Source organism: Streptomyces sp. NBC_00287 (assembly GCF_036173105.1).
Taxonomy (GTDB): Bacteria; Actinomycetota; Actinomycetes; order Streptomycetales; family Streptomycetaceae; genus Streptomyces.
On record NZ_CP108053.1, the window covers coordinates 3,074,406 to 3,132,076 of the forward strand.

The 57,671-nt window shown below is 72.0% G+C and carries 35 protein-coding genes, 3 tRNA genes and 1 pseudogene (2 of these 39 cut by a window edge); 25 read left to right on the forward strand and 14 right to left on the reverse strand.

What is annotated here, in order from left to right; genetic code table 11:
• The 11 genes from OHT76_RS14055 to OHT76_RS14105 form a co-directional block, all read left to right on the forward strand.
• Positions 1-924, forward strand: the 3' portion of a protein-coding gene (locus OHT76_RS14055) for a DUF3068 domain-containing protein (RefSeq protein WP_328871156.1). Its footprint begins 51 nt before the window's first position; 924 of the gene's 975 nt are visible here — the last part of the coding sequence; its start codon lies beyond the left edge, outside the window; its stop codon occupies positions 922-924.
• Between the two features lie 236 nt (positions 925-1,160).
• Positions 1,161-2,312, forward strand: coding sequence for a glycosyltransferase family 4 protein (locus OHT76_RS14060; protein ID WP_328871157.1), 1,152 nt, complete (start codon positions 1,161-1,163; stop codon positions 2,310-2,312).
• A gap of 53 nt (positions 2,313-2,365) precedes the next feature.
• Complete coding sequence (locus OHT76_RS14065) at positions 2,366-3,040, forward strand: class I SAM-dependent methyltransferase (protein ID WP_328876527.1); 675 nt, start codon at positions 2,366-2,368, stop codon at positions 3,038-3,040.
• On the forward strand, positions 3,040-7,296 hold the full coding sequence (locus OHT76_RS14070) for an alpha-(1->3)-arabinofuranosyltransferase domain-containing protein (RefSeq protein ID WP_328871158.1): 4,257 nt from the start codon (positions 3,040-3,042) through the stop codon (positions 7,294-7,296). Before OHT76_RS14065 ends, OHT76_RS14070 begins: the two co-directional genes overlap by 1 nt.
• Positions 7,293-8,657: a condensation protein gene (locus OHT76_RS14075; protein WP_328871159.1), complete on the forward strand. Its 1,365-nt coding sequence runs from the start codon at positions 7,293-7,295 to the stop codon at positions 8,655-8,657. Before OHT76_RS14070 ends, OHT76_RS14075 begins: the two co-directional genes overlap by 4 nt.
• A complete protein-coding gene (locus OHT76_RS14080) occupies positions 8,654-9,397 on the forward strand; it encodes a class I SAM-dependent methyltransferase (protein WP_328871160.1) in 744 nt (247 codons plus the stop codon). The genes OHT76_RS14075 and OHT76_RS14080 overlap by 4 nt, the downstream gene beginning before the upstream one ends.
• Positions 9,398-9,425: 28 nt before the next feature.
• Positions 9,426-10,337 carry a hypothetical protein gene (locus tag OHT76_RS14085; protein ID WP_328876528.1) on the forward strand — a complete coding sequence of 304 codons (912 nt, stop codon included), beginning with the start codon at positions 9,426-9,428 and terminating at the stop codon, positions 10,335-10,337.
• Entirely contained in the window at positions 10,334-10,561 is a 228-nt protein-coding gene (locus OHT76_RS14090; protein ID WP_315886477.1) for a Trm112 family protein, read from the forward strand. Before OHT76_RS14085 ends, OHT76_RS14090 begins: the two co-directional genes overlap by 4 nt.
• Positions 10,558-11,364 (forward strand): FkbM family methyltransferase, encoded by an 807-nt coding sequence (locus OHT76_RS14095; protein ID WP_328871161.1) that lies wholly within the window; start codon positions 10,558-10,560, stop codon positions 11,362-11,364. Before OHT76_RS14090 ends, OHT76_RS14095 begins: the two co-directional genes overlap by 4 nt.
• Positions 11,351-11,959 (forward strand): hypothetical protein, encoded by a 609-nt coding sequence (locus tag OHT76_RS14100; protein WP_328871162.1) that lies wholly within the window; start codon positions 11,351-11,353, stop codon positions 11,957-11,959. Before OHT76_RS14095 ends, OHT76_RS14100 begins: the two co-directional genes overlap by 14 nt.
• An 86-nt stretch (positions 11,960-12,045) precedes the next feature.
• The gene (locus OHT76_RS14105; RefSeq protein ID WP_328871163.1) at positions 12,046-12,861 is read left to right on the forward strand and encodes an MEDS domain-containing protein; all 816 of its coding nucleotides are present in this window, start codon (positions 12,046-12,048) and stop codon (positions 12,859-12,861) included.
• A 3-nt stretch (positions 12,862-12,864) separates the two neighbouring features.
• Here OHT76_RS14105 and OHT76_RS14110 read toward each other — a convergent pair whose 3' ends face one another.
• Positions 12,865-13,911, reverse strand: coding sequence for a MerR family transcriptional regulator (locus OHT76_RS14110; protein WP_328871164.1), 1,047 nt, complete (start codon positions 13,909-13,911; stop codon positions 12,865-12,867).
• A gap of 128 nt (positions 13,912-14,039) precedes the next feature.
• Between OHT76_RS14110 and OHT76_RS14115 the strand changes: the two are divergent.
• The 9 genes and pseudogenes from OHT76_RS14115 (at position 14,040) to OHT76_RS14155 (ending at position 29,236) form a co-directional block, all read left to right on the forward strand.
• Positions 14,040-14,919 (forward strand): annotated as a pseudogene (locus OHT76_RS14115) (ATP-grasp domain-containing protein).
• Positions 14,920-15,015: 96 nt separating this feature from the next.
• Complete coding sequence (locus OHT76_RS14120) at positions 15,016-17,283, forward strand: ATP-binding protein (RefSeq protein ID WP_328871165.1); 2,268 nt, start codon at positions 15,016-15,018, stop codon at positions 17,281-17,283.
• A gap of 105 nt (positions 17,284-17,388) precedes the next feature.
• Positions 17,389-18,834 (forward strand): acyl-CoA synthetase, encoded by a 1,446-nt coding sequence (locus tag OHT76_RS14125; protein WP_328871166.1) that lies wholly within the window; start codon positions 17,389-17,391, stop codon positions 18,832-18,834.
• Positions 18,827-20,197: a carboxyl transferase domain-containing protein gene (locus OHT76_RS14130; protein WP_328871167.1), complete on the forward strand. Its 1,371-nt coding sequence runs from the start codon at positions 18,827-18,829 to the stop codon at positions 20,195-20,197. The genes OHT76_RS14125 and OHT76_RS14130 overlap by 8 nt, the downstream gene beginning before the upstream one ends.
• Before the next feature lie 97 nt (positions 20,198-20,294).
• Positions 20,295-20,645: a CU044_2847 family protein gene (locus OHT76_RS14135; protein ID WP_328871168.1), complete on the forward strand. Its 351-nt coding sequence runs from the start codon at positions 20,295-20,297 to the stop codon at positions 20,643-20,645.
• Positions 20,642-22,291 (forward strand): VMAP-C domain-containing protein, encoded by a 1,650-nt coding sequence (locus OHT76_RS14140; RefSeq protein ID WP_328871169.1) that lies wholly within the window; start codon positions 20,642-20,644, stop codon positions 22,289-22,291. The genes OHT76_RS14135 and OHT76_RS14140 overlap by 4 nt, the downstream gene beginning before the upstream one ends.
• 24 nt (positions 22,292-22,315) lie before the next feature.
• Positions 22,316-23,323: an AAA family ATPase gene (locus OHT76_RS14145; RefSeq protein WP_328871170.1), complete on the forward strand. Its 1,008-nt coding sequence runs from the start codon at positions 22,316-22,318 to the stop codon at positions 23,321-23,323.
• Positions 23,313-28,058, forward strand: coding sequence for an SAV_2336 N-terminal domain-related protein (locus tag OHT76_RS14150; RefSeq protein WP_328871171.1), 4,746 nt, complete (start codon positions 23,313-23,315; stop codon positions 28,056-28,058). The genes OHT76_RS14145 and OHT76_RS14150 overlap by 11 nt, the downstream gene beginning before the upstream one ends.
• A 140-nt stretch (positions 28,059-28,198) precedes the next feature.
• Complete coding sequence (locus OHT76_RS14155) at positions 28,199-29,236, forward strand: rod shape-determining protein (protein ID WP_328871172.1); 1,038 nt, start codon at positions 28,199-28,201, stop codon at positions 29,234-29,236.
• 54 nt (positions 29,237-29,290) lie between these two features.
• On the opposite strand, the gene OHT76_RS14160 is transcribed toward OHT76_RS14155, so the two are convergent.
• The gene (locus OHT76_RS14160; protein ID WP_328871173.1) at positions 29,291-30,628 is read right to left on the reverse strand and encodes a hypothetical protein; all 1,338 of its coding nucleotides are present in this window, start codon (positions 30,626-30,628) and stop codon (positions 29,291-29,293) included.
• Between the two features lie 145 nt (positions 30,629-30,773).
• Between OHT76_RS14160 and OHT76_RS14165 the strand changes: the two genes are divergently transcribed.
• Positions 30,774-31,430, forward strand: a complete 657-nt coding sequence (locus tag OHT76_RS14165) for a hypothetical protein (RefSeq protein ID WP_328871174.1) — start codon at positions 30,774-30,776, stop codon at positions 31,428-31,430.
• 52 nt (positions 31,431-31,482) lie between these two features.
• Here the strand turns inward: OHT76_RS14165 and OHT76_RS14170 are convergent, their stop codons facing one another.
• From OHT76_RS14170 to OHT76_RS14200, 7 genes are all read right to left on the reverse strand, one after another.
• Positions 31,483-32,730 carry a sensor histidine kinase gene (locus tag OHT76_RS14170; RefSeq protein ID WP_328871175.1) on the reverse strand — a complete coding sequence of 416 codons (1,248 nt, stop codon included), beginning with the start codon at positions 32,728-32,730 and terminating at the stop codon, positions 31,483-31,485.
• Between the two features lie 5 nt (positions 32,731-32,735).
• Positions 32,736-33,422: a response regulator transcription factor gene (locus tag OHT76_RS14175; RefSeq protein WP_328871176.1), complete on the reverse strand. Its 687-nt coding sequence runs from the start codon at positions 33,420-33,422 to the stop codon at positions 32,736-32,738.
• A gap of 9 nt (positions 33,423-33,431) precedes the next feature.
• Positions 33,432-43,682 (reverse strand): non-ribosomal peptide synthetase/type I polyketide synthase, encoded by a 10,251-nt coding sequence (locus OHT76_RS14180; protein ID WP_328871177.1) that lies wholly within the window; start codon positions 43,680-43,682, stop codon positions 33,432-33,434.
• Positions 43,642-44,925, reverse strand: coding sequence for an MFS transporter (locus OHT76_RS14185; RefSeq protein WP_328871178.1), 1,284 nt, complete (start codon positions 44,923-44,925; stop codon positions 43,642-43,644). The genes OHT76_RS14180 and OHT76_RS14185 overlap by 41 nt, the downstream gene beginning before the upstream one ends.
• A 164-nt stretch (positions 44,926-45,089) precedes the next feature.
• A tRNA-Ile gene (locus OHT76_RS14190) sits at positions 45,090-45,163 on the reverse strand.
• 178 nt (positions 45,164-45,341) lie between these two features.
• Positions 45,342-45,414: transfer RNA gene (locus OHT76_RS14195), tRNA-Asn, on the reverse strand.
• 5 nt (positions 45,415-45,419) lie between these two features.
• Positions 45,420-45,492 (reverse strand) — tRNA-Asn (locus OHT76_RS14200).
• Positions 45,493-45,622: 130 nt separating this feature from the next.
• On the opposite strand from OHT76_RS14200, the gene OHT76_RS14205 reads away from it, so the two are divergent.
• The 4 genes from OHT76_RS14205 to OHT76_RS14220 all read left to right on the forward strand — a co-directional run bounded on the left by OHT76_RS14205 (position 45,623) and on the right by OHT76_RS14220 (position 51,196).
• Positions 45,623-45,928 carry a YtxH domain-containing protein gene (locus OHT76_RS14205; RefSeq protein WP_328871179.1) on the forward strand — a complete coding sequence of 102 codons (306 nt, stop codon included), beginning with the start codon at positions 45,623-45,625 and terminating at the stop codon, positions 45,926-45,928.
• Between the two features lie 50 nt (positions 45,929-45,978).
• Positions 45,979-47,430 (forward strand): xylulokinase, encoded by a 1,452-nt coding sequence (locus OHT76_RS14210; RefSeq protein ID WP_328871180.1) that lies wholly within the window; start codon positions 45,979-45,981, stop codon positions 47,428-47,430.
• A 104-nt stretch (positions 47,431-47,534) separates the two neighbouring features.
• Positions 47,535-49,268: an ABC transporter ATP-binding protein gene (locus OHT76_RS14215; RefSeq protein ID WP_328871181.1), complete on the forward strand. Its 1,734-nt coding sequence runs from the start codon at positions 47,535-47,537 to the stop codon at positions 49,266-49,268.
• The gene (locus tag OHT76_RS14220; protein WP_328871182.1) at positions 49,268-51,196 is read left to right on the forward strand and encodes an ABC transporter ATP-binding protein; all 1,929 of its coding nucleotides are present in this window, start codon (positions 49,268-49,270) and stop codon (positions 51,194-51,196) included. Before OHT76_RS14215 ends, OHT76_RS14220 begins: the two co-directional genes overlap by 1 nt.
• Positions 51,197-51,232: 36 nt before the next feature.
• Here OHT76_RS14220 and OHT76_RS14225 read toward each other — a convergent pair whose 3' ends face one another.
• From OHT76_RS14225 to OHT76_RS14245, 5 genes are all read right to left on the reverse strand, one after another.
• The gene (locus OHT76_RS14225; RefSeq protein ID WP_328871183.1) at positions 51,233-52,540 is read right to left on the reverse strand and encodes an RNA polymerase sigma factor; all 1,308 of its coding nucleotides are present in this window, start codon (positions 52,538-52,540) and stop codon (positions 51,233-51,235) included.
• Positions 52,541-52,643: 103 nt separating this feature from the next.
• A complete protein-coding gene (gene dnaG, locus OHT76_RS14230; protein WP_328871184.1) occupies positions 52,644-54,545 on the reverse strand; it encodes a DNA primase in 1,902 nt (633 codons plus the stop codon).
• Positions 54,546-54,583: 38 nt separating this feature from the next.
• Positions 54,584-55,849: an NAD(P)/FAD-dependent oxidoreductase gene (locus OHT76_RS14235; protein ID WP_328871185.1), complete on the reverse strand. Its 1,266-nt coding sequence runs from the start codon at positions 55,847-55,849 to the stop codon at positions 54,584-54,586.
• Positions 55,850-55,984: 135 nt separating this feature from the next.
• Complete coding sequence (locus tag OHT76_RS14240; protein WP_328871186.1) at positions 55,985-57,268, reverse strand: deoxyguanosinetriphosphate triphosphohydrolase; 1,284 nt, start codon at positions 57,266-57,268, stop codon at positions 55,985-55,987.
• A 118-nt stretch (positions 57,269-57,386) separates the two neighbouring features.
• Positions 57,387-57,671 carry the final stretch of a sirohydrochlorin chelatase gene (locus tag OHT76_RS14245; RefSeq protein ID WP_328871187.1) on the reverse strand. Its footprint extends 564 nt past the window's final position, so only the last 285 of its 849 coding nucleotides appear in the window; its start codon lies beyond the right edge, outside the window; it ends in the stop codon at positions 57,387-57,389.

Here is a 57,671-nt window from a genome sequence, read left to right on the forward strand (position 1 = left end):
TTCCTGCTCGTCCTGGCACCCATGCTCGCCTGGTACGTCGAGCCACGGGCCGCCGTGAACCCGATCGACATCGACACCACCGCCGTCTACAAGGGCACCGGCAGCGTCTTCGACACCGAGAAGATCGAGACCGTCCCGAACCGGACCATCACCGTCACCCAGCGGGTCCGGGGAAATGTCGCGGAGAGTGAGGACAGCGGCAACGCGGTGTGGGATGTGATCACCACCGTCGACACCGACAAGTCGCTGCCCGCCGAGGATCCGCACGACGCGCTGGACTACGTACCGCATCGATGGGTGATGGACCGGAAGACGACCCGGCCAGTGCACTGTTGCGAGGAGAAGCCCCACATCGAGGGCGAGGCCTATCTGAAGTTCCCCTTCGACGTGCAGAAGCGGGACTACCGGTGGTGGGACAACACCCTCGGCGGGACGGTCACGATGAGTTACCGGGGTACCAAGGAGATTCAGGGGTACACCGGTTACCGGTTCACCGCGACGGTACCGGCGACGAAGACCGGGACACGGCTGGTGCCGGGCCGGCTCGTCGACCTGGACACACCGCAGGTGCTGGCCGAGGAGTGGTACGCCAACCACGGCGTTGAACTGGTAGTCGACCAGGCCACGGGCCGTGTGCTGTATGCCCAGACCGGTCCGCGCCGCACCCTGCGCGCACCCGGCGGCAAGGAGGACGCGGCGGTGCTGCTGGACAGCCGGAAGATCGCGTTCACCACCGAGACGCAGAAGCAGGCCGTGTCGCAGGCGGAGGACGACAGCGGGCGACTGGAGCTGGTGGGGCGGACGTTGCCGATCGGGGCGGGTGTGGTGGGATTCGTCCTCGCCGTGGCCGGGATCGTTTTGGTGGTACGAGGGAGGCAGCGTCCCGGTTCATCCGAATCGCCCCAGCCGACGCTCACGATATGACATTACGTCAGCTCTAATAAAGCCCGAAATTGTCACTTCGGTGAGTAGCCGTGACGAACGGCTGGGCGAAAACTGTCCACCCCACCCGAGCACAACCCGTCCACAGCCCACACGCAGCCCGTGTACAGAAAGCCCCCGGTTCCCCCACGGAAACACCCATCTCGCCCCAGCCGTAACCAATCGGCGCGTTCTTCCCCCACGCTGAGTTCCGCACCCCGAGACATGTTGGAGCACCGATGCCCCAGCACGTGCCGTCTTCGCTGCGCGCCCCGTTCCCCACGGTGCCGCAGCACCCTCCGGCGCTCCCCCCACAGCCGCGCCGAATCGTTTTCCTCGCCCATCGAGACCTGGGCAACCGGTCCGCCGGCGGCTCCGAACTGCTCGTCGACCGACTCGCCGACGGACTGACCCACCTCGGCCACCAGGTCACCCTCCTCTGCGGCGGCCCCGCGGCCTACCGCGACTACCGGGTCGTCTCCGCGGGCGGCACCCACAGCCACTATCTGCGCGCCCGCTCCGCCTTCGCCCGCCAGGTCGGCGAGACCGATCTGCTGGTCGAGGTCTGCAACGGAGTGCCGTATCTGGCGCCGCTGTGGCATCGCGGTCCCACGCTGTGCCTTGTGAACCACGTTCACACCGACCTGTGGCGGATGAGATTCGGGGGACCCTTGGCCCCGGCCGCCCGTATCGGGCGAAGACTGGAGCACTGGGCGCTGACCGGTGCGCAGCAGCGGAGTCTGCTGGTCGCCGTCTCCCCGTCGACCGCCCATGCGCTGCGGACGATCGGCGTCGAGCGGGAGCGGATACGCGTCGTCCACAACGGTGTGGAGGAGCCGGGCCCGCGCGCGGATCGCTCCTCCGAGCCGCTGTTCGTGGCGGTGGGGCGGCTCGTCGAGTACAAGCGGATCGACTTGCTTCTGCGGTTGTGGGAGCGGGTGCGGCCGGTCACCGGCGGCCGGCTTCTCATCGTGGGGGACGGTCCTGAACGGGGTCGTCTTGAGCAACTCGCCGGTCCTGGAGTCGAGTTCACCGGGCATGTGACCGAGGCCGAGAAGCACCGGCTGCTATGTGCGGCCTGGCTGCTGCTGCATCCCTCCGCGGTGGAGGGGTGGGGCCTGGTGGTGACGGAGGCGGCGGCTCGGGAGACTCCGGCCATTGCCTTTGATGTGCCTGGTCTTCGGGATTCCGTGATCGACGGGGAGACCGGGCTGCTCGCCTCCGGTGAGTCCTCGTTCGCCGCCGCGTGGTGCACGTTGGCGTTGTCCGGGCATCGCCGGGAGCTGATGGGCAAGGCCGCGCGGGATCATGCCGCCGGGTATCGGTGGGATCGGACTGTCCGGCAGTTCCGGGCGGTTGCGGCGGAGGCGGTGCGAGGTTGGGCGTCGTGACTCCGGTGAAGGACCCCTCCTTCCGTCGATCCCTCGGACTCTTCCGGGCCTTCATGCGCGAGCAGCAGGACCCCGAGGCCTGCTACTCCCTCCTCGCCCGTGACGCCGTGGACCAGGTCGAGGCCTACGACGGACCCGTCGCCGGACGCACAGTCGTCGATGTCGGCGGAGGCAGCGGGTACTTCACCGAGGAGTTCCGGCGGCGCGGCGCACAGGCGTATCTCTTCGAACCGGATCTGACCGAGCTCGGTGAGAAACCCCCCGACGGCAGCGTGATCGCCGACGGATATCTGCTGCCCCTGTACGACCGGGTCGCCGATGTCACCTTCTCCTCCAATGTGCTGGAGCATGTGGCCGACCCGCAGACCTTCCTCAGCGAGCTGATCCGGGTGACCCGGCCCGGCGGGCTGATCTATGTGTCGTTCACCAACTGGCTGTCGCCGTGGGGCGGGCACGAGTGGGCCCCCTGGCACTACCTGGGTGCCGAGCGGGCCCGCGCCCGCTATCGGCGCCGTACCGGAAGGCCCGCCAAGCACACCCTCGGCGAGAACCTGTTCGCCGTGCACATCGGGCCCACCCTGCGGCAGGTCCGCGCCCGCGACGACGTCACGGTCGTCTCGGCACGCTCCCGCTACTGGCCCTTCCTCGCGGAGACCGTCGTCAAGGCGCCCGGCATCCGCGAGTTCGCCACCTGGAACCTCCTCCTCATCCTCCGGCGGTGTCCCTAATGACGACCACGGTCCAGGCTCCCCCTCCGGCAGCCGTTCCCACCACCGCGATCATGGCGGGCCCCCCGGAGGGTCCGCGGTCGCGGCGCTGGCTGCTGGGATTCTGGGCCGTGGTGTTGGTGCTGCTGCTCGCGGTGCACCCGGGCAGGCAGACCTTCGACACCAAGCTCGGGGTGACCGTCGACCCCGGACGGTTCCTGTCCGACCTGGGCCAGCTCTGGCAGGACCAGGGAAGCTTCGGCGGCATCTCCGACCAGTACGCCGGTTATCTGTGGCCGATGCTGCCGTTCTACTGGCTCGCCGATCTCATACGGCTGCCGGTGTGGCTGGCGGAACGGCTGTGGCTGTCGCTCATCGTGTCCGTCGCCTTCTGGGGCGCCCTGCGCCTGGCCGAGCGGCTGCGGGTGGGCAACGGCACCGCCCGGCTGCTCGCGGCCGTGACGTACGCGCTGTGGCCGGTGTTCACGATCGTCGTCGGCTCCACCTCGGCGGCCGCACTGCCCGGCGCCTTCCTGCCCTGGGTACTGCTCCCGCTGGTCGACGAGCGCTACAGCGCCCGCGTCGCCGCCCTGCGCTCGGCGCTGATCATCCCGTTCATGGGCGGGGTCAACGCGGCCTCGACGCTCGCCTCCCTCCTTCCGATCGGGCTGTATCTCCTGACCAGGCCGCCCGGACCGCGGCAGCGCAAGCTGATCGCCTGGTGGGTGCCGGGGGTGATCCTGGCGACCGCGTGGTGGTGGATCCCGCTGCTGCTGCTCGGCGTCTACGGCGAGAACTTCCTTCCGTATGTGGAGAGTTCACAGACCACGACCGAGACCATGGCGGCTACGGAGGCACTGCGCGGGTCCGGGAACTGGGTGGCCTATCTGCACTTCGGGGACGCCTGGCTGCCGGCCGGCTGGGCGGTCGCCTCCTCGGTGGTGGTGATCGTCTGCTCGGCGCTGGCGGCCGGACTCGGGCTCGCGGGCCTGGCGAGACGGGACATGCCCGAGCGGCGCTGGCTGGTGCTGACCGTGCTGACGATGGCGCTGATCCTGCTCGCCGGGTACGGCGGCGCGTTCGGCGCCCCCTTCCACGGGGTGGTGCAGGACTGGCTGGACGGCGGTCTCGTCCCCTTCCGCAACATCTACAAGTTCCAGACCGGCCTCGCCCTCGCACTGGTCCTGGGCCTGGCCCATCTGGTCGGCGTGGCGGCCGAGCAGCGCGGCGCCCGTCCGGTGCCGGGCCGGCGGTTCGTCCCGCTGATCGCGGCCGTACTCGTGCTTCCGGGTCTGATGTGGCCGTACCTCAACGGCTCGATCCTGAACCCGGGTTCGTTCAAGGAGATCCCCGACTACTGGTCGGCCACGGCGGACTGGATGGAGGAGTTCTCCCCGGACGCGCGGGTCCTGGTCGTCCCGGCGACCGCGCACGGCATCTATACCTGGGGCTCCCCCATCGACCAGCCGCTCGACGTGGTCGCCGACTCCCGTTGGGCGCAACGCGATTACGTCCCGTTCGGCACCTCCGGCAACCGGCGCGCCATGGACGCCGTGCAGCAGGCACTGACCAGCGGGGCCGAAGTCCCGGGCCTGGGCGACTACTTGAGCCGCGCGGGCATCTATTACGTCGTCGTCCGCAACGATCTCGATCCCGACCAGATCGGCAACGTCCCGACGACGTTCGTCAAGCGCACCCTCGAACAGTCCGGCTATCAGCGGGTGAAGGGCTACGGGCCCCTCATGACCGGCGGGGTGATCGCCCCCGACACCCCGCTCCAGATCGAGGGCCTGTATCCGAGGCAGCGGGCCGTGGAGATCTACCAGCCGCCCCAGGACGTGCCGCGGCCGAGGCAGGCGGGGCTGAGTCCGGTCGCGGACACCGCCGTGGTCTCCGGCGGGCCCGAGTCGCTGCTGCCGGTCGCCGGTGAACTGCGCGGCCGGGCGAGCGTGCTGACCGGGGACAACCACCCGGGGCTCGGCTCCCCGCCGGTGCAGGTGGTCGGCGACGGGCTGCGGCGCGCGGACACGCGGTTCGGGCTGGTCAACGCCAACACGTCGTACACGTACACCCGCGACGAACGCAACGCGCCCGACGCCGCCCAGGACGCCGGTGAGAAACCGCACCAGATCCTGCCCTCGAAGGGCCTGGACCATCAGACGGTCTCCGAACTGCGCGGCGCCCGCTCGGTGTCGGCCTCCTCCTACGGCAGCTGGTTGTTCCATCTGCCGCAGTACGACCCGGTGAACGCCTTCGACGGCAATCAGGACACCGCCTGGACCGAAGGCTCGCAGGACTCGCCGGACGGGGAGTGGCTGCGGATCGGGTTCTCGGAGGAGTACGAGATGCCGGCCGCGTTCAAGGTGACGCCGCTGCCGCAGGAGGGCGTGCGGCCTGCGCCGACGCGGGTGCGGGTGGAGACCGAGAAGGGGACCAGGACCAGCTACCTGGAGCCCAATGGCCTGACCCAGAGCATCAAGGCACCGGCCGGGGCGACGGACTGGATGAGGCTGACGATCGTCGACTCGGTGGAGCGCCGCACGGGTCTGACCGGCGCGGGCTTCACCGAGATCACCCTGCCCGACGTCCAGGTCACCCGCCTGCTCCGGCTGCCCACGGACGCCGAGGACTCCTCCGCGAGCGCCGAGATCATCTCCCTGAACCGCCCGGCAGACCCCACGGGGCTCTCCGCGACGGGCACGGAGGCCGGGCTGCACCGGCGCTTCTCGACCGGGGCGGCGGGGACGTACGAGATCGGCGCGAGCGCGATACCCGTGCCCGGTGAGGCGCTGGACCGGCTGCTGTACGAGGTGGCGCCCGAGCAGCAGAACCGGATCGTGGCGACGGCGGACTCGACGGCGCGGCTGGGCGCGGGCCTTTCCGCCCGCAATCTGACCGACGGCGACCTGACCACGGCCTGGATCGCGGGCGAGCGCCCCACCATCCATCTGAGCTGGGAGGGCAAGCAGCCCGTCGGCGAGATCGTCCTGCCCCCGGCCGGCGGCCTGTCCAGCCGCCCCTCCGAGGTCCACATCAGCTCCCCGGACGGCGCGGTCATCGCGGGCGTCGACGAGAACGGCAACGTCCGCTTCCCGCCGATCACCACGGACCGACTCGACATCACGGTCACGGAGACGGCCCCGCTGACCCTGTACAACCCCTTCGCCGACGAGGACGTACAGCTGCCGGTGGGCCTCACGGAGGCCTACATCCCGGCCCTCGACAGCTACCGCACCCCGAAGCCGGAGGCCGGCCGGACCTTCTCCCTGCCGTGCGGGGAGGGGCCGGTGCTGGCGGTGGACAGCGAGCTGTACGAGACGAGCGTGACGGGGACCGTGCGGGACCTGATGGAGCGCCGTCCGGTGGATGTGACCCCGTGCCCGGAGGCCGGTCTCGATCTGCCGTCCGGTTCGCACCGGGTCGAGGCCGGAGACGCCGGTCCGCTCGTCGTGACGGCGGTGACCCTGACCCGCGGCACGATCCCCGACTCCCCTGCCGCCGGGCGGGAGTTGGGCGTACAGGACTGGCTGGGCGACCGCCGCGAGCTGACCGTCGGCTCGGGCGCGGCGGCCTACCTGACGACGTACGAGAACTTCAACGACGGCTGGCGCGCCGAGCTCAATGGCAAGGAGCTGACCCCGGTCCGCCTGGACGGCTGGCAGCAGGGCTGGCGGATCCCGGCCGGGGAGGGCGGCACGGTGGAGCTGTCGTACGAACCGGCGGTGACGTACGAGGCGGGCCTGATCGGCAGTGGAGTGGGACTGGCGGCCCTGGCGGGCCTCGCCCTGTGGCGGCGCCGCGAGCCGAACCCCGACGCCCCGCAGCCGCTGCCGCCGCTGCCCGGCCTGTGGCTCGGCACGGTGGCGCTGACGCTGGTCGCGGCCGTGATCGCGGGCTGGTTCGCACTGCTCGTACCGGCACTGGCGCTGCTGGCTCGGCGGCGGCACGAACTCCTGGTGCCGATCGCGTTGTTGGCGCTGGCTGCGGCCGGGGTCGTGGCGGCGGTGGGGGCCGGGGAGCCGGTGCGGGAGTCGACGGGGGCGTTCGGTCATACGGCTCAACTGCTGGCGTTGATCGGGTTGTTCGCGGCGCTGGTGAGTGTGGGTGAGCGGGAGGAGGCGGCGGAGGAGTCCGGCGGTGCGACGGCGGTGCCGAGTGGGCCCGGTTCGACTGCCGTACTGCCGCCCTTGCCATCGCCCCCACCCGCCACCGGACCGGAGGCGGACCGGCCGACCCTGCGCGAGCCCGGCACCGCGGGGAGGGGCGAGCCGACATGACGGCGGTGGACCATCGGGCCGATCGGGCACCCGAGCGCATCCCGTTCCCGGTGGTGGACGAGGTGGCCCGGCACTGTCTCCAGGAGGAGGAGCCGGAGACGGTACACATCGAGGTGCATCTGCCGGGGCGCCTGGACCCTGCTCGGCTGCGCACGGCTTTCGTCGAGGCGCTACGACGCCATCCGCGGATCCTGATGCGGGAGGCGCCGGGGCGGTGGTACCGGCGGCGCTATGAGTGGGAGCTGACGGGGGAGCCGGATGTGGAGGTGGTGAGCTTCCCGACCCCGGGCAGAGACGCCTTACGGGACGCCCGTACCCGAGCGCTCACGGCAGTGCCACCCTTGTCGACTTCGCCGCCGATTCGGCTGGAGGTGGTGGAGGGGGCGGGGCCGGTGGAGGGGAGCGAGGCGACGGACGCCGTGGGCGAGGTGGGCTCACTCGCCCCCGCCGACGGGGCGTCGCTCGGTGACAACACCGTCCTCTTCCTCACCATCAACCACACCGCCCTGGACGGCCCCGCCTGTCTCCGCGTCCTGGCCACCGCGGCGGAGCTGTACGGCGGCCGCGACAACTCCCCCGCCGCACCCCCCACCCGCACCCCCGAAACCCCGCACCCCCCTACCGACACCCCCTCCAATTGGTCCCGCCCCGCACGCGTAGCCCCCGGCACCCCCGAGCCCTCCCCCGGCAACGGCATGCTCGTCACCGAGCTCCCCCTCCCCCACCGCCCCAAGGGCTCCCCCTACACGGTCAACGACCAGCTCATGGTCACCACAGCCCTGACCATCGCCCACTGGAACCGCGAACACGGCGCCCCACCCCGCCCCCTCCGCATCACGATGCCCGTGGACGACCGCCCCCGAGACACGACCATGCCCATCGGCAACGGCACGCGGCTCGTGGAAGTCCCCTTCAGCCCCGACGAGTTGAACCCCACGGACATGCAGGACCTGCTCAGCCGCACCGCGACAAGAACCCGCGCCCTGAAATCCCTCCCCCGCCCCCAACTCGGCCGAGGCGCGGCCCTGCTCACCGCCCCGGTCACCCCCGTGGCCTGGCGGGCCACCCTCACCCGAGGCCTGCGCAGAGCCGCCGCCCCCTGGACGTCGACGACCCTGCTCAGCAACATCGGCCGCATCCCTTACGCGCTGGACTTCGGCGAGGACGCCGGCCGCGCGCACGCGGTCTGGTTCTCGGCCCCCGCCAGAATGCCCCGCGGCCTCACCGTCACCACCGCCTCCACCGCGGGCCGTCTGCACCTGGCCCTGCGCTGGTCCCGCGCGCTGCTCAGCCACGGCGACGGAGCCCACCTGAGGGACCTGTTCGAGCACTACCTGCACACCACGGAGGTCCCCCAGTGACCACCACCGCACCCCCCAAGGACCTACGGGACTTCTACGAGGACCCCACCGTCCCCGTCTCCTCCGGCACCCCCCGCAGCCTCCGCCAGGCCCGCATGCTGGCGGCAGCCCTCGGCACCGACACCCCCGGCACGATCCTGGACATCGGCTGCGGCGACGGCACCGCGGCCGCCGTGGCCGCCCCTCTCCTCCCCGGCCACCGCATCATCGGCGTCGACTGGTCCCAGGACGCCCTGCGCCGGGCCCGCACCCGCCTCGCGTGCAGCCCGGTCCGCGGCGAACTCACCGACGGCGGCCTGCCGTTCAGGTCGGAGTCCGCCGACGCCGTGCTCTTCAGCGAGGTGATCGAGCACCTCGTGGACCCGGACGCCGCACTGGACGAGATCCGCCGCGTCCTGCGCCCCGGCGGCCATCTGATGCTGTCCACCCCGAACCTGGCCGCCTGGTACAACCGCGCCCTGCTCCTCGCGGGCATCCAACCCGTGTTCTCGGAAGTCAGCCTGCGCGCGATCCACGGCCGCCCGGGCAAGGAAGTCGTAGGCCACCTGCGCCTCTACACGGCCCGCGCGCTACGGGAGTTCGTCGCCGCCTCCGGCTTCGAGGTCGTACGCCTGGCAGGCGCCCCCTTCCACGGCGTACCGCGTCCGCTGCGCCCGTTCGACCGGCTGGCCTGCTCCAGACCCCCACTCGCCTCGATCCTTCTGCTGCACGCCCAGAAGACACCCGCGCGCAAGACCTAGGAAGGGGACGCAGACCATGTGGTGGGGAGTGGCCGCGGCCCTGTTGGCGAACGTCCTGTACAGCACCGGATTCGTCCTGGAGAAGCGGGCCCTGGCCGCCCTGCCCGAGGTGACGATCCGGCAACCCGCCCGGCTGCTGCGGCTGGTGCTGGGCAGCCCGCTCTGGATCGGCGGGTCGCTGGCCCTCGCCGCCGGATTCGCCGCCCAACTGGCCGTCTACCGCACCCTGCCGATCGCCGCCGCTCAGGGCCTGTTCGTCTCCGGTCTGGTCCTGCTCGTCCTGCTCTCCGCCCGTCTGCTGGGCGAGGAGACCAGCGGCCGGGAGCGGTACGCGCTCGCCGCGATCCTCGCCGCCCTGCTGATGGTGGTGCTGTCACTGCGCGAAGGGTCGGAGACGGTCAGCCAGGAGGCGCCGTACCCGCTGATCCTGCTGGTGTGCGTACCGTCGCTGGCCGGTGGCGTATGGCTGTACAACTCCGCCGAGCGGCGCACCCGGCACCGGCACCGGCTGCCGACCACGGGCGTGGAGTACGGCGTGGCGGTGGGCCTGTTGTACGGGGTCAGCTCGCTGGCCATCAAGGGGGTGTCGAGCCATCTGACGGCCGACGGGCTCGGCGGCGCGCTGCTCGGTCTGCTGCGGTCGCCGTATCCCTATCTGCTGCTGTTCACCGGCGCGTTCGGCCTGGTGATGTCGCAGGCGGCGCTGCAGCGCTGCCGGGCCTCGCTGATCGTGCCGGTGTGCACGACCGTGACCTGCCTCTATACGGCGGTGCTCGGCACGCTCTCGTTCGGCGAGGCGCTGCCGGAGGACCCGCTGCGGCTCGCGCTGCGCATCGCGGGCATCGCCCTCGCCATCGCCGTACTGCTGTCCATGCCCCGGCACGACCAGCCGGCGCGCACCCAACCCGCCGTCGGCGCCAAGGAGTTGACCCCACCATGAACCCCGACGACCCACTGCTGCGGATCCTGGCCTGCCCGCTCGACAAGGGCCCGCTGCATCTGCTCCCGCCGGACGGTCCCGCCGATCCCGGCGAGGCGCTCTACAACCCGAGACTGCGCCGCCGCTACCCGGTCATCGACGGGATACCGCAACTGCTGCCGTCCTCGGGGGAGCAGGTCGGCGACGACGAGCACGAGGCGCTCCTCAAACGGATGGTGACATGACCACGACCCTCGCGGCCCGCCTGGCCCCGTTCCTGCCGGTCCGGCTCGTCGCCGCGACCGCCCGGGCCGTCTACCCCCGCTTCGAACCCGAGCTGGCCCGGCTCGCCGAGCTCTGCCCGTCGTCCTGCGGTACGGCGGTGGACGTCGGCGGCTGGTACGGCCCGTGGACGCGACGCCTGTCACGCCGCGCCCGCCAGGTGGTGACCGTCGAACCGGTCCCCCGTCTGGCCAAGCTCCTCGCCTCCGGCGCCCCGCCGAACGTCCGCGTGATCCAGGCCGCCGCCTCCGACCGCCCCGGCACCGCCCGCCTCTGGCTGCCCTCCGGCGACGCGGGCGACCGCGGGGTGTCCTCCCTGGTCCGCCGGGACATCCACGGACGCGCCCTGGACGTCGGCTGTGTCACCCTCGACGAACTCGGGCTGCGGGACGTCGGCTTCATCAAGATCGACGTGGACGGCAGCGAACTGGCGGTCCTGCGCGGCGCGACCGGCCTCCTGGCCCGCGACCGCCCGGCCCTGTTCGTGGAACTGGAGTGCCGCATCCAGCCGATCGCCCCGGTGGTCACCTACCTCTCCCTTCTGCGCTACACCGGCTGGGTGCTGCCCGGCGACAGCTGGGTCCCGCTGGCGGGCTTCCCGCTCAAGGCCCACCAGGCCGAGGCCCAGCACGTCGTCTCCCGGGGCCTGCTGCGCCGCGTCCTCCCCGGCGGCGGCCCGCGGTACGTCAACTCGGTCCTGTTCCTGCCGGACGGCCGCCGCCCCGGCGGACCGGTGCGCGACCATGGATCGCATGCCGTCCACTAGCCCCTTCGGCCCGCTCCACTTCCAGCTCGTCCTGCTGCGCCGGATGGCCGACCACAACGCGGACCTGGTGGAGGACGCCCGCCATCAACTGGGCGTCTCGATCACCGACATGCGCGAGGCGAACAAGAAGTGGCAGGCAATGGTCCGCTCGCCCCGCTCCCGCGCGGCCGCCTCCCGCTACCGCTCGGTCCTCGGCGAACCCGAGTCGGTGATCACACGGAAGGTGGGCGACCTGGAGTGCGAGGCCTGGCTCTGGCCGCTCCCGCTCTGGCCCACCCTGCGCTTCGAGGTACTGCTGGCCCCGAACGGCGCCGTCTGGAACGAATGGCTGGTCCGAGCCCCCGGCGCCGCTCCCCCGCCCCTGCACACCCTGGACGACCTGACCCCCTGGTCCTGCACGGTCGACGAGGCGGCCCGCGCCTTCGCCCCCGCCCGACCGCTGGAGGGCTCGGCACCCACACGCTGGGGCCTGGCGTTCACGGCCCCTGACGCCAGTGGCGTACGGCACGCGTGCGTGGCGGAGTTCTCGTGGGGGCTGCTGCAACGGGTGGCGGTCGATCGCCGTATGAACCCGAACACAACCGATCACCCCTGACTCCACCCCTCCCAGAACCCGCCCGCGAACCTGTCATCGCCGGTCATCCAAGAGGCCGCGCTCCGACTGTGCCTAATGTCGCCGTTATGGAGCTTCCCGAGCGGACTGTCCCCGTCGAGCGGCTGCAACTGGGCGACCACGCCTGTCTGGAGGTGGGTGACGGCGAGTCGTCGTGGGCGGTGTTCACCGCCTACACCCGCACCAGCCTCGCCCGCCAGGAGAAGGTCCTGCTGGTCATGGACCCGGACGACCTCCAGGACGACGAGGTGGTCGCCCTCCTGGACCGAGGCGGAATCGAAGCCACGAAAGCACACACGAACGGCCAGCTCTCGCTGAAGCGCACCCCGCAGATGTACCTCCCCGACGGCCGCTTCCAAAAGGAGCGCACGATCGAGGCGTACCGGACCGAGGTCGAACGCGCCCACCACGAGGGCTGGGCCGGGCTGCGGGTGGCGGCCGACATGAGCTGGGCGCCGAAAGCGGGCCTCGACGAGCACATCCTGCTGGACTACGAGGCCTCGGTGGCCCCACTCTTCGCGGACCCGCTGTTCACCGCGATCTGCTGGTACGACCGACAGCGCTTCGGCAGAACCCTGCTGGACGACATGGCCCGAGTCCACCCTCTCCGGGTGACCGAGGCCCCCGGAGCCCGCACCGACTTCGTCGCGATCCTGCGGGAGGCACTGACTCGCCAGGACACGCACACCGTCCTCGACCTCCGTGACCTGTGCTTCATGGAAGCCTCCTGCGCCTGGCAACTGATCACCCTCGCCGGCTCCCTCCCACCCGACAGCGAGGTCACCGTCCGCTGCGGGGAACTGCTGGCGCTGGTGCTGCGACAGCTCGGCGCGGACGGGGTTCCGCAGCTGGTGCTGGAGGTGACGGAAGAGTCTGTGAGGTGAGGGTCAGACCCCCGTCTCCACCACATCCGCCACGACACAACTCACGTTGTCCGGCCCACCCGCCTCGTTCGCCGCGGCGATCAGCGACCGGACCGCGCTGTCCGGGTCGGAGGCCGCGGTGAGGACGTCGCGGATGCGGGCGTCGGGGACCACCGTCGACAGGCCGTCGGAGCAGAGCAGGTAGCGGTCGCCCGGTGCCGCGTCCTGGAGGCGGAGGTCCGGGGGCTCCGTGGCGGTTGGGGACAAGGCTTTCAGGAGCAGGGCGCGCTGCGGGTGGGAGGTGGCCTCCTCCGGAGTCAGACGGCCCTCGTCGATCAAGGACTGCACCACGGTGTGGTCATGGGTGATGCGGAACAGGCCGCCGTCGCGCAGCACATACCCGCGTGAGTCGCCGATGTGGACCAGGGCAAGACCGGAGCCGGTCCACAGCAGGGCCGTCAGGGTCGTACCGGTGTCCTCCGTCATGCCGTGCGCGGCCTCCTGGAGCGCCTCCTCCAGGAGGTTCAGGACGTTCGCGGCGCCGAGGTCCGTCGTCTCCAGGCGGCGCAGTGCCGTCACCGCCGCGCTGCTCGCCGGGCCGCCCTCGGGGCCGAAGCCGTCGGCCACCGCGAGCAGCCGGGTGCCCGCGTACGCGGTGTCCTGGTTGGCCGGGCGGACCCGGCCGCGGTCCGAGTGGGCCGAGTGACGCAGTTCCAGCATCGTGGTGTCCCTTCGTGACGTCGTCGTCAGCTGGTCGATCAGGAATTCCGCCAGGTCACGCCGTACGGCCGTCTCCGCCTCCACGCCCGTCCAGTACGCCCGGACCTCCCGCGCCGCCGCCTGCGGGGCCAGTGCGCACATCTCCCGGATGCGGGCCAGCGGCATGCCCAGGCGGCGCAGCCACGCCACCAGGCGGGCTCGTTCCAGCTGGGCGAGCGCGTAGTAGCGGTAGCCCGTCTCCGGGTCCACGCGTGCGGGGCGCAGCAGGTCGAGTTCGTCGTACAGGCGCAGGGCCTTGGGCGACAGACGGCACGCGCGCGCGAAGGCGCCGATCGTGAGCATGTCCTCCATGGGCCCCCCTTCCGGTTCCTGGCCCCGATGCTGGGGCTTCACCGAGGGGGAAGGTCAATTCGGTTGTCGCGGTTGCGTGCGCTGTGGTTAGCCTGCGGGCGGTCCGCCCTACGACTCTGGAGCCCGCCGTGCCCCGAATAGCCCTGGTCACCTACGACCCCCGGCCCGACCAGCCACGACCGGGACCTGCCCGCGCTGCGCGACGCGCTGGCCGGCGCCGGGGCCGAGGCGGAGGTCGTGTACTGGGACGACGACGGCGTCGACTGGGCCGCGTACGACCTCGCGCTGATCCGGTCGACCTGGGACTACAGCTGGCGTACCGCCGAGTTCCTGGCGTGGGTCGAGCGGTGCGGCAAGGTGACGCGGCTCGCGAATCCGGCCTCGGTCGTGCGGTGGAACACCGACAAGCGGTATCTCGGGGACCTCACCGAGGCGGGCGTACCCGTCGTGCCCACGCGGTACCTCGCGCCGGGGGATGCCGCCGACCTCCCCGACGATCACGAGTACGTGGTCAAGCCCACCTCGGGAGCGGGGGCGCGTTATGCCGCGCGCTATACGCCCGACCAGCACGAGACGGCCGTACGGCATCTTGCGCGGATGCACGAGGAGGGCTTCACCGCGATGGTGCAGCCCTATGTGCGGAGCATCGACACCCGAGGTGAGCGGGCGCTGCAGTTCTTCGGCGGGCGGCTGCTGCACGCCAGCCGTAAGCAGGCCGTGCTCGCGCCCGGTACGGCCTTCGACGCGCACAAGGTCGCCCACCCCGGCCTGGAACCGTGGACGCCAACCCCGGCCGAACTCGCCGTCGCCGAGCGCGCCCTGGCCGCCGTACCGGATGCCGAGGGGCTGCTGTACGCGCGCGTGGATCTCGTGGACGGGGAGGACGGGGAGCCGCGGGTGATGGAGCTGGAGCTGGTCGAGCCGAATCTGTTCCTGTTTCTGCACCCGGGGTCGACCGAGCGGGTGGTGGAGGCGGTGCTGGCGCAGGCAAGGCCAGGTCACCCTTAGAGGCGGGAAATCCGGGAACCCGCCGTGCCGTGCGGATCTTGTGCCTACTCTGCGGGAAAGAGCACGCGTGCGTGACCACAGCAGAGGGCGTGGATCGTGGGCGGATCCTCTACACGGCGCACCTCCGGCTTTCCCGCGGAGCTGACCAGCTTCGTGGGGCGACGGGACGAGTCGGCGGACGTCAGACGGCTGTTGACCGAGGGTCGGCTGGTGACGCTGACCGGGCCCGGCGGGGTCGGCAAGACCCGGCTGGCGTCGCATGTGGCGAAGCAGATCGCGCGTACCTTCCCGGACGGGGCGTGGCTGGTGCCGCTGGCCGCGCTGGGCGACGAGGCGTTCGTCCCGCATGCCGTGGCCGACGCGCTGGAGGTACGCAACGAGACCGGGCGGCCGCCGCTGGACGTCCTCGTGGAGCATCTGCGGGGCCGCACTCTGCTGCTCGTCCTCGACAACTGCGAGCATGTGCTGCGCAGTTGTGCCCTGCTCGCGCAGACCCTGCTGGCTGCCGGCGACGGCGTACGGATCCTGGCGACCAGCCGCCACCGGCTCGGACTCGCCGGTGAGCAGCTCTACGAGGTGCCGCCGTTGCCCGCGCCCGCCCCTGAGGAGCTCGGCGCCTCGGCCGCCGAACACTTCCCCGCGCTGCGGCTGTTCGCGGACCGGGCGGCGGCCGTGGTTCCCGGGTTCACGGTCGGCGAGGGCAACCAGCATGCGGTGGCCCGGCTGTGCCGCCGGCTCGACGGGCTGCCGCTCGCCATCGAGCTGGCCGCGGTCCGGGTGCGCGCGCTGGGCGTGGACCAGCTGGTCGAACGGCTCGACGACCGCTATCAGTTGCTGACCGGCGGCAGCCCCGCCTCGGCGCCCCGGCATCGCACGCTGCGCTCGGCCGTCGACTGGAGCCATGACCTGTGCACGCCCCAGGAGCAGTTGGTGTGGGCGTGGCTGTCGGTGTTCGTCGGCGGCTTCGACCTGGCCGCGGCGGAGGCCGTGTGCGGTGGGGAGGGTCTTGGCGCCACTGCTGTGCTGGACGCCGTCGCCGGGCTTGTCGACAAGTCGGTTCTCGTACGGGAGGAGCGCGGCGGCCAGGTGCGCTACCGGCTACTCGTCTCGCTGCGCCACTACGGCCTGGAGAAGCTGGAGGACATCGGGGAGGTCACCGTCACCCGGCGCCGGCACCGCGACTACTTCGCCCGGCTGGCCACCGAGTACGAGCAGACCTGGTTCGGGCCCGACCAGGTCGCCGTCACCGACCGGCTGCGCCTGGACCAGGACGACTTCCGGGCCGCGCTGGACTTCTGTCTCACCACCCCGGGCGAGGCCCAGCACGGGCTCCGGCTGGCCGCGACCCTGTGGTTCCACTGGGTGGCGGGCGGCGCCTGGGGCGAGGGCCGGCACTGGCTGGACCGTGCGCTGCGGGCCGGGGCACGCCCCGACGCGACCCTGACCCGCGCCATGTGGGCAGGCGCGCTGATGTCGCTCGTGCACACCCGCTCCGCCGCCGTCCTCGCCGGCACCGACCCCCCGCACAGCGCCCCGCCCGCCGACGCGGAACTGCCGGTACCCGCCCCGCCCCCGATACCGGCCGACGCCTTCGGAACCGGCCGGACGGCCACCACGACCGTCGGCTTCGTCGTCCTCACCCGCGTCGAACTCGCCTGCACCCTGGTCAGCCGGGGCCGGCCCGGCGAGGCGACCGCCCTGTGCGCCGAGGCCGTCGCCGTCTGCGAGGCGCACGGCGAACAGTGGGCGCGGGCCTGGGCGCTGCGCACGCTGGGCCTCGCGCACTGGTCGCTGGGCGAGTACGACCGGGCCGCCGAGCACGCGCGCGCGTGTCTGCGACTGCCCTACACCGAACGCCGCCGCCAGAGCCTCGCCCGCACCCTGGACCTGCTCGCCGCGGCGGAGGCCCTCGCCGGGCAGGCCGAGCGGGCCGCGGTGCTGCGGGGGGCCGTCGACCGGATCTGGCGCGACATCGGCGGCGATCCGACGCAGGCCCGGGGGTCGGGGCGGCGGTGCGCGGCCGAGCGCCATGCGCGGCGGGCGCTCGGGGATCAGGCCTACGAACGGGCCCACCGGCGCGGCGGCGCGCTGTCCCGCAACGACGTCGTCGCCTACGCGCTGGGCGAGCTACGGCGACCGACGACCGGCTCGTCCGCGGCGCCGGACACCCGCCCGCTCACCCGCCGGGAGGCCGAGGTGGCGGCGCTGGTCGCCCAGGGGCTGACCAATCGGCAGATAGCCGAGGCGCTGGTGATCTCGCAGCGGACGGCGGAGGGGCATGTCGAGCGGATCCTGGTGAAGCTGGGGTTCAGCAGGCGGAGCCAGTTGGCGGTCTGGTTCACGGCGCGGACCGGAGAAGGGTGATAAGCGGCACAGCATCGACCCGGCAGGTCGGAATCTCCCGCCTTCGGTCGGGAGTGGGGGGCATCGTGGTGGGCGACGGAGGCGACAGCTAAGGAGATACGACGCGTGTCCACTCTCTTCCCGGCCCTGGCCGACGGCCCGCCCGACCGGATCGCCCTGCGGTTCGGTGAGCGGTCCCTGACGTATGCCGAGCTCGCCGCCGCGACCGGTGCCCTGGCGGAGCGGATCGCGGGGCGCGGACGGGTCGCCGTGTGGGCCACCGCGGCGCTGGAGACCGCCGTCGCGGTGGTCGCGGCGCTGGAGGCGGGGGTCGCCGCCGTGCCGCTCAACCCGAAGTCGGGGGAGAAGGAGCTCGGGCACATCCTGTCCGACAGCGCGCCGAGCGTCGTACTGGCCGCACCCGGTGATGAACTCCCGGCGGCTCTTGAGCACTTGGAGCGCGTCGACGTCGACGTACGGGCAACCGGCGCCCATCGGCCCCGGCAGGCCACCGACGAAGATCCCGCCCTCATCGTCTACACCTCCGGCACCACAGGTCCGCCCAAGGGCGCCGTCCTCCCCCGCCGAGCCGTCGCCCACACCCTGGACGCCCTCGCCGACGCCTGGCAGTGGACCGGCGACGACGTCCTCGTGCACGGCCTGCCCCTGTTCCATGTGCACGGGCTGGTGCTGGGCATCCTCGGGCCGCTCCGGCGTGGCGGATCCGTGCGTCACCTCGGCCGGTTCAGCCCGGAGGGAGTCGCGCGCGAGCTGAACGACGGCGCGACCATGTTGTTCGGCGTGCCGACGATGTACCACCGGATCGCCGGGGATCTCGCGGACAACCCGTCGCTCGCCAAGGGGCTCACCCATGCGCGGCTGCTGGTCTCCGGTTCCGCCGCGCTGCCCGTGCACGACCACGAACGGATCGCGGCGGCGACCGGGCGGCGGGTGATCGAGCGGTACGGCATGACCGAGACGCTCATGAACACCAGCATCCGCGCGGACGGCGAGGCCCGTCCGGGGACGGTCGGGGTGCCGCTGCCGGGCGTGGAGCTGCGGCTGGTGGAGGAGGACGGGGCGCCGATCACGTCGTACGACGGTGAGACGGTGGGCGAGATCCAGGTGCGCGGGCCGAATCTGTTCACCGAGTATCTGAACCGGCCCGATGCCACGGCGGACGCGTTCACCGCGGACGGCTGGTTCCGGACCGGGGACATGGCGGTGCGCGATCCCGACGGGTACGTCCGGATCGTGGGCCGCAAGGCCACCGACCTGATCAAGAGCGGCGGTTACAAGATCGGCGCGGGGGAGATCGAGAACGCGCTGCTGGAGCATCCCGGGGTGCGGGAGGCCGCCGTGACCGGGGAGCCGGACGCCGATCTGGGCGAGCGGATCGTGGCGTGGGTGGTACCGGCCGACCCGCAAACTCCGCCCACCGTCGAGGAGTTGGGCGATCACGTGGCCCGGCGGCTCGCCCCGCACAAGCGGCCCCGCGTGGTGCACCACCTGCATGCCCTTCCCCGCAACGACATGGGGAAGATCATGAAGCGGGCGCTGGGCCGTGGCTGACCGGCTCTCCGCCCGGGAGATCCTCGCCCTCGTCACCGACGACTCCACCTTCGCCGAACTCCCGCCCCCGGAACGGGACTCCGCGCCCGACGGCCCACTCGGCTGGCGGGGCTACGACGGCTCCCGGCTCCGCGCCGCCGAACGCACCGGCGAGGAGGAGTCCGTGGTCTGTGGCACCGCGCTCGTCGAGGGCACCCGGGCCGTGCTGCTCGCGTTCGAGTTCGGCTTCCTCGGCGGCTCGCTCGGCGAACGCACCGGCGACCGGCTGGAGGCGGCGTACGCGCACGCCCGTAGGTACCGTCTCCCGGTCGTGCCGCTGATCGCCACGGGCGGCAGCCGTATGCAGGAGGGCATGCTCGCCCTCACCCAACTCCAGCGTGTGGCCCGGCAGTCGGTACTGACGCGGGAGGCGCGGCTGCCGCAGATCGCGGTGTTGCGGGACCCGACGACGGGCGGCGGCTGGGCCACGCTGGGCGCGGGCGCCGACGTGGTCCTGGCACTGCCCGGCGCCCAGGTCGGTTTCGCGGGCTCCCGGGTCCGCCCACCGGACGCGGACCCGGCGGCGTACACGGCGGAGGCACAGGTGGCGGCGGGGGCGGCCGACGCCCTCGTACCGCCGGAGCAACTGCGCACGACGCTGGGCAGGTGGCTACGGCTACTGACCGCAACCTCGGAGGCGCCGGCACCGGTGCCGGCGGCCCTGGGCTCCTCGGGCCCTGAGGCGCAGGGGCACGTCGGCTCCCTGGAGCTGCCGGCCACCGGCTGGGACGCCGTACGCCGCGCCCGATCCCCCGAACGCCCCCGCTCTGACGCCTACTTGGACGCCTACTTCACCCACCGCGTCACCATCACCGGCGACCGCGCAGGCGGCACGGACGACGAGGGCATGCTGTGCGGCTTCGGTGAGCACGAGGGCCGTTCCGTCGCCTACGCGGCGCAGACCGGGACCGCGACCCGACCGGCCGGTTACCGCACGGCCGCCCGGCTGATCCGGCTCGCGGACCGGCTCCGCATCCCGGTGCTGACGCTGGTGGACACCCCGGGCGCGGCCAATGACGCGGAGGCGGAGCGGCAAGGCGCGGGCGCCGCCATCGCGGACCTGTTCTCGGCACTGGCCGCCGCACGGACACCCGTCACCACGCTGGTGATCGGCGAGGGCGGCTCCGGCGGCGCACTGGCCCTGGCCGCACCGGGCAACACCTGGGCCACACCGGACAGCTACTTCTCGGTGATCGCCCCGGAGCTGGCGGCAGCCATCCTCAAGCGGCCCGGGGAGCAGGTGGAGGCAACGGCGGACCAACTCCGGATCCGGCCCCAGGACTTGGTGGAGCTGGGGGTGATCCGGGGTATCGCTCCGACCTGAGCAGGCCCTCTTCCCCCGGAACCGGCGACATTCCAAGCACCGTCCGTAACAATGGAGTTCACATGCGGGCAGGGTTCACGGGGGAGCGAGCGGCGCCATGGACGGGCTGATGGAGTTCAAGACCGAGGACGGCGCCGTGGTGGTCGTCGAGGGCGTCGAGGACGAGTCCGGCGCCCGACTGGTCGCGCGCGAGGACGGTCCTGCCCGGGCGACGCGCACCTTCGAGGGTGCGCTTGAGGGCGTCCGGGCGGCGGCCGAGTCCGCGCTCAGAGTGTTCCGGGACGGGTCGCTGCGGCCCGACTCCGTGGAGCTGGAGTTCGGGGTGAAGCTCTCCGCCGAGTCCGGCGCGGTCATCGCCAAGGGGGCCGTGGAGGGCCATCTGCTGGTCAAGCTGACCTGGTCACCGGGGCAGTCCGGGCCCGCCCCGGAGGCCGCCGAGCGGTCATGAGCGGCGCTGCCTGGCACGCCCGCGTCGAGTGCGGCTCCGAGGTCGGCGCGGGCTTCCTGGTCTCCGGCCGCCATGTGCTCACCTGCGCCCATGTGGTCCGGCGGCGCGAGGTGGCACCGGTCGTCGTGAGCTTCCCGGGCCGCCGTGAGCTGACCGGGATACCGGCCACCGTGGCCGTGCACGGCGGCTGGCGGGGCGGGGCCACCGACCCGGGCGACCTCGCCGTACTCGAACTCGACCACGAAGTGCCGCTCGTCCCGGCCCAGTTCGCGTCACCCGGCGTCGATCAGGACCACTGCGAGCTCATCGCCTACGGCTTCCCCAAGGGGTACGACGAGGGCATGCTCGCCTCCTATCGGGCCCTGCCCGGGCCGCTGATCTCGGACGAGTGGGCGCAGCTGGAGGCGCTCACCGCGCACGGTCAGCCGCTGGCGCCGGGGTTCAGCGGGGCGGCGGCGACGCTCGCGGACGGGCGGGTGGTCGGGATGGTGTCGACGATCGCGGGCGGGCGGGACATGCGGGTCGGCCGGATGCTGCCGACGCAGGTGCTGGTCCGCTACTGGCCCGAGCTGTGCGAGTTGATCCCCGCCTCCGACCACCGCCCGGAGGCAGTACGGCGGCTGTACGCGCTGGTGCGGAGGGCGGTCGCCGAGGGTCTCGACTGCGCCCCGGACCGGCTGTTCGTCGATGCCGTGGGGCCGTTCGGGCCACCGCTGCCGGAGGGCGGCTTCGCCTCGCTGGGCGCGGCGGCCGGGTATGTGCAGTGGGAGGTGCCGGGTACGGAGGCGGTGACCCGGTTCGCCGACCGGCTCAGGGAACTCCTCGACGCCCCGCCCGCGCGTCCGGCCGCCTGGTCGCCGATCCTCGTCGAGATCGAGCACAGCGGCGCCGGCGCCGACCAGGTCACCGTGGAGGTGTCCGCCTACCGGGACGGGCACCGACGGCGCGTGGACGCCACGCGGCTGTCGCGCACCGACGTACGGGAGTACGTCCAGCGGCGCGTCGACGAGGCCTTCGACCAGCTCGCGCCCGGCGCCGAGGAACTGGTGACGTTCGTGCTGCCGCGCGAATGGCTGAATGAGCCGGTGGCGCACTGGGAGTGCGGGCCCGAGGACTCCACCCCGCTGGGCTGCGCCCATCCCCTGGTCGTGGTGGACCGCTCCCGGTACCGGAGCGGACGGCTGAGGCATCAACTGGCCAAGAAATGGCAGAAGCTGGACGCGCGCACCGCGGCCCGGCTGCACCGCGTCGACTGCGGCGACCGGGAACGCCCGCCGAGCCTGCGCAAGCGGCTGCGCGACAACGACGCCGACCTGGCCGGCTTCTCCTACCCGCCCACCGCCGCCCGGCCGCACTTCGAGGCCGGGCTCAACACCCCGGTCCCGGTGCTGCTGTGGACGCGCACCGGCTGCACCGACCCCGCCCACGAAGGCCCCTGCTCCGGCACCGCCTTCCTCGACGAGCTCACCGCCACCATCACCGGCGTACCCCCCGCAGAACTCCCGCGCCGTGTCATGGAGTTACGGGAGACCGCCGACGCGGACGACGACCCCGACGGGCACTGGGCCAAGGACGTCCAACTGCTGTGGGACGACCCGCGCTGCTTCCCCCAGCCCGCCGCCAGCCTGCACTCCCCCGTCCGCTGAAGCGCCCGTCAGGAGAGAAGAGCCATGCCCCTGTGGCCCGTCTACACCGGCACCAACGAGCCGCACGACGGCATCACCGAGCTGCCGCCGCCACCGCCCTGGCGGGCCTTCGACGGCCACCCGCTGCTCGACCCGCCGGACGCGACGGCCGACGCCGCCGCGGTCTCCCCGGACCGCACCCACCGCGCCGCCACCTACCAGGCCACCGAGGAGACGGTCCAACTCGTCAACGCCGCCCTCTACCTGCGCCGCCCCCTGCTCGTCACCGGACCGCCCGGCACCGGCAAGTCCTCACTGGTCTACGCCGTCGCCCGGGAGCTGCGCCTCGGCCCGGTCCTGCGCTGGAACATCACCAGCCGCAGCACCCTGCACGACGGCCTCTACCAGTACGACCCCCTCTCCCGCCTCTACGCGGCCCGGCACACCACCGCACCCACCGACACCGGCATCGAGGACCACCTCCGCCTCGGCCCCCTCGGCACCGCCCTGCTCCCCTACGCCCGCCCCCGCGCCCTGCTCATCGACGAGATCGACAAGAGCGACCTCGATCTGCCCAACGACCTGCTGAACGTGCTGGAGGAGGGCCAGTACGAGATCCCCGAGCTGATCCGCGGCGCCCGGGACACCCCCGTCGCCAAGGTGATGATCGACGGCACCGACCAGCGGGTCGCCGTGGAGCGCGGCCGGATCCGCTGCCATGCCTTCCCCTTCGTCGTGCTCACCAGCAACGGCGAGCGCGAGTTCCCGCCCGCCTTCCTGCGCCGCTGCGTCAGCCTGCGGCTGCGCCAGCCCGACGACACCCGGCTCGCCGACATCGTCCGCGCCCACTTCGACGAGGAGCCCGACGCCTACGCCCAGACCCTGATCAGCCGCTTCCTCGCCCGGGTCGGCGGCGGCGGCCTCGCCACCGACCAGCTCCTGAACGCCATCTACCTGGCCCGCTCCTCCGACCTCGGCGCGGACTCCCTCGACGAACTCGCCGAACAGCTGATGCCGTATCTGGGGGAGGCCGAGCACACCGATGCCTTCTGAGCGCACGCCTCTCGCCCGCCTGGCCGACGTCGTGGCCGAGGCGGGCGGAGGCGTGCGCCCGACCGCGCGGGAACTGGCGGAACTGCTGTGGCTGGCCCGGCACATGGAGACGCCGGAGGAGCCGACGCCGGCCGTACCGGCGGAGGCGGAGGACGTACAGCCACCTGAACCGCCACCCTTCGAGCAGCGGCACGAGGAACCCCCGGCCGCCGCCCCTCCTCCGCCCGAGGAATCCCTCCGAGCCCCCCTCCACCTCCCGGCCCCGGCCCCCGCCCCGCCGGGACCCTCGCCCGAACCCCACGCCGAGCTGCTGGCCCCCGCGCCCCCGATGCTGCGCCACCCCCTGGCCCTGCAACGCTCCCTGCGCCCGTTGAAGCGCCGCACGGCCGCCCCCCACCGCGTAGAACTCGACGAGCGGGCCACCGCCGACCGCATCGCCCGCCTCGGCGCCGCCCCCGAGTGGTGGCTACCGGTCCTGCGCCCCGCCCAAGAGCGCTGGCTGCGCCTGAACCTCCTCTACGACACCGGCCCCACGATGCCCGTCTGGCGCCCGTTGATCCGCGAACTGCACACCACGCTCGCCCAGTCGGGGATCTTCCGTACGGTCACCGCGCACAGAGCCGAACCCGACGGCACGGCCAGCCACTCCGACACCCACGCCGACGGCCGCACGGTCACCCTTCTGATCAGCGACTGCATGGGCCCGCAGTGGCGCCAGGGCCCGGCCGGCACCCGGTGGTACGGCACCCTGCGCCGCTGGGCAAGCCGGATGCCGCTGGCGGTCGTACAACCCCTGCCGGAACACCTCTGGCGGGAGACGGCTCTGCCCACGACCGCCGGCCGGCTGCGCGCCCCTTGTCCGGCGGCACCCAACTCCGGGCTCTCCTTCACGCCGTACGACGACGAAGTGGACGGCGCCGCGATCCCCCTGCCCGTCCTGGAGCCCGGGCCCCGATGGCTGGCGAACTGGGCTTCGCTGGTGGCGGCGCCGGGTGGGCAGGAAGTACCGGGGGCGGTGGGGTGGTTGAGCGGGCCTCCTGGTGAGGTGTCGGGCCGTACGGACATTGGGGAGTTGTCCGCCGAAGAGCTGGTCCTGCGCTTCCGGGCCTCGGCTTCTCCGGAAGCATTTCGGCTGGCCGGGCATCTCGCGCTGGGGCGGCCGGATCTGCCCGTCATGCGGCTGGTGCAGGCCGCGCTGGAGCGGGAGCCGCGGCCGCAGCACCTCGCGGAGGTGATCCTCAGCGGCATGCTCACGGGGCTCTCCGGGCCGCCGGGCAGCTATGCCTTCCGGTCCGGCGTACGGGAGTTGCTGCTGCGGAGCCTGCCGCGTACGGCACGGCGGCGGACGACGGATCTGCTCTCCCGGCTCGGGGCGTTGATCGACGAACGGGCGGGGGTGGCGGCGGGGGAGATCCGGGCGACGACGCCGTTGAAGTCCGGGACGCTGACGGCCACGGGCGGTGAGCCGATCGCGACGGTGGCGCAGGAGACGCGGGATCGGCTGGTGGGGCGGCGGGAGCCGTCGCGGTCGCTGCGGGAGCGGTACCGGTTTGTGGAACCGATCGGTCCGAGCGGCACCCTGTGGCAGGCCCAGGACACCGAACTGCGGCGGCCGGTGCTGGTACGACTGCACTCCGCGCCGAGTGACCCGGCCCGGCTCGGGAAGTTCCTCCAGGCCGCGCGGATCCTGGCGGCCATGCGCCACCCGAACGTGGTGGCCATCCTCGACCACGGGGTCACGGAGGACGGCGAACCGTACGTCGTCATGGAGCACTTGGACGGTATAGCCCTGAACTCGCTCGCCTCACCGGGCGGTTACCGGCTTCCAGTGACCCTCCTGGCGGCCCTCGGGCGCCAACTCGCAGGCGCCCTCACCGCGGTCCACGGAGCTGGCGTCCCGCACGGCGGGCTCGGTATGACCAGGGTGCTGCTCCTGCCGGACGGCACGGCGAAGCTCACGCTCTTCCAGCTCGGAGCAGGGCAGTCCGCGTACTCGGCGGATCTGCGGGCACTCGGCGAACTGCTCTTCCACCTGTCCGCCGGGAGACCCGCACAAGCCGGTACCCGCATCGACGAAGCGCAACTCGTCGCCCTGCCGCGGCCACTGCGGAACACCTACGGCACGGCCCTCCGCGCGCTCCTTTCCGACCGGATGCCGGCGCAACGGGAGGGCCTGCGCCTGCTCCAGGAGGACCGGCTCGACGGAGAGGCGCGTTCGGCCTACAAGCCCCACCACTACGCGCTCCTCGGTCCCGTAGAGGTCCTGCGCGCAGGCGCACACTCCCTCGCCACCGGCTCCCCGCAGGAGCAGGCCATGCTGGCCATGCTGCTGCTCCAGCACGGACGCGGGGTAACACATGCACAGCTCACCGAGGGCATCTGGGGTCGGAACGCCCCCTCCCGTTCGGACGCACTGCTGGGCACTTACGCGTCCCGGCTGCGCAATGCTCTGGGGCCCGGCGTGCTGGCCACCCTGCCCAACGGCTACGCCCTGCACACCAGCGCGGACTTCGTGGACGTCATCCACTGCCAGCAGCTGGTGGACCAGGCGGAGGCGGAACGTTCGGCGGGCAATCCCGGGGCCGCCCGCGCCGCGGTTCACGGCGCCCTGCACCTCTGGCGCGACGAAGCACTCTCCGGTGTCCCCGGCCCCGCCGCCGCCGCGGCCCGCACCCGCTTCCACCAGCTACGCCTCTCCCTGTACGCCACCCGCGCCGAACTGGACCTGGAACTCGGGGAGTTCGAGCGTGCCGCAGCCGACCTCGCCGACCTCCTCCACGCCCACCCCTCCCGCGAGGACTTCCGCCGCCTGTACCTGATCGCCCTCCAGCGCCAAGGCCGTACGGAGGAGGCCCTCGACGTGCTCGAGGAGTACGAGATCTCCGGCGGCGACAACCCCGAACTGCTCGCTCTGGGGCATGAATTGCGCGAGGCGTTCGCGGAGGTGCCGGAGGTCCGGCCGGAGGAACCCGTGCACGAGGATCCGCCGCTGCTGGAGGAGGACGAGCCGGACCGGCTGCTGGTTGAGGAGGACGAGGACGGGGACGAGGACGGGGCTGACGAAGTCGAGACGGACCAGCACGACTTCGTGCGGTACGAGTTCGCGGACGGACGGCCGAGCAGAGAGGCTATGGCGGCATTGCGCCGTCTGGTCGGGGACATCGTCACGGCCAGCGGACTCGCCCCGGACGAGTACTCGATGCTTCAGGCCGACTGGGGCGTCACCGCGCGCATGGCGCCCTACGTGGACGCGTCCCCGCTGTTCCGGGCGACGATGGAGAAGCTGCCCGAACTGCTGCCGCACCTGGGTCGCCTGCGCCTGAGCGTCACTTTCTGGCAGGCACACATCCGGTACCACGACGAGGTCCAGAGCGACCGGCCTGACTTCGGGACGGTCAGGGCCGCGCTGAACGCCTCCGAGGCGCAGGCGATCGTCGCGCTCTCGGAGTTCTGGCACTCCGTGGAGGTCGTCGACGGTGAGGCCGCCGACCCACGACTGTTCAGCCAGTTCACCGACGGCATCGGCTGGTACCGCCTGTACGGCCATGCCGCCGGCGGGCGTCTCCCGGCGGAGGGGCGGGCGGTGCGCGGGCCCTTCCCCCTGCCGCCCGACGGGCACATCCCCCAGCCCCTGGACCAGGACCATGTGATCGTCATCTCCGCCGCAAATGGTGAACTCGCCCTCACGGAACCGCCGTTCGAGATGCCGCCCGCCGTCGGGTTGCACTACTACGAGGTCGATCTACGAGCCCGCCACCTCTCCCTCACCGGCGCACCCGGCGTCTCCCTGACCTGGCGTGTCGACGACCCGCTGAAGGCCGCGGGCAGTCCCTGGCTCGACATCTCCGGCATGCTGACCGACGTGCTGGCCAGCGCGCGCCGCAGGGGCAGGGAGGGGCTCGGCGCCGCCCTGGCGCAGTTGAGCGTGCCCGGGTACGCGCTGCGCTGGAGCTTGCCGCCCGAGCTCCGGGGCCCCGCAGCCCTCCCCACAGGCGCCCGTCGCGACGCGGAGGAGCTAATCCGGACCGCGCGGTGCGTGCTGCTCGGGTTCGACGAGGTGCTGGCGCGGTTGTACACGCCGGACACCGAGCTGGAGGTGCTCCGGGACGTCGCCCGGCTGCTCGTGGAGGAGCGGGACCCCGAGGACGCGCTGTCCGGGCAGCCGCTACTGCCGACGGGCGGCCCTGTCACCTCTGTGGAGGGCTACGCCAACTCCCTCGATCTGCTGCGGGCGTTCGCGAGACACAAACTGGAGCGCCAGGTGCGCGGACTGATCGACTCGCACGACAGCCGGGCGGTCCGCACCGCGCGACCCACCCCGCTCGCGGCCGATCTGCTCCAGGCCCTGCAGGCGCGCAGAACCCGGCCGATCGTGGTGACCGACCGGTCGGCGGGCGCGGTCGCACGGTACCTGCGGCAGCGCCGTCTGATCGACCATGTGTGGGGCGGTGTGTACGGCCGCCCCCTGGACCTCTCCCGGCTCATGCCCCATCCGCACGTGCTGCTGGAGGCGCTGGACCATGTACGGGTGCCCACCTCGGCCGGCGTGCTGATCGCCTCCACCGTCGCCGAACTGTCCGCCGCCCGCTGCATCGGCCTGCCCGTCATCGGGTACGCCCCGAACGACACGATCCGGCGTCGACTGCGCGCGGCGGACGACGGGGTGCTGCTCGTCCCCAGCCTCGCCCCGCTACTCGAAGCCGCCCGATCCCGCCGACCTGACACGACCTCATAAAGAACATAATCGGCAAACCCCCCATTCAGCGGCACCCCACCCGGCCCACCACAACACGCGGCCCCCTCCTCCGCCCCCGCACGATGCCAGTGAGGCCCGCCGCCCGGCGGCCCACGGTCTGTGCTCTCGGGAGGCCTGCCATGTCCGCCAGTCTGGAGCAGCTGCGCCGCTGCCACTTCGCCGTCGACCTCGGCGCGGCGCGGACGCGGGTGTATGTGAAGGGGGCCGGGCTCGTCGTCGACCAGCCCTCCGCCGCCGCCGTGAACACCCGGACCGGCGCGCTGATCGCGGTCGGCGAGTTCGCGGAGAAGATGACCGGCCGTACGCCCGACTACATCCGCGTCGTCCGTCCGGTCTCCGGCGGCACGGTCGTCGACATCGAGATGGCCCAGCGCATGCTGCGGCATCTGCTCGGCGACAAGATCCGCCGTACCCTGCGCCGCAAGCCGCGCCTGCGGGCCGCCGCCTGCACCCCGCACGACGCCGATCCGCTGGCCCAGCGCGCGGCGATCGAGACGCTGGTCGGACTCGGGGCGCGCCGGGTGGAGTTGGTGGACACGCTGATCGCCGCGGCCGTGGGCTGCGGGCTGCCCGTGGAGCAGCCCGAGGCCACGATGGTCCTGGTGTGCGGGGCCGCCGCGACGCAGGTCGCCGTGCTCTCGCTCGGGTCGATCGTGACCGCCGAGCGGATCGCGGTGGGCGGTGAGGCCGTGGACCACGCGATCGTGCAGCATCTGCGCCACCAGCACGAGTTGGTGCTGCCGAGCCAGTCGGTACGGCCCTTGCAGCTCGCCCTGTCCGGCAACGGGCTCACCCCGCACGGGCCGGCCTCCACCGAGATCCACGGCCGGGACGTGGCGACGGGTCTCGCCCGCTCGGTCCAGGTCGACACCGCCGCCGTACGGGACGCGATCCAGACGCCGCTGACCGCCGTGCTCGACGGGATCGGCAAGGTGCTGCGGGACTGCCCGCCCGATCTGGTCGCCGACCTCGCGGACCGCGGGATCATGATGGTCGGCGGGAGCGCGCTGCTGCCCGGGTTCGACCAGATGCTGCGGCAGGCCACGGGGATGCCGGTGCATATCGCCGAGCGTCCGGACGTGTGCGCCGTACAGGGGCTCGGCACCATGCTGGAGGGCAAGATCACGCCGCTGGAGCTGGACCCGCTGGCCACGTGACGGTGCCCGGTCTCCCGCCGGCGCGGGTGAGCGACACCCACCCCACCGTCACCCCTACGGCGTCAGCTGTGCGATGTCCGTCGACAGTTCCGCCGCCGACCGGCCCGCAGCCGCCGTGTCCTCCTGATCCGCAGCCTCCCGCGCCTCCTTCAGATCCGTCGCGACCTTCTCCGACGCAGCCGAGTCGTCCTGCAGCCGCTGCCAGGCCAGCTCGAGGCTCGTGACGTCCCCGGCGACCGCCCCGGTCTCCCCTGCCTCCGCGTCGATCCCCAACTGCCGTGCCCACATGTCGAACCGCTCCAGATCCACCGTCCGCACGGACTCGTACGGCAGCCGGAGATCACCGGCGTTCTGCGCGACCCTCAGCGCAGCCTCCATCGGCTCCTCCCCCGTCAGCGCCTCCACATCCCGCGTCATCTGCCGCTCCAGCAGCGCGGGCACCTCATCGGCGGCCAGGTATGCCTGCCACGCATCCCGCACGGCCCGCACATCCGCCTCCGTCACCTCACCGTCCTGCGCCTGCCGAGCCGCCTTCTCCAGCGCGGCCAGCTCCTCCGGCGGCTCCCCCTGCCGCGCATCCGTCGGCACCGCCAGCGACACCGCCTCCAGGTCGCCGCTCGAGTTACCGGTGGAGAACTCGCCGTACCCCGGCGCGAAGGTCTTCTCCTCCGTGGAGCCGTCCATATGCAGCTCGGTCACGGTCATCGCACCCTCGACCTCGCCGTACGGCCCCTCGACCGTCTGATCGACGGACTTCACCGTGACCTCCTCGAACACGACCCCGGGGAGGTTCTCCGGCCGGTACACGTCACCCTTCTCGGGAGCCGCCGGCATGATCATCGCGGGCGGTGCCTTGTCGCGGCCCGCCTGCCATGTGCCCTCCATGTCCGCGACGACCCCCTCGTCGTAGTTGAAGACGTCCTCACCGAGGTACCAGACGGACCCGTCGTCCGCCTGCGCGTACCAGTCGAGGGCGACCTCGTGGATCCGGCCGTCGGCGTAGGCGACGTACTGCGAGGTCAGGGCCGCCACCGACGTGCCGTCCCACTTGATGGTCTTCGTGCCCGGCAGCAGGCTCACCTCGGTCCGGAAGACCTCCTCGTCCGCCTGGCCGCCCATGATCACCTGGTCCACCTCGCTGGTGGGGTGCAGGGGGTTCGTGATCCGCGTCGGGTGGGAGAAGACCGGCTCGGTGACATCCACCCGGTCGCTCTTCGGCGCCAGCGGCAGACACTCCTTGCCCGTCTCGCCCGTCTCCTCGTCCACGACCCGGACGCACTCCTCGCCACCCGTCCCCTCCGATCCGCCGGCGTTCCCGGAACAGGCCCCGGCCATCAGTACGACAGCCCCCACCACCGCTCCCGGCCACAACTTCCTGCGCTGAGTGTTCATGGCGGCCTCCTCGACCCAGATCCGATGAACCGAGCGTCCCTCCAACCCCCTGAACAGCCCCTGAACGCCCCTGAACGCGCTGTCAGAAACCCGGAATGAGAGCATCACCAGCCGAACCGGCCAGACCAATAGACGGGGGAAACGCGTGTCCCGAGGGCGCATCACCTACCAAGTCCGATACGGCGCACCCGCGCCGACCGTCGTCAGCTCCGCCGACCACCCCGACGTCCGCAACGCCCTGCGCCTCCACCGCGACACCACAGCCGGCCCCGGCCACTCGGACTCCGACCGCGCCTTCCACCTCGTCGCCGACGGCCACAGCGGCAACGGTTCCGTCGCTCGCGTCGTCACCGAGCAGCACCTCTCCCGCGTCAACGGCCGCCCCGCCGTCTACCGCGTCGAGGACCCCTACGGCACCCCCCTCGGCCGCGTCACCCTGCGTCGGCGCCCCCTGGGCCGTACCCGGTGGACGGTGGAACCCGTCGCGGGCCCGGCGCTGCGCGGTTTCAAGGGCCGGATGGTGTGGTGGGTGCTGTGGTGGCCGTTCGGCCTCCCGCTCAGCCTGATCTGGGCGATCACCTCGCTCTTCGCCGACGAGGGCGACGGCGGCTTCCGCGCACCCCGCCGGGTGACCTGGCGCGACGGCTCGGGCCGCGCCCATGTCGTCTACCGGGGCATGGCGGAGGAGTACCGAGTGCGCACCGACGGCTGGGACCCCCGCCTGCTCGCCGCGCTCATAGGCCTCCACCAGTCCTTCGACCCGGACGAGGCGGCGAAGCGGGGCGGCTGGTACGAGTACTGAGCCTTGCGGGGGGGCTGGTACGGGGGTACTCCCCCCACCCCCACTCAGCCGCTCACTCCCCCGCCGAAGGCAACGCAACCACAAACCGCGCCCCGCCCAGCTCCCCCTCCCCCACCTCCGCCCTCCCCCGATGCGCCGCCGCCACCTCCGCCACGATCGCCAGGCCGAGACCCGCCCCGCCCGCTCCCCGCGTGCGGGACTCGTCCAGTCGTACGAAGCGTTCGAAGACGCGCTTCCGGTCGGCGGCCGGGACGCCCGGGCCGTCGTCCTCCACCGACAGCCGGATCAGCCCGTCCCCCGTGTCCGTCAGCGCGAACGCCACCCGCGTGCGGGCATGGCGCGCCGCGTTCTCGCCGAGGTTGCGGACCAGGCGCCGTAGTGCGTCGGCGTCGCCGATCACCCGGGCCGCCCCCACGCCCGAGCTGTCGACGGCCAGGTCCGGAGCCGCCGTGCGCAGGTGCCGTACCTCCTCCAGGACCAGGTCGTCCACGTCCACGGGACGGCGGGTCACCGCGAGCGCGCTCTCGTCGGCGCGGGCGAGCAGCAGCAGGTCGTCGACCAGGCGCTGCATCCGTACGGCCTCCTCCCGCACCGTCCCGGCGAGTGCCGAAGCGTCGGCCCGCCCGGGGTGGGCCAGGGCCACCTCGGCGTGCTGCCGGACCGCGGCGACCGGTGAGCGCAGTTCGTGGGAGGCGTCGGAGACGAACCGGCGCTGCGCGGCCTCGGCGCGGGCGACCCGCCGCAGCGCTCTGCCGACGGCCGCCCAGGTCGCGGCGGCCGCGAGCACCAGCAGTGCGGGGACGCCGATCAGCAGCAGCCGGGTCACCGTCCCGGTCGCCTCGACCACGCCCGAGGGTGCGCGGCCGTCCAGGACCGTCAGTTCCCGGTCGCCGTCCCGTGCGCCCACCGCGACCACCAGGAACGCGTCCTCGTCGAGGCCGGTCTCGACCGTCGTACTGCCGCCGGGCGCGAGCCGGGCCAGCGCCGGGCGGCCCTCGACGTTGTCGCTCGCCGCCACCACCGTTCCGTCGGCCGTCACGACCTGGAGGAACTCCTCGTCCTCCGCGTGCACGGTCAGCGTGGGCACCCCTCGGTCCGCCTCGATCACCCGCGCCACCTCGGTGGCTCGCTCCCTGGCCGCGTCCCGGACGTCATTGCTCAGCTCGGCCCGCAGCCCGAGCACCAGCGCCACACCCCCCGCGACCAGCGCGAGCGCCACCGCCAGCACGGCGATGACCGTGGCCCGCACCCGCACGGCCCGAAGCTGCCGCCGCGCCTGTTCACCGGTCCCGGGAGCCATGCCGCTCAGCCGTCCCCGGAGTCGTCCGGCACCAGCCGGTACCCGTGCCCCCGTACCGTCACCAGCGACCGCCGTCCGAACGGCCGGTCCACCTTGTTGCGCAGTCGCCGCACATACACCTCGACGATGTTCGGATCGCCCTCGAAGTCGTCGCCCCAGACATGGTCGAGGATGGTCCGCTTGGACACCGCCTCGCCCGCCCGCCGCAGCAGGAACTCCAGCACCGCCAGCTCCCGCGCGGTCACCTCGATGTCCCGTCCGGCCCGGGTGACGGTCCGGGTCGCGGGGTCGAGCCGCAGGTCACCGGCGGTCAGCACGGCGGGCCGCTGGTGCGCGTCCCGCCGGAGCAGGGCGCGCAGCCGGGCGAGGAGTACGGCGTAGGAGACCGGCTTGGTCAGGTAGTCGTCGGCGCCGGTGTCCAGGCCCTCGATCTCGTCCCACTCGCCCTCCTTGGCGGTGAGCATGAGGATCGGCGTCCAGTCCCCGGCGCCGCGCAGCTCCCGGCAGATCCGGTAGCCGTTGAGGCGGGGCAGCATGATGTCGAGGACGATGGCGTCGTAGGTGTTCTCGCGGGCCATCCACAGCCCGTCGACACCGTCGAGCGCGACATCGACGGCGAAGCCCTCGGCCTCGAGACCGTCCCTGAGCCCGGCGGCGAACCGCTCCTCGTCCTCGACGACCAGCACGCGCACACCTTCACGCTACGGCAGCTGATCGAGCAGCGTGCTGAAACTCCTCGCCCACCCTTCGACGGTCTTTGCGGTGAACAGGTCCGTCGAGTACTCGAAGGTGGCCCTGATCTCCCCCGGCCCCGGTTCCAGTACGACATAGAGCTCGTTGCGCGCCACGCCCCGCGTCGCCATGCCCTCCACGCGGGTCCGCAGCGGTGGCAGGTCCAGGGTGGGCGGCTCCGTGGTGACCACGGTGAACAGCACGGTCGGGAACAGGCCGTCGCCCGGCTCCACCAGCTCCACCACTTCCGTCAGCGGCAGGTCCTGGTGGTCCAGCGCCGTGAACAGGCTCTCGGCCACCTGCGTCACCAGCTCCCCGAAGCCCGCCGCCTCCGACAGCCGCGCCCGCACCAGCACCGCGTCCCCGATCAGCCCGACCGTCTCCGCCCGGTCCCGCCGGGTCCGGTTCGCGCTGGACGCGGCCAGCACCACATCCGCCGGGTCACCGCACAGCCGACCCGCCCAGAGCGCGAACGCCGAGGCCAGCGCGGCATACGGCGTCACACCCAGGCGGGCGGCGGTCGCCGCGATCCGGGCGGGAGTGTCCCCGCCGATGGTCCAGGTGTGCAGGGCGCCCCGGCCCGACAACCGCGCGGGGCGGGGATGGTCGTACGGCAGCGGCAACCGCAGAGGTACGCCGGTGAGTTCACCGCGCCAGTAGCGCTCCAGCTCCGCCCGCCGCGCCGGGGACAGCGCGTGCTCGTCCTGGGCGAAGTCCGTGAACTGGCCACTGACGGGCGGGAGTTGGTCGCCCCGATAGAGCCGCCCCAGCTCCTCCCGGATCACCCCGAGCGACCAGCCGTCGCAGACCGCGTGATGGAAGACCGTCAGCAGGATCCAGCGGTCCGTCGCGAGCCGGGCCAGACGGAAGCGGAACAGCGGGGCGCGGTCCAGCGCGAACGGAGTCCGGGCGTGCTCCTCGCACCAGCGGTCGGCGTCGGCCACGTCCTCGACCGGCATAGTGACCGGCACCTCGGCCAGGACCTCCATCACCTGCTCGGTGCACCTGCTGCGTAACGCGTCATGCCGCCGCACCAGCTCCGCCAACGCCCCCTTCAGGCGCTCGACGTCCAACTCCCCGTGCAGATCGATGCGATGGGCGATGTTGTAGACGGAAGGGTCGGGCCGTTCGTGCTGCCGTCGCCACAGACGGCGGAGGCTCGAGGTCAACGGTACGGTCGCCGTCACCCGCCGATCGGCGGCCCGGGTCGCGATGCCCCTGATCGTCGGCGCCCGGAAGAAGTCGGCCATCGACACCTCGACGTCCAGTTCCTCCGCCATCCGGTGCAGCAGCCGGATCGCGCCGAGCGAGTGACCGCCCAGTTCGAAGAAGGGCCGGGTCACCGACACCCTGGGCACGCCGAGTTCGTCGCACCACAGCTCGTGCAGGGACTTCTCCAGCGTGGTGACGGGTTCCGCGGCCTCACCCGGGGAACCCGGCTCGGGCAGCCGGGCCCGGTCCAGCTTCCCGGAGGCGTTCACCGGAAGCCGGTCCAGGGCCACCCAGCGCCCGGGCACCAGGTGTGCGGGGACCACGGCGGCGAGCGCCGCCCTCAGTGGCGCCAGGTCATCGGTTACGACGTAGGCGACCAGCTCACTCTCCCCGTGCCGGTCCCGACGCGGTACGACCGCCGCGTCCCGTACCCCTGGCAGCGCGGCCAACGCCGTCTGCACCTCGGCCGGTTCGACCCGATGCCCACGGATCTTGACCTGGTCGTCGACGCGTCCGCAGTACTGCAGCGTGCCGTCGGTGCGCCAGCGCGCCAGATCCCCGGTGCGGTAGAACGTGCCGCCGTCGACGAAGGCGGCAGCGGTCTCCTCGGGCCGGTTGAGGTAACCGTGTGCCACGGGGACGCCCCCGACGTACATCTCACCGACGGCCCCCACCGGCACCGCCCGCCCGGCCGCGTCCCGCAGCAGAACGCGCGCGCCCGGGACCGGTGTGCCGATGGGCGGCAGTGTCCCGCCCTCGGGGTCCACGCGCTGCGAGGTGACGATGATCGACGTCTCGGTCGGGCCGTACTGGTTGTACAGCGTGCACTCCGGGTGCGTGGCGAGGAACCGGCGGAAGGCGTCGGTGAGTTGGAGTGCCTCACCGGCCGAGAAGAGCTCCCGCAGGGACGGCAGTCGAGGGCCCGTCTCCATCAGGTACCTGAGCGGAGTGCACGGCATGAACATCCGCTGCACCTCATGGCGCCGTACCGCCTCCGCGACGGCCGCCGGGTCGTACCGCAACTCGTCGTCGATCAGCACCAGTTCGGCGCCGGAGGCCAGCGTGGTGAAGATCTCCTGCACGCTGACGTCGAAGGACGGCGAGGTCCACTGGAGCGTGCGCAGGGGCGGATGTGCGGCGAGGTGGGCGCGGATCAGGTTCACGGGGCCGCGGTGCGGGACGACGACTCCCTTGGGACGGCCGGTCGAGCCCGAGGTGTAGATGCAGTACGCCGGGTCCTCGGGGCGCACTACGTCCTGCGGCAGCGGGTCGGAGGGGAGGCTCGCGTCCGTCTCCTCCACCAGGTGCACCTCGGCGTCGAGGCCGGGATGCCGGGCTCGCAGTTCCGCTGAGGTCAGCAGGAGGATCGGGCCGGCGTCGGCCAGCAGCGCGGCCAGGCGCGGGGTGGGCGCGGACGGGTCGAGCGGCAGATAGGCGGCACCGCTCTTCAGGACCCCCAACAGGGCCGTGATCAACTCCGGTCCACGCGGCAGCAGCACCGCCACCCGCTCCCCGCGCCCGGCACCCCGGCCGCGCAGGAGGTGGGCGAGCCGGTTGGCGGACGCTTCCAACTCGCCGTAGGTGACCCGTCGTTCACCCGCTACGAGGGCGACGGCGTCCGGCGCCTGTCGCGCGACCAGGCCGTGCAGGGTGTCCTCGACGGCGGGTGCGGGTTCGTCCAGGCGTCCCAGCCGGGCGAGAGCGGTCCGATCCGGGTCCGTGAGGTCGAGGAGCGGGGCCGCCGGGGTGTCGAGGGCCCGCCGCAGCACCTGCTCCACATGGTCCACCAGCCGCCGTACGGTCGCCTCGTCGAACAGGGCGGTGTCGTACTCGACCATGAACCGCAGGCCGTCCGCGTGATGGGTCAGATAGACGCTGAGGTCGAAGGGGGCGCGTTCGCTCGGGACGTCGAGGAGGGTGGCGGTCAGCCGGGGCGGGTCGAAATCGACGCCGCCTTCGTTCTCGTACTCGACCATCACCTGGAAGAGCGGATTGCGGCCCGGGTCGCGGTGCGGGTTGACGGCGCCGACCAGCTCGTCGAAGGGGACGCGTCGGTGCTCGTACGCCGTCATGCTGCCGTCCCGCACCCGGTGCAGCAGTTCCGGGAAGTCCGGGTCGCCGCCGAGGTCCACGCACAGGGGGACGGTGTCGAGGAAGAGGCCCACCTGGTCCTCGGCGCCGACGGGGCGGGCGGCGACCGCGGTGCCGAGCACCACCTCCCGCTGCCCGCTGAACCGGCCCAGCACCGCGCCGATCGCGCCGGTCAACGCCATGAAGAGGGTGGCCCGGTGTCCGGCGGCGAACGTCCGCAGCCTGCCGATCAGTTCGGCGTCCAGGTCATGCGTGAGGCTCGCGCCCTCGCCCGTCCTGACCGGCGGGCGGGGCCGGTCGGTGGGGAGGGTGAGCTCGGGGGCGTCGGTCAGTTCGCGGCGCCAGAAGTCGAGGGAGGCGGCGAGTTCGGCGGGCTCGGGACGGGTCGGTGCGGGCGGTTCGGGGAGTGTCGGCGGCTCTTCGTCGCGGTAGTAGGCAGCCAGGTCGCGGGCGAGGACGACCGTGGAGGAGGAGTCGAAGACGATGTGGTGGGCGAGGAGGAAGAGCAGGTGCCGGTCGTCTGACAGCCGGAGCAGCCTGGCGACGACCAGCGGACCCGCGCCCAGATCCATGCCGCCCCGCGCCTGGGCGGCGAGCACGGCTCGCAGCGCCTCCTCCTCGGTCGCGCCGGTGTGGTCGTCCACCGGGCAGTCGAGGGGCACCTGGTCGCGTATCTCCTGGTACGGCACCCCGTCGGCCTCCCCGAACACCGTGCGCAGCGCGGGATGCCGGTCCGCGACCCGCCGCAACGCCCGGCGCAGGGCGGGGACATCGAGCGGCCCGTCGAGACGGATCGCCTTCGGCTCGCAGTACATGGTGGTGCCCGGATGCAGCCGCTCCAGGAACCAGATGCGGCGCTGGGCCGGGGACAGGGGTATACGACGTCGTCGTACCGGCGTCCTCCTGTACTCCTGGCGGCGCACCCGGTCCAGCACCGGCAGCCCGGCCAGCACCTTCTCCCTCGGTACGCCGAAGTCCACGAAGCAGGCGATCTCGTCGGCGCCCGCCGCGACCAGCCGCCCCACCGCCTCGGCGGCCGTGCGCTCGTCGCCGATCAGGGCGCGGGAGTCGCAGTACCGCTCGTAGGCCCGTCCGAGCAGGAACTCGACGTCCTCCTCGGGGGTGTTCGCCAAGTCGACGTCGAATCCCAGGCTGTTGGTGACCTGGTCGAAGAGGGCGAGCGAGGAGCGCAGATACGACACGAACGGCCGGTACGCCTCGGCCCGGGCCCGCTCCGCGTCCTCGTCGAGGTAGGTGTGCACCAGGACCACGACGCGCCCGGCCGCGGGATCGAGGCCGTGCTCGGCGCGGGTACGCCGGTACAGCGCGATGTTCTCCGCGAGCCGCTCGACCGTCTGCGTCATCAGGTTGGTGACCACCCCCAGGCCCTCTGCCGCGGCCCGACGGTAACTGTCGGGGTTGCCGACCACGGCCGCGTACAGCGGCAGTTCGTCCTGGATGGGGCGGGGATGCAGTCGTACGTCGACCTGGGCGCCGTCGCCCGCGGTGACTGTGACCGGCTGTCCCGACCACAACTGCCGTACTGTCTCCAGCCGTTCGTACATCACCTCGCGATGGCGGCCGAAGTTCTCCGGCGCGAGCGCGAAGTCGGTGGCGTGCCAACCGCTCGCTACACACAGGCCCGCCCGGCCGCCGGAGATGTTGTCGACGACCGACCACTCCTCGGCCACCCGCACGGGATGGTGCAGCGGCAGCACGACGGAGCCGGCGTTCAGCCGGATCCTGCTGGTCCGGGCGGCGAGGGCGGCGGCCAGGACGGAGGGGTTGGGGAACAGGGCGCCGAAGGAGTTGAAGTGCCGCTCGGGGAACCACAGTCCGTGGAAGCCCTGGCGGTCGGCGAACTCGGCGGCGTCCATGATGAGGCCGTATTTGTCGTGGGCGGTGTCTTCGGGATAGTCGCCGAAGAAGTAGAGGCTGAAGTCGACGTCGGTGGAGTCCAGCGCCGGCACGGGTTCCGGCTCCGGTGCCGGAGCGGGAACGGGAGCGGGCTCGGCAGCGAGTACCTCGAGCTGGCGGTTGATCACTCCCGTGACCTGGTCGGCCAGCTGCTGGGCCAGCTTCAGCTGCTGACCGAACAGCTCGTGCAGGTCGGACGGTGGCTGTGCAGCAGCAACCGGCGCGGGCTCCGGCGCGGCCACCTGCGGGGGCTCCGGCACGGGCTCCGTCGGCCTCCCCGCCCCCAGCCGCTCCGCCAGCTTCCGGGGCGTGTCCGCCGAGTCGAACAGCTCCCGCACCGGGACGCGCACGCCGTAACGCTGCTCCAGTTGCGTCGCCATCCCCATCAGCGCGAGGGAATCCGCGCCGAGCTCGAAGAAGGAGCGGTCCGGCGTGATATCGGCGACCGCACTACCGAGCGCTTCGGCGGCCAACTCCCTTATACCGTCGAGCACTTCGCGAGACTCCGTGACAGCGGGCGCCGCCGCCACTCCCACCCGGCGCGACCGCAGCGGATGCCCCGGCAACGACACCCGCCCCCCGGGTCCCGTGATCGCCCGCCACTCCACCTCCGCCCCTCGCTCATACGCCGACCCCAGCCCCGCCAGCACCCCGCCCACCTGCGCGACGGCCCCCGCTCCCCCGCCCTGCCCGCTCAGCCAGCGGCTGCTCGGCGCACAGTGCCGCCCAAGCCCCGTGAGCGTGTCGCCCGCGCCGATCTCGACGAAGTCGCCGTATCCGCGCTCGACGGCCGTGGCCATGGCGAGGTCGAAACGCACCGGCTGCCGGGCCTGCCGAAGCAGATAGCCGACGTCGACCGTCCAGCCCTCGGCACGCAGTTCACCGTCGGCGGTAGTGATCAGCGCGGTGCGCAACGGCCGGAACGTCACCTTCTCGGCGTACGACCGGAATTCACGCAGCGCCTCCTCGACGGCGGCCGAGTGGAAGGCCCGGTCCACCGGCAGTGCCCGCCAGCGCAGCCCCTCCCCGTCCAGCAGACGTGCCGCAGCCTCCAGGGCCTCGGGCGGTCCCGAAATCACTTGGGAGCGCGGCCCGTTGACGGCGGCGAGCTCAGCTCCGACGGCTGTCGCGACGCGCTCGGCGTCCTCGCGCCCGCACCGAACAGCGAGCAGACCGCCGGGTGGGCAGAGCGAGTGCATCAGTTGCCCGCGCAGGGTGGTGAGCCGCAGTCCGTCCTCGACCGTCATCGCGCCCGCCACGCACAGCGCCGCGTACTCACCGACGCTGTGCCCGAACAGCAGCGCCGGCCGCACCCCGGCCGCTTGCCACACTTCGGCGAGCGCCACCTGATGGGCGAAGAGGGCGGCCTGGGCCGTCTCGGTGGGCCAGATCCGGTCGTCGGCCGTCTCGTCCAGCAGGAGGGGATCCGCACACTGGTCGAGGATCCGCCGAGCGACGGGAAACGCGGCGTACAGCCCGCTCGCCATGCCCCCACGGGCGCTGCCCTGCCCGGAGAAGGCGAAGGTGACCGGGCCCAACTCCCCGCGATCCGGTGCCCGTTCGGCCAGCGATTGCGCCAGCTCCTCCGCCGTACGGCCCACCGCCGTGACGCGACAGGTGCGGTGCGGTCGGCCCAGGGCGAGGGTGGCGGCCACGTCGGAGGCGGCGAGGTCCGGCTCTCGGCGCAGCCGTTCGGCGAGCGCGTCGGTGAACTCGGCCAGGGCTTCCTCATCGGTGGCCGACACCGGTACCAGGACCGGGAGTTCGCTCGCGGAAGCCGACCGCACCGGCGCCTCCTCCAGCACCACATGCGCATTGGTGCCACCGACCCCGAGGGCGCTGACACCGGCCCGGCGAGGAGTGCTGTCCTCGACCTCCCAGGGACGCAGCTCGGTCGCCAACGTCAAAGCGCCCAGCCGGAGTTCGGGATTGGGCCGGGTCAGATGGAGCGTGGGCACCAGCGTGCGATGCCGAAGCATCAGCACCGTCTTGATGAGCCCCGCCATGCCCGCGCAGCTGTCGAGATGCCCGATGTTCGGCTTGACCGACCCGACCGCACAGAACCCGGTACGCCCGGCCCCCGCACCCAGCGCCCGCCCGAGCGCCTCGAACTCCACCGGGTCGCCGAGCCGGGTCCCGGTCCCGTGGGCCTCGACGTACGAGATCGTCTCCGCGGGGACATCGGCCCGGCGCAGCGCCTGCCGCACCACCTCCACCTGCCCGGCGAGACCGGGGGCCGTGAAGCCGACCTTGCCCGCGCCGTCGTTGTTCACGGCCGAGCCGAGGATGACCGCGTGCACGGTGTCGCCGTCGGCGAGGGCCCGGTCGAGCCGTTTGAGCAGAACGGCGGCGACACCGTTGCCACCGACCGTGCCGTCGGCGTCCGCGTCGAAGGCCCGGCAGCGCCCGGTGGGCGACAGGATGGAGCCGGGGTGGGTGCGGTAGCCGCCCTCCTGGGGCAGATGAACGGCCGCGGCACCGGCCAGCGCCAGGTCCGTCTCCCCGCTGAGCAGTGCCTGAACCGCGAGGTGGACGGCGACCAGCGAGGTGGAGCAGGCCGTCTGCACCCCGATCGCCGGACCGGTGAGCCCGAGCCGGTAGGCGACGCGGGTGGCGAGGAAGTCGGGCTGCCGTCCGATCGCGCTCTGCATACCGGTAGCCGGGTCGACCGGTCCTGCCCCCGTGGACTGCTGGTGGTCGTAGAGATTCATGCCCGACCCGGCGAACACCCCGATCCTGGTGCCGGGTTCGGCCGCCGCGTACCCGCCGTCCTCCAGCGCCCGGTGACAGCACTCCAGGAACAGCCGGTGCGCGGGATGGGTGAGCCCGGCCTCCTTGGGGCTCATCCCGAAGAACCCGGCGTCGAAGTCCTCGACCCCGTCCAGCACTCCGGCGACCGGCACCCGCTCGGGCGTGATCTCGCCGAAGACCCCGACACTGTCGACACCGTCGCGCAGGTTGGCCCAGAACCGGTCGACCGTGTCCGCGCCGGGGAAGCGCAGAGCCATCCCGACGACGGCGATACGACGGTCGGCTGCCCCGGGATCCGCAGCAGGCACGGAGTGCGCGTCCATGGGGGCGTCCGCGAGCCGCGCCGCCAGCGCCGCGGCCGTCGGATGCTCGAAGAAGGCCGTCTGCGGGATCTCCACCCCGAGCCGCTCCTCGAGGCGGGCACGCAGCCGTACGACGAGGACGGAGGTCAGACCGAGTTCATAGAAGGGAGTGTGCGCGTCGGCCGGGCGGCCGAGGAGAGCGGCGAGCTCCTCCTGTACGGCATCCTTCACGGCATCCTTCACGGCGCCCTTCACGACGTCCGGCCCGGGACGCCCCCCGAGGAACCGTTCCCGCAGCTCCGCCCGCCGCACCTTCCCCGCGGGCGTCCTCGGGAAGTCCCGCGCCGGAACGGGCACGACATGCGCGGCGGTGAGCCGGAGCCGGGAGTACAGGGCCGCCTTCACCTCACCGGCGATCCGTACGTCCTCCTCGGCGCCCCGGCTCACGAAGAACACCGCCAGCTCCTCCGTCCCGCGCTCCGGAACGGGAATCCCACACGCGGCCACCTCCCCCTGCCGGATACCGGTGGCCTCCTCCACCTCATGCGCGTACACGTTGTGCCCGTTGAGGATGATCAGGTCCTTGCGGCGGCCGGTGATGACGACCTGGCCCGCGTCGAGGAAGGCCAGATCGCCGGTGTCCAGCCAGTCCCGTCCGGCGGGGTAGGCCGCCGCGTCGGCCTCGGGGTTGTCGATGTAGCCGGGGGTCAGCCGGGCGGGCGAGTGGACCTGGAGGCGGCCGATGCGGCCGTCGGGGGCGAGCTCGCCCCGGTCGTCCACGATGCGCAGGGTGACCCCGTGCGCAGGCGCGCCGGCCGCGACGAAGGTGACGACCTCGTCCTCGGGCGTCGAGTCGTCGGCGCGCACCAGCTCACCGCCGAGGCTCCGCTTGAGCAGCCGGTGCACGGTAGCGGGCCCGTCGAGACGGCCGTACGTCACCGCCGTGACGGTCTCCGCCATGCCCCAGGCCGGGACGATGTGCCCCTCGCGGACGCCGTACGCGCCGGTCGCGTCGAGGAAGCCGCGCATGACGGGCAGCGTGATCTGCTCGCCCCCGCAGACGAGGGACTTGAGCCCGCTGAGGTCCCAGGACCTGCCCGGCCGGCCGGATTCGAGCGCGTCGGCGACGAGCCGATAGGCGAAGGTCGGCGCCCACGCGTGCCGGGCCCGGTGATCATGCATCAGGTCGAGCCAGCGCAGCGGATCGGCGAGCACCCGCTCGGTCGGCGCGTGGACGTTGGTGCAGCCGACGAATACGGCGAGCAGGTGGTAGAGCAGGAACGCCCCGCTGTGGTCGACCGGGAGCCAGTTGACCATGGTGTCGTCGGCCCGCACATCCAGGATCCGCCGGCTGCTGGCGGCGAAGTCCGCGAGCCCCGCGTGGGTCAGCCGCGCGGCCTTCGGGGCGCCGGTGCTGCCGGAGGAGAGCATCAGCAGGGCGACATCCGACCCGTCGGGTTCGACGTACTCGTGCGCGGGCGCGGCGTCGAGACAGTCGTGTACGTCCGTCACCCGCAGGCCTTCGGGGGCATCGGCGGCGTCGGTGAGGACGAGCGGGTTGTTCAGCAACGCGCAGGCGTGCAGCAGCCGTTCACGCGCGGGCGAGCCCGGGAGGGGCGGCTCGGCGATGGCGACGGGCTGGATGCCGCCGAGCACACAGGCCCAGAAGGCCGGGAAGAAGTCGACGAGCGGCAGCCCGCAGAGCACCACAACGTCCCCGCGCCCCACCCCGCGCTCCCGCAGACCGCCGAGCAGCCGGCGGGCGCGGAGGAGGAGTTCGGGGTAGGCGAGCCGGTCGGCGGACCCGTCGGTGCCGAGGGCGACGACACCCGCGTCCGCCGCCTGCTCGGCGGCCCGCAGCAGCGCCTCCACCGCGTCGCGCGGATCCGAGGCGTCCCGTTCCGGCTCAGGCCCCCGGCAGACGGCCGTCCCCCGTACGCGTTCCATGCGTGCCCTCTCCCTCTCTGGGTGCCGTGTCACTCGTGTACCGGACGTCGGTGGTTTTCCGGTCGACGCCGCCTCCGGCGCGGGAGGCGAGCAGCAGGACCAGCGCCCCGCACACGGCCACCCCGTGGAACAGGGCCACGGCCGTCAGCGGGGACACGGACTCCAGGGCGGCCGCCGCGACGACGGTGCCCAGCGCGAAACCGGACTGTTCCGCCGTGGCGGACAGGCCGAAAAGCCGCCCTCGTTCGCGGTCCCCGGCGGCTTGGAGACGTGAGGTGTAGACGATCTCGGTCCAGCCGTCGGCGAACCCGGCCGCGGCTGCCGCCACCATCAGCGCCAGGGCGGGCAGCCCGGTGAAGGCGAGGATGAAGGAGCAGGACATCGCGCAGGTGCCGAGCGCGAACGCCCGCTCGCTGTGCCCCTCCCTCGACCGCTTGAGGACCTGATGGGCAAGGACGGTGCCGACCGCCCAGGCCGCCCAGAACCGGCTCATGTACAGCGCGGGGTCCGCAGGGTTGGTGAGCTCGGCGACGATCGGAAGGGCGACATTGTGCGAGGAGGAGGCCAGCGCGTCCGTACCGCGCAGCGCGATCAGCCCGAGCAGCAGCGCGGGTACGCCGGCCCAGGCCCGCCACCAGGGCCCACCCGGAGCGGCACCCTCCGCCGCCTCGGGCTCCCCGGACTCCTCGGTGCGCGGCCGCAGCACCAGCAGCGCCACCCCGGACACCACGAAGCTCGCGGCATTGACGGCGAAGGCGGTGCCGTAGCCGCCGTAGGAGATGACGGGGGCGGCGGAGGCGAAGCCGAGGACCGTGGCGAGGGAGCGGGCGGTGACCAGCTGGCCATTGGCGCGGGCCCGGGCCTCCTGGCCGACCATGACGGGGACCGCGCTGCGCAGGGCGACGCTGAAGAAGGTGTTCCCGGCGCCGAGCACCACGACGGCGAGCCCGAGCAGCCACAGCGGGGTCCGCTCCCCGCACAGCGCGAGTACGGTCATCGCGGTGGCCTGGGCGGTGTCGGCGCCGATCATCACGGTACGGCGGCCGATCCGTGCGGTGACGGCCCCGGCGGCGGGCCCGGCCACGACCCCCGCGAGCAGCCGCAGCGCCATCACGGCGCCGATACCGAAGGCGGTGCCGGTGACCTCGTAGGAGAAGAGGCTGAGCGCGATCAGGTTGAGGTAGTTGCCGTAGGCGGACACGGCGTACGAGGTCACGAGCAGGCGAAACCTGAACGCGCTCACCGGACCCCCGTCCCCTGTCTGGGGCGGCCACCATAGACAGGATGCGCATCCGGGAACCAGCGCTGTCAGGCCAAGGCGGCCGGAATACGCCCGAGTTGGCCGAGAACCATCACCGTGAGACGCAGACCACAGGTCGCATCGTTTCTGCACGGAGGGTGCGGGGGTGGGGCGGGTGGGACTCGAACCCACGGCCGACGGATTATGAGTCCGCTGCTCTAACCGGCTGAGCTACCGCCCCATAGCGGCGTGTCGCGCACATTTGTACGCGCCGTCTGCCGCAGCATAGCCGCTCATACGATCTCCTGCTTCGGATGGTCGACTACGCATGCCCTGAAGGACTTCAGGGTGCCCCGAGCGGTTCCCGGGGACCTGAAGCAGGCATGAAAAAGGACCCCGAAGGGTCCTCGTTCGTTCTGCTCCCCCGACTGGACTCGAACCAGTAACCTGCCGGTTAACAGCCGGCTGCTCTGCCAATTGAGCTACGGAGGACCGAGCTCCCCCGACTGGACTCGAACCAGTAACCTGCCGGTTAACAGCCGGCTGCTCTGCCAATTGAGCTACGGAGGAATGCCTCGTTGCATCGAACGTACCTACCTGGGTATTCGCCAGGGGGCGGGCGCTCGCTGCGACACATACATTAGCGCAAGCAGGGGGGTGCTCCGCCAATCGGTACTCCCACGAGGGAAGGCTGGCCGCCATGCGCTACAAGCTCACGTTCGTCGTCGGGCTGGCTCTGGGTTACGTGCTCGGCACGCGAGCCGGACGCGAACGCTACGAACAGCTGAAGAAGTCGGCGCGTCAGGTGGCGCAGAACCCGGCGGTCCGCAACACCGCGGAGACGGCGGCGCAGCAGGGCCGGGTGTACGCGGGCAAGGCCTACCACGCGGTCAGCGACAAGGTCGGCGAACGAGTCCCGGAGTCCATGGCCCAGCGGGTTCGCAGCCTCCGCGACCGCCACCCGAACGGCGAGGTCGAGGACGACTGGGGCACCAGCAACACCTGAGCAGTACGGGGTAGGCACGGTCACCCCTCACTGTGCGGCAGAATTTGGCCATGGGGATAGTCGCCGGGTTGGACAGTTCGCCCGATTTCACACGCATCGTGGTCTGTGACGCGGACACGGGAGCCGTGCTCAGGCAGGGTTATGCCCCGCATCCGGTGGAAGCCCCGGAGGGCGGGCGCCCCTCGGACATCGATCCACAGGCCTGGCTGCTCTCCCTCGGGGAAGCCGCCGGAGGCGGGCTGCTCGAAGGTGTCCAGGCCATCGGCGTCTCCTCGCAGCAGAACGCCGTCGTGCCCCTCGACTCCCAGGGCAACACCACCCGCCCCGCGATGGTCGGCGGCGCCAAGCGGGCCCAGGTCGCCGCCGCCGATCTCGTCGACGCGCTCGGCGGGCGCGAGGCATGGGCGCAGGCCGTGGGGTGTGTGCCGCAGGCGCCGCACCCCGTCACCAAGCTCCGCTGGCTCGGCAAGAACGAGCCCGACGCCGCCGCCCGCACCGCCGTCCTTCTGCAGGCCCATGACTGGCTGGTGTGGCAGCTGCTCGGCCGCCCGGTGCGCAGGACCACCGACCGCGGCGGCGCCTCCGGCACCGGCTACTGGTCCGCCGCTACCGGCGCCTACCGCACCGATCTCGTCGAGCTGGCGCTCGGTCACCAGGCCATGCTGCCCGAGGTGATCGGCCCCGCCGAGGCGGCCGGTACGACGCCGGAGGGGCTGCTGATCTCCGCCGGGACCGGCGAGACGATGGCCGCCGCCTTCGGGCTCGGCATCGGTCTCGGGGACGCCGTCGTATCGCTCGGCGCCTCCGGGTCCGTCATGGCCGTACACCCCGAGGCGCTGCACGATCCCACCGGGATGATCACTGCGCTGGCCGACGCGACCGGCATGCACCTGCCCGTCGTCACCACCCTGAACGCCGTGCGGACCCTGCGCGGCACCGCCGAGCTGCTCGGGCTGCCGGATCTGGAGAGCCTGTCCGACCTGGCGATGAAGTCCACGCCGGGGGCGCACGGGCTGGTGCTGCTGCCCTATCTGGAGGGCGAGCGGACGCCGAATCTGCCGCACACCGCCGGGACCCTGGCCGGGCTCAGGCGGGAGGCGATGCGGCCGGAGCATCTGGCGCGGGCCGCGTTCGAGGGCATGCTGTGCGGGCTCGCGGACGCCCTCGACGTACTGCGCGGCCGGGGGGTCGAGGTGCGGCGGGTCTTCCTGCTGGGCGCGGCGGCCGAGCTGCCCGCGGTGCAGGCCTCGGCGGCCTCGCTGTTCGGCGCGCAGGTCGTCGTACCGCAGCCCGCGGACTACGCGGCGATCGGTGCCGCCCGGCAGGCCGCCTGGGCGCTCGGTGCCACGCAGGGCACCCTCGACGCGCGCACCCCGCCGGCCTGGCAGGGCCCGGCGGCGCAGGTGCTGGAGCCCGGCGAGGAGCTGGCGGTGGGGCAGGCGGTGCGGCAGCAGTTCGTTTCGGTGCGGGAGCAGACCCATCCGGGGGCGTTTCGCTCGTAGCACACCCTTGTTGGGTTAATCAGTTGAGGTAACACCACTGGAGTGTCCGACGATAGGGGCCAGGGGCAACCAACCGTCCCGCCGCCGACTCCGAGAGACACAGCGTGCTCATACGACTCCTGCGGACCTACCTCAGGCCCTACCGAAAACCCATCGCCCTGCTGGTGCTGCTCCAGTTCCTGCAGACCTGCGCCACGCTCTACCTGCCCACCCTCAACGCGGACATCATCGACAACGGTGTCGTCAACGGCGACACCGGCTACATCCTCAGTTACGGCGCCCTGATGGTCGGCATCTCGCTGGCGCAGGTCGTGTGCAACATCGGGGCCGTGTACTACGGCGCCCGGACCGCCGCGGCGCTCGGCCGGGACGTGCGCGCCGCCGTCTTCGACCGGGTGCAGTCGTTCTCCGCGCGTGAGGTGGGTCACTTCGGCGCGCCCTCGCTGATCACCCGCACCACCAATGACGTGCAGCAGGTCCAGATGCTGGCCCTGATGACATTCACGCTCATGGTCTCGGCGCCGATCATGTGCGTCGGCGGCATCGTGCTGGCCCTCGGCCTGGACGTGCCGCTGTCGGCGGTGCTGGTCGCGGTGGTGCCGGTGCTGGGCATCTGCGTGACCTTGATCGTACGGCGGCTGCGGCCGCTGTTCCGGGCCATGCAGGAGCGTCTGGACACGGTGAACCGGGTGCTGCGCGAGCAGATCACCGGCAACCGTGTGATCCGCGCCTTCATCCGCGACGAGTACGAGGGGCAGCGCTTCCGGAAGGCGAACACCGAGCTCACCGATATGTCGCTGGGCACCGGAAACCTGCTCGCGCTGATGTTCCCGATCGTGATGACGGTGGTGAACCTGTCGTCGATCGCGGTGGTGTGGTTCGGCGCGCACCGCATCGACAGCGGCGGCATGCAGATCGGTGACCTGACGGCGTTCCTCGCCTATCTGATGCAGATCGTGATGTCCGTGATGATGGCCACCTTCATGTTCATGATGGTGCCGCGCGCGGAGGTGTGTGCCGAGCGGATCCAGGAGGTCCTGGACACGTCGTCGAGCGTGGTGCCACCGGTCTCCCCGGTGCGCGAGCTGCGCCGGCACGGGCATCTGGAGATCCGGGGCGCGGGCTTCCGCTACCCGGGCGCCGAGGAGCCGGTGCTCAAGGGCATCGACCTGGTGGCACTGCCCGGCGAGACCACCGCCGTCATCGGCTCGACCGGCAGCGGCAAGTCGACCCTGCTGGGCCTGGTCCCCCGGCTGTTCGACGCGACCGACGGGCGGGTGCTCGTGGACGGGGAGGACGTGGCCACGATCGACCCCCGCGTGCTGGCCAAGACCGTCAGCCTGGTGCCGCAGAAGCCGTATCTGTTCGCCGGGACCGTGGCGACGAACCTTCGCTACGGCAATCCGGACGCCACCGACGAGGAGCTGTTGCACGCGCTGGAGGTGGCGCAGGCCAAGGAGTTCGTGGACCGGCTCGAAGGCGGGCTCGACGCGCCCATCGCGCAGGGCGGGACGAATGTCTCCGGCGGCCAGCGGCAGCGGCTCGCCATCGCCCGGACCCTCGTGCAGCGCCCGGAGATCTATCTCTTCGACGACTCCTTCTCCGCGCTCGACTACGCCACCGACGCGGCCCTGCGCGCCGCGCTGTCCCGGGAGACCGCCGAGGCGACCGTGGTGATCGTCGCCCAGCGGGTGGCGACCATCCGGGACGCCGACCGGATCGTGGTGCTCGACGAGGGCCGGGTCGTCGGCACCGGGCGGCACCATGAGCTGATGGCGGACAACGAGACGTACCGGGAGATCGTGCTCTCCCAGCTGACGGAAGCGGAGGCCGCCTGATGGCCGGGCCGATGGGGCGGATGATGGCCGGTACCGGGCCTGACCACCGCTCGCTGGACTTCAAGGTGTCGGGCCGGCGGCTGGTCGCCCAGTTCAAGCCGGAGCGGCTCACCATCTATGTGCTGCTGCTGTGTGTCGTGGTCAGCGTGGGTCTGTCGGTCGTCGGGCCGAAGATCCTCGGCAAGGCCACCGACCTCGTCTTCGCGGGCATCGTCGGACGGGAGATGGCGCCCGGGGAGACGAAGGAACAGGTCCTGCAGGGCATGCGGGACCGGGGCGACGGCGACATGGCCGACATGCTCCGCAGCACCGACTTCACGCCCGGCGAGGGCATCGACTTCACCGCCGTCGGGAATGTGCTGCTGCTCGCGCTCGCCGTGTTCACCGTCGCCGGGCTGCTGATGGCGGTGGCGACGCGGCTGGTGAACCGGGCCGTGAACCGGACCATGTTCCGGCTGCGCGAGGACGTGCAGTCGAAGCTGTCGCGGCTGCCGCTGTCGTACTTCGACAAGCGGCAGCGCGGTGAGGTCCTCTCCCGTGCCACGAACGACATCGACAACATCGGGCAGACGCTCCAGCAGTCGATGGGGCAGCTCATCAACTCGGTGCTGACCATCATCGGTGTGCTCGCGATGATGTTCTGGGTGTCGTGGATCCTGGCGCTCGTGGCGCTGGTGACCGTGCCGCTCTCCTTCTACATCGCCACCCGGGTCGGCAAGCGGTCGCAGCCGCACTTCGTGCAGCAGTGGCGCTCGACCGGCAAGCTCAACGCCCACGTCGAGGAGATGTACACCGGGCACACCCTGGTGAAGGTGTTCGGGCGGCAGGACGAGTCGGCACAGCAGTTCGCCGAGCAGAACGACGCGCTGTACGAGGCCGGGTTCAAGGCGCAGTTCAACAGCGGGATCATGCAGCCGCTGATGATGTTCGTGTCGAACATCAACTATGTGCTGGTGGCGGTGGTCGGCGGTCTGCGGGTCGCGTCGGGCTCCCTGTCCATCGGTGACGTGCAGGCCTTCATCCAGTACTCGCGGCAGTTCTCCATGCCGCTCACGCAGGTCGCGTCCATGGCGAACCTGGTGCAGTCCGGGGTCGCCTCCGCCGAGCGGATCTTCGAACTCCTCGACGCGGAGGAGCAGTCGGCGGACCCCGTGCCCGGGGTGCGGCCCGAGGAGCTGCGCGGGCGGGTGGCGCTGGAGGGTGTCTCCTTCCGGTACGACCCCGAGAAGCCGCTCATCGAGGACCTCTCGCTGACGGTGGAGCCCGGACAGACGGTCGCGATCGTCGGCCCGACCGGCGCCGGGAAGACCACGCTGGTCAATCTCCTCATGCGGTTCTACGAGGTCTCCGGCGGGCGGATCACGCTGGACGGCGTGGACGTCGCGACGATGTCCCGGGACGAACTGCGCTCCGGGATAGGCATGGTGCTGCAGGACACCTGGCTGTTCGGCGGGACGATCGCGGAGAACATCGCGTACGGGGCGTCTCGCGAGGTCTCCCGGGGCGAGATCGAGGAGGCGGCGCGGGCGGCCCACGCGGACCGGTTCGTCCGTACGCTGCCGGACGGCTACGACACGGTGATCGACGACGAGGGTGCGGGGGTCAGCGCGGGTGAGAAGCAGCTGATCACCATCGCCCGGGCGTTCCTGTCGGATCCGGTGATCCTGGTGCTGGACGAGGCGACGTCGTCGGTCGACACGCGTACGGAGGTTCTGATCCAGAAGGCGATGGCGAAGCTCGCGCACGGGCGTACGTCGTTCGTCATCGCGCATCGTCTGTCGACGATCCGGGACGCGGACACGATCCTGGTGATGGAGAACGGCTCCATCGTGGAACAGGGCGCGCACGGCGAGCTGTTGGCGGCCGACGGGGCGTATGCGCGGCTGTACAAGGCGCAGTTCGCGGAGGCGGTCGCCGAGGTCGACTAGGCAGCACGGGGGCCGCCACCGGGCGGCCCCCCTTCCTCAGTCCAGGTAACCCCTCAGCTGGTCCGCGAACGCGTGGTCGCGGAGCTTGTTCAGGGTCTTCGACTCGATCTGGCGGATGCGTTCCCGGGTCACTCCGAAGATGCGGCCTATCTCCTCCAGCGTGCGGGGGCGGCCGTCGGCCAGGCCGTAGCGGAGTTGGACCACCTTGCGTTCGCGTTCGCCCAGGGTGGAGAGGACTGCTTCCAGGTGCTCCCTCAGGAGCAGGAACGCCGCCGATTCCACCGGGCTTGTCGCGTCGCCGTCCTCTATCAGGTCGCCCAGGGCCACGTCGTCCTCCTCGCCCACCGGGGCGTGCAGGGAGACCGGTTCCTGGGCCAACCGCAGGACCTCGCTCACTCGCTCCGGGGCGAGGTCCAGGTGGGCGGCCACTTCCTCCGGAGTCGGCTCGTAGCCGCGTTCTTGGAGCATGCGGCGCTGGACCCGGACGACCCGGTTGATCAGCTCCACGACATGGACCGGGACGCGGATCGTACGGGCCTGGTCGGCCAGCGCCCGGGACATGGCCTGGCGGATCCACCAGGTGGCGTACGTGGAGAACTTGTAGCCGCGGGCGTAGTCGAACTTCTCGACGGCGCGGATCAGCCCCAGGTTTCCCTCCTGGACCAGGTCCAGCATGGTCAGTCCGCGGCCCACGTACCGCTTGGCCACGGAGACCACGAGGCGCAGGTTCGCCTCGATCAGGCGGCGTTTGGCCATCCGGCCCATCACCACCAGGCGGTCCAGGTCCAGCGCCAACTGGCTGTCCAGGTCGGGGGCGCTGCTGAGCTTCTCCTCGGCGAACAGGCCGGCCTCGACGCGGCGGGCGAGTTCGACCTCCTCGGCGGCCGTGAGCAGCGGGATGCGGCCGATCTCCCGCAGATACTGGCGGAACAGGTCCGAGGACGGCCCGCTGGTGTCGGCACGGGCGGCGCGCACCGGCTCCACCGGCTCGGGCGCCTCGGTCTCCACTGCCTCGGCGGGCGGTTCTTCGAGTACGGCCGGGCTCTCCGGCTCGCTCTCGGGGTGGCGCACGGCACGGTTCTGTGGGGGCACCGCGACGAGAACGTCGGTCTCTCCGTCCGGCTCTGTGTCAGTGCCGCCGGCGGTCCTGCCGTCGGTCTGGGTCAGGGTCTGGGTCTGCACGGGGGCGACCTCCAGGATGATCGCTGCTGAAAAGTGCGGCAGCGCGGCTTCGAGGGCGGAGTCGGCGGCCTCGCCGCTGTCCGTCCCGTACGCGATGAGCGGAACCGCGGGGGTGTGGGACCCGTGGGGGACGGATCGGCCGCGCTCCGAGGACTCAGGCACCGGAACCCAGTGTGGAGTACGACACATCGCCGCCACGAGGGGCGTGCGGTGACTTTTTGCGTCCGGTCCGTGACCGGGTGGTTATCGCGCCGGGCCCGGAGGGCTACAGAGCTGCGGCTCCGTGCTCCCGCAGCGCCTGGTCGTACTGCTGGAGGACCCACAGTTCGTTCTGTACCGCGGCCAGTTGGGCCGGATCCCCGCCGGCCGACAGACGGGCCATCTGGGACTGGATGTCACGAATGCGGCGCTCGACGGCTCGACGGCGAACCGTGACGAGCTGTTCGCCCGCGTAGTTCTCGTCGACCGTGCGGCGCATGATCGCCTCGACCGCGAGCTCGGTGACCATCGCGCGGACCGAGTCGTCGGGCGCCGCGTCCCGCACCCGGACCAGAAAGTCCTGCGGATCCTGTACGCCGTACTCAGAGCCGCCCGCCTCCATGACGGCCTGGCGTACGGCGGCGTAGGGCGCGGCGGTGAACTCGTCGATGCCGTACGCGTCGAAGGCCGGGGACACGAGCTCCGGGCGCTGGAGGGCGAGCTTGAGCAGCTCGCGCTCGGTGGCGTAGACGGGGTTGCGGAGGTTGAGCGCCGGGCCCCCCGCCATCGGCCGGGGAGCGGCGTCGTACGGCTGCTGCGGGCCGCGCGCCGGGGCCGGGCCCTTGCCACCGCGGTCGCGGGCCCAACGGGCCAGCTGGGCCACCCGCTTGACGACGAACTGGGTGTCGAGGATGCCGAGCATGCCGGCGAGCTGGACGGCGACCTCGTGCTGGGCGCCGCTGTTCTTGATGCGGGCGACGATCGGGGCCGCCTCGTCCAGGGCGGCGGCGCGGCCCGCCGGGGTGTCCAGGTCGTAGCGGACGACGATCTGGCGGAGTGCGAACTCGAAGAGCGGGGTGCGGGGTTCGACCAGGTCGGCGACGGCCTCGTCGCCCTTGGCCAGGCGCAGCTCGCAGGGGTCCATGCCGTCGGGGGCGATGGCGATATAGGTTTCGGCGGCGAACTTCTGGTCGTCCTCGAAGGCGCGCAGAGCCGCTTTCTGGCCTGCCGCGTCGCCGTCGAAGGTGAAGATCACGCGGGCCGAGCCGTTGTCCATGAGGAGACGGCGGAGGATCTTGATGTGGTCGCCGCCGAACGCCGTACCGCAGGTGGCGATGGCCGTGGTGACCCCGGCGAGGTGGCAGGCCATGACGTCGGTGTAGCCCTCGACGACGACCGCGCGGCTGGACTTGGCGATGTGCTGCTTCGCGAGGTCGATGCCGTAGAGGACGTTGGACTTCTTGTAGATGGCCGTGTCGGGGGTGTTGAGGTACTTCGGGCCGTTGTCCGCCTCGTACAGCTTCCGGGCGCCGAAGCCGACCACCTCGCCGCCGATGTCGCGGATCGGCCACATCAGACGGCCCCGGAAGCGGTCGATGGGGCCGCGGCGGCCCTCCTGGGCGAGGCCGGAGAGGATCAGTTCCTTGTCGGTGAAGCCCTTGCCGCGCAGAAAGCGGGTGAGGTGGTCCCAGCCCTGCGGGCTGTAGCCGACGCCGAAGTGGACGGCGGCGGCCTGGTCGAAGCCGCGCTCGGCGAGGAAGACCCGGCCGGTCTCGGCCTCGGGGCTGACGGCGAGCTGCTCGGCGTACCACTCGGCGGCGATCTTGTGGGCCTCGACCAGCCGGATCCGTTCGCCGCGCTGGTGGGCGGGGTTGTACCCGCCCTCCTCGTAGCGCAGGGTGATGCCGGCCTGGCCGGCGAGCCGCTCGACCGCCTCGGAGAAGGAGAGGTGGTCGACCTTCATCACGAATGTGATGGTGTCGCCGCCCTCCTGGCAGCCGAAGCAGTGGAAGAGTCCCTTGCTCGGGCTGACCTGGAAGGACGGCGATTTCTCGTCATGGAAGGGACAGAGTCCCTTGAGGTTCCCGCCGCCGGCATTGCGCAGCTGGAGGTACTCGGACACCACGGCGTCGATCGGGACCGCGTCCCGTACCGCCTTCACGTCCTCGTCGTTGATCCGTCCTGCCACGCAGCGATTCTACGGTGGTGGACCGACAGTCCTGACGCCTACGGGATGAGGCTTTCCAGCGCTACGTGTGGGTCCGCCAGCGCCTCCTCGTTCACCTGTGCCCTCGACCGGATCAGCCGCTGGATGGGGTCTGTGACGTCCCACACATTCACATTCATCCCGGCCAGCACCCTGCCCTCCTTCAGCCAGAAGGCGATGAACTCCCGCTTCCCCGCGTCCCCTCGGATCACCACTTCGTCGTAGGAGCCGGGGGGCGCCCAGCCGGAGTACTCCATCCCCAAGTCGTACTGGTCGGAGAAGAAGTAGGGCACACGGTCGTAGACGACGTCCCGGCCGAGCATCGCGCGGGCCGCGACCGGGCCGCCGTTCAGGGCGTTGGCCCAGTGCTCGACGCGCAGGCTGGTGCCGAAGAGGGCGTGCGGGAAGGACGCGACATCGCCGGCGGCGTAGATATCGGGGTCGGAGGTGCGCAGCCGCTCGTCGACGACGACTCCGCCGCCGTGCGCACGGTCGGCCAGCTCGAGGCCGGCCGCCTCGGCGAGCCCCGTCCGGGGCGCCGCCCCGATCGCGGCCAGCACGTCGTGCGCCGGATGCTCCTCGCCGTCGTCCGTACGCGCGGACAGCACCACCCCGTCCTGCCCGGTGATCTCGGTCAGCCGCGCCCCGAAGTGGAAGCGCACCCCGTGCTCGCGGTGCAGCTCGGCGAAGAGCTGGCCGAGCTCCGGGCCGAGGACGCCGTGCAGCGGGGTCGGCTCGGGCTCCACGACGGTGACCTCGGCGCCGTACTCCCGGGCCGCCGCCGCGACCTCCAGGCCGATCCAGCCGGCCCCGGCGATGACGATGTGGCCGTTGTCCCGGCCGAGCGAGGTCAGGACGTGGCGCAGCCGCTCGGCGTGCGCGAGCCGGCGCAGATGGTGGACGCCGGCCAGGTCGGTGCCCGGGATGTCGAGACGACGGGGCTCGGCGCCGGTCGTGAGCAGCAGCTTGTCGTAGTGGACGACCGTGCCGTCCTCGCCGAAGCGGACCGTGCGCGCCGTGCGGTCGATCGCGTCGACGGTCTGGCCGAGATGCAGCTCGATGTCGTTCTGCGCGTACCAGGCGGGCTCGTGCACGAAGACGCTGTCGCGCTCCTCCTTGCCGAGCAGATAGCCCTTGGAGAGCGGCGGACGCTCGTAGGGGTGGTCGCGCTCGTCGCTGATCAGTATCACGCGGCCCGTGAAGCCCTCCGCCCGCAGCGTCTCGGCCGCCTTCGCGCCGGCGAGCCCTCCTCCGACGATGACGAATGTCTGATCCGCGTCGACCACTTGATGCCTCCTCGTAAGGGTGCCGCCACATGGGAGCGTCCCGCACGGAGCGTGATGGGGGAAGAGGGAGTGGCCCGATCAGGCCACGGAGGGTCACATTCGGGCGCGTTTTACTTCACCCACGCCCCCTCACCCTCACGAGTGCCCCGTAAGGCGTACGTGAAGCGAACGGGCCGAGGCGTCGGTGAGGGACGCGATCTGGTCCACGATCACCCGCTTGCGCGCCCGGTCGTCGGGTGCCCGGTCGAACAACGCCCGGAACTGAGGGTCGAGCCCCTCCGGCGCCCGCGCGGTCAGCGCCTCGGCCAGTTCGGCCACCACGATCCGCTGATCGGCCCGCAGCAGCTCCTGCTCGGCCCGCTGCATGACGTACCGGTCGGCGACGGCCTTCAGCACCGCGCACTCCAGCCGCGCTTCCTTCGGTACGACGAGCTCGGCGCCGTATCTGGTGAGCCGGCCGGTGCCGTACGCAGCGCGGGTGGCGGCCTCCGCGGCGAGGCAGAAGCGGCCGATGAGCTGGCTGGTGGCGTCCTTCAGACGGGCCTGGGCGACGGCGGTGCCGTCGTAGCCGTGCGGCCACCAGGGCTCTTCCTGCAGTCGGTCCAGGGCTTCGGCGAGTTCGGCCGGGTCGGTGTCCTCGGGGACGTACCGGCCGATGGCGACCGCGAAGACGGCCTGGCGTTCCGGTTCGGCATGCAGGCAGTTGGGGTCGATATGGCCCGCGTGCAGTCCGTCCTCGACGTCGTGCACGGAGTAGGCCACGTCGTCGGACCAGTCCATCACCTGCGCCTCGAAGGTGGCGCGGGTGCCGGGGGCGGTCTCGCGGACCCAGTCGAAGACCGGCCTGTCGTCCTCGTAGGCGCCGAACTTCAGGGACTTCGGGTCGGTGGGGTGGGCGCCTCGGGGCCAGGGGTACTTGGTGGCGGCGTCGAGGGTGGCGCGGGTGAGGTTGAGTCCTACGGAGCCCTCCGGGGTGAACCGTTTGGGCTCGATCCGGGTGAGGAGTCTGAGGGACTGGGCGTTGCCCTCGAAGCCGCCGACGTCATGGGCGAATTCGTTCAGGGCCTGTTCGCCGTTGTGGCCGAAGGGAGGGTGGCCGAGGTCGTGGGCCAGGCAGGCGGCTTCCACCAGGTCCGGGTCGCAGCCGAGGGCGGCGCCGAGTTCGCGGCCTACTTGGGCGCATTCGAGGGAGTGGGTGAGGCGGGTGCGGGGGCTTGCGTCCCAGGCGGAGGCGCTGCGCTCGCCCGGCGTGACGACCTGGGTTTTGCCGGCGAGCCTTCTCAGGGCGGAGGAGTGGAGGATTCGCGCGCGGTCTCGTTGGAAGGCGGAGCGGCCTGGGCGCTTGTCCGGTTCTTTGGCCCAGCGTTCCACTGACGTGGGGTCGTAGCCGGGGGGTGGGATGTGGTTCTCGTGCGCCATGCGTCGACAGTAAGCGCCTATGCGTCTGCCGGGTTCTGTTTTCGGGCGGGTGCGGCGTTCGTTGTGGCTGGTCGCGCCGTTCCCCGCGCCCCTAGGTACGTCCAGTTGCCCTTGGTTCTTACGCCGACGCCAATGCTCGTTCCTTGCTCACCGGGGTTGCCAGCATCTGGTCGTAGCGGTGCAGGAGGAGTCTTGCCATCGCCGGGTGGGGGCCCAGCGGGCCCGACGCGATCCATGGAGCCGCTTCCGCGCACTCTGTCGCGAAGCGGCCCGGGGCCGTGAAGTAGGAGGCCACGGCTATGCGGTGGTGGCCCTGGGCGGTCAGCAGCTTGATGGCGTCGGGGACCGTGGGGGTGGCCGTCGTGGCGTAGGAGGGCATCACCGGGACGCCCAGGCGCTCCGA

What these genes read in the sequence shown, in the direction of transcription:
- OHT76_RS14110 (WP_328871164.1), bottom strand. Translation starts at nt 13,911, where the DNA reads ATGGAGGACATGCTCACGATCGGCGCCTTCGCGCGCGCGTGCCGTCTG.
- OHT76_RS14065 (WP_328876527.1), top strand. Translation starts at nt 2,366, where the DNA reads ATGCGCGAGCAGCAGGACCCCGAGGCCTGCTACTCCCTCCTCGCCCGT.
- OHT76_RS14075 (WP_328871159.1), top strand. Translation starts at nt 7,293, where the DNA reads ATGACGGCGGTGGACCATCGGGCCGATCGGGCACCCGAGCGCATCCCG.
- OHT76_RS14070 (WP_328871158.1), top strand. Translation starts at nt 3,040, where the DNA reads ATGACGACCACGGTCCAGGCTCCCCCTCCGGCAGCCGTTCCCACCACC.
- OHT76_RS14140 (WP_328871169.1), top strand. Translation starts at nt 20,642, where the DNA reads ATGAGCGGCGCTGCCTGGCACGCCCGCGTCGAGTGCGGCTCCGAGGTC.
- OHT76_RS14105 (WP_328871163.1), top strand. Translation starts at nt 12,046, where the DNA reads ATGGAGCTTCCCGAGCGGACTGTCCCCGTCGAGCGGCTGCAACTGGGC.
- OHT76_RS14180 (WP_328871177.1), bottom strand. Translation starts at nt 43,682, where the DNA reads ATGGAACGCGTACGGGGGACGGCCGTCTGCCGGGGGCCTGAGCCGGAA.
- OHT76_RS14170 (WP_328871175.1), bottom strand. Translation starts at nt 32,730, where the DNA reads ATGGCTCCCGGGACCGGTGAACAGGCGCGGCGGCAGCTTCGGGCCGTG.
- OHT76_RS14090 (WP_315886477.1), top strand. Translation starts at nt 10,334, where the DNA reads ATGAACCCCGACGACCCACTGCTGCGGATCCTGGCCTGCCCGCTCGAC.
- OHT76_RS14150 (WP_328871171.1), top strand. Translation starts at nt 23,313, where the DNA reads ATGCCTTCTGAGCGCACGCCTCTCGCCCGCCTGGCCGACGTCGTGGCC.
- OHT76_RS14145 (WP_328871170.1), top strand. Translation starts at nt 22,316, where the DNA reads ATGCCCCTGTGGCCCGTCTACACCGGCACCAACGAGCCGCACGACGGC.
- OHT76_RS14220 (WP_328871182.1), top strand. Translation starts at nt 49,268, where the DNA reads ATGGCCGGGCCGATGGGGCGGATGATGGCCGGTACCGGGCCTGACCAC.
- OHT76_RS14155 (WP_328871172.1), top strand. Translation starts at nt 28,199, where the DNA reads ATGTCCGCCAGTCTGGAGCAGCTGCGCCGCTGCCACTTCGCCGTCGAC.
- OHT76_RS14240 (WP_328871186.1), bottom strand. Translation starts at nt 57,268, where the DNA reads ATGGCGCACGAGAACCACATCCCACCCCCCGGCTACGACCCCACGTCA.
- OHT76_RS14095 (WP_328871161.1), top strand. Translation starts at nt 10,558, where the DNA reads ATGACCACGACCCTCGCGGCCCGCCTGGCCCCGTTCCTGCCGGTCCGG.
- OHT76_RS14205 (WP_328871179.1), top strand. Translation starts at nt 45,623, where the DNA reads ATGCGCTACAAGCTCACGTTCGTCGTCGGGCTGGCTCTGGGTTACGTG.
- OHT76_RS14100 (WP_328871162.1), top strand. Translation starts at nt 11,351, where the DNA reads ATGCCGTCCACTAGCCCCTTCGGCCCGCTCCACTTCCAGCTCGTCCTG.
- OHT76_RS14060 (WP_328871157.1), top strand. Translation starts at nt 1,161, where the DNA reads ATGCCCCAGCACGTGCCGTCTTCGCTGCGCGCCCCGTTCCCCACGGTG.
- OHT76_RS14135 (WP_328871168.1), top strand. Translation starts at nt 20,295, where the DNA reads ATGGACGGGCTGATGGAGTTCAAGACCGAGGACGGCGCCGTGGTGGTC.
- OHT76_RS14160 (WP_328871173.1), bottom strand. Translation starts at nt 30,628, where the DNA reads ATGAACACTCAGCGCAGGAAGTTGTGGCCGGGAGCGGTGGTGGGGGCT.
- OHT76_RS14210 (WP_328871180.1), top strand. Translation starts at nt 45,979, where the DNA reads ATGGGGATAGTCGCCGGGTTGGACAGTTCGCCCGATTTCACACGCATC.